Below are 57,258 nucleotides of genomic sequence, written 5' to 3' on the forward strand. Positions count from 1 at the left end.
AAGTCGCGTCTATCGACGAGTAGTGTTGAATGCATGGCTTGAATGGCTCCGCCAGAGGCGAATACAGTTCATTGCTACGCGAGGCCTCACGATGCACGATCTACTCGGACACGCGTGGTGGATGCTGGCGCTGGCTCTACCTGGCTTTACGCTTGCCTTTCTGGTCGCGCTGTACGCGCCCTACGCGATTATCAGCGGCGTCAGCGCGATCAGCGGGGCCATCCGTCATGGTCATGACACACGGGGCTGGTGGGCGCCGCTGCTGCTGGGATTGTTCAACGTCGTCGCCGGTGTGATCGCGATCTTCCTGCCGGCCATCACCGCCCTGGTGCTCGTCATCGTGAGGCGCGTCAACGCTATCGCGGCAGGCGTGTTCGATCTGGTTACCGTCACCCGGGCGCGTGGCCGCCTGCGCCGCGCCCGGTTGCTGTACGCAACCGGCACTATTTCGCCGGTATTCGGCGTGCTCGTGATCGCGTGGCCAGGCGTTGGCGCGCTTGCACTTGTTTGGATGATCGGTGCGCACGCCATTTTCAGCGATGCGTTGCTACATCTGCTCACCGATCTGATCCGGGATCCGTTCGGCGGCTTGGGCCGTTGGAACAGTGATTCGGCGATTTCAATCCCAGCTGGTTTCAGCCGCGCTTTCGACGTGGTCGACGACGGCGCCGCCCTGCGCATCGTCGCCGAACTGCCGGACCTGGGCCACGACGACGTGAAGCTCGACCGCCCACGTCGCAACGCACAGCGCGTGGGCAGAACCTGAAGAGGAACATCATGGCCAAGTGCAGTGTTTGCGGTAAACCGGCGACTACACAGATTACGATCACCGAGAACGGCCAGCGCCGCCAGTTGATGCTTTGCGACGAACATCACATGCAGTTCATGGCACGCCATCAGCGCAGCCTGTCGCCGCTCGAGTCGCTTTTCCACGGTGGGCTGTTCGAGCGCCTGTTCGACGAGGGATGGTCGCCATTCGAAAACGGCGGCGCGGACTGGGGGCGGGGCGGCCGCTCCGCGCCTGGCCGCGCGTCGGGTTCGGCCGGGTCATCCGGTCCGTCCGAAGCAGCGGGCGGCCCCGACAGCAGCGCTGGCCGCCCTCGCCGACGCAGGCGTGCACGCGAGGCCGTCGACCTGCAGAGCTTTCTGAGCGAAAGCGGGCTCGACCGGCTGCAGGCGGCCGCGCAGAAAGCTGTCGAGTTCGGCAAGAACGAGGTCGACACGGAACATCTGCTGCTCGCGCTTGCCGATAACAACGTCGTCAACGAAATCCTGCGCGAGTTCAAGCTCGATGCCGACGATATCAAACGCACCATCGAACAGGACGCGCCGCGCGGTACGGCCAAAACCGATGGCGAAGAGGCCCGCGTCGGCGTTTCGCCGCGCGCAAAGAGCGCGCTCGAAAACGCACTCGTGGCGTCGCGCGAGCTCGACCATAGCTATGTCGGCCCCGAACACATACTGATCGGTCTCGTCGAGGAAGGAGACGGCTTCGCCGGCGAGCTGCTGCGCAAACTCGGGCTGACGTCGCAATCGCTGCGTCAGAAAGCAGTGAAGGTGGTGGGCCAGGGCGCGGAGGACGGCAGCGTCGAAGGCCGCTCCTCCACCCCGACGCTCGATAAATACGCACGCGATCTGAGCGAGCTGGCAAAGCGCGGCAAGCTCGATCCGGTGATCGGCCGCGACAAGGAAATCGAAACCACCATCGAGGTGCTCGCGCGGCGCCGCAAGAACAACCCAGTATTGATCGGCGAGCCGGGCGTCGGCAAGACGGCGATCGTCGAAGGTCTGGCGCAACGCATCGCGCAGGACCAGATCCCTGAAGTGCTGCGAGGCAAGCGCGTGCTCGAGCTGAACATCAACAGCGTGGTGGCGGGCGCGAAGTATCGGGGCGAATTCGAAGAGCGCGTCAAGCAGGTCCTCGACGAAATCGTCGCGAACCAGGACCGGCTGATTATTTTCATCGACGAGCTTCATACGATCGTCGGCGCGGGCCAGGGCGGCGGCGAAGGCGGGCTCGATATCGGCAACGTCTTCAAGCCGACGCTTGCGCGCGGCGAACTGCATCTGATCGGCGCGACCACGCTCAATGAATACCAGAAGTACATCGAAAAGGATTCGGCGCTCGAACGGCGCTTCCAGCCAGTGATGGTGCCCGAGCCGAGCGTCGAGGACACGATCGATATCCTGCGCGGCCTGCGCGACCGGCTCGAGGCGCATCACAAGGTGAAGATCACCGAAGAGGCGATCACGGCCGCGGCGAAGCTGTCGGATCGCTATATCGCCGCCCGCTTCCTGCCCGACAAGGCCATCGACCTGCTTGACCAGGCCGCGGCACGCGTGCGCATTTCGTCGAACTCGCGACCGCAGGCGCTGCACGGTATCGAGGCCACTATTCGTCGTCTGCGTCAGGAGCAGGACTCGGCGAGCGCGGCCAAACAGTTCGACAAGGCGAAGGAAATGCAGGAGAAAATCGCGGCCGAGCAAGCGCGTCTGAACGAGTCGACCGAGGCTTGGAAGAAGGAACGCGGCACCAGTTCGCAGGAAGTCGCGGCGGAAGACATCGCGCAGATCGTATCTTCGCTGACCGGCGTGCCGGTGTCCGAACTCACGGCCGAGGACCGCGAAAAGCTGCTGCGTCTGGAAGACCGTTTGAGGGAACGCGTTGTCGGCCAGGACGACGCCGTAACGGCCGTATCAAAGGCCGTGCGACTTTCGCGCGCGGGGTTGACGGAAGCTGGCAAGCCGATCGCCAGCTTCCTCTTTCTCGGACCGACCGGCGTTGGCAAGACCGAACTCGCGAAGGCGCTCGCCGCGGCGGTGTTCGGTGACGAGAACGCGCTCGTGCGCATCGACATGAGCGAATACTCGGAACGCCATACGGTGGCCCGTCTCGTCGGCGCGCCTCCCGGCTATGTCGGCTACGAAGAAGGCGGCCAACTGACCGAGCGCGTGCGGCGCCACCCCTACAGCGTCGTGTTGCTCGACGAGATCGAGAAGGCGCATTCCGAAGTGCACAACATCCTGCTGCAACTATTCGACGAAGGGCGCCTGACGGACGGCAAGGGACGGCTCGTGGATTTCACCAACACCGTGATCATCGCCACCAGCAACATCGGCTCGCAGATGATTCAGGACAACATGAAGGCCGATTCGAAACAGCTCGACTATCCGGCGCTACGCGACCGGCTGATGGAAATCCTGCGGCACCACTTCAAGCCGGAGTTCCTGAACCGTGTCGATGAAGTCGTTGTGTTCCATGCGCTCGGCAAGGAGCAGATCCGCCGGATCGTCGACCTGCAGCTTCAGCGCGTGCAGCGCACGGCGGCCGCGCAGAATATCGAGCTGTCGTTCGACGATGCACTGCGTGATCATCTAGCCTCGGTTGGATACGATCCCGAGTTCGGCGCGCGGATGTTGAAGCGCAAGATCCGTGTGGAAGTGGAATCGGAACTCGCCGACTCGCTGTTACGAGGCGATGTGCGCAGCGGCGATGCCGTCGAAATCCGCTGGGATGCCGGCGAAAAGGCCGTACGTGTGAAGAAGTTGGGGGCGCCGGAATCGACGACCGGTGAAGAAGCCAGGAAAGCCGCCGAAACCTCGGCCTGAGGCTCGGAAACGACGGGTGCGATCGGTGGAATCAACGCCGCCGGCTGTACCCGTTTACAGTGCCACTTCACCCGCGATCATCTCGTCGCGATAGCACCAGATCCACGATTCGCCCGGTTCGATGGAACGCACCAGGGGGTGGCCCGTCGCATGATAATGCGCGCTCGCATGGCGATCGGGCGAAGAGTCGCAACAAGCTACATGACCGCACGACATGCAGAGCCGCAGATGCACCCAGGAGTGGCCGAGTTTCACGCAGTCCTCGCAATAGTGCTTCGTGGTCTGTAATACGCGGATTCCATCCAGATGCGTGCAGGTGGGAGTCATGGTCAGCTCCTGGTGATGAGATTGCGACAGAGAAAGCGGACGGCGCCTCACTCATGTGAGGCACATGAAGCACATCATGCGCCGCTCAGATAGCGGTGCACGAGCGCCACCGCGGTGGCTCCTTCGCCGACGGCAGCCGCCACGCGTTTGATCGAGCCATGGCGGACATCGCCGGCGGCGAACACGCCGGGCACGCTGGTTTCCAGATACAGCGGCTCGCGATCTAGCGGCCACTGCAGCATCCGGTCCGTGTCGTGCAGGTCAGGCCCCGTCACGAGATAGCCGGCTTCATCGCGAGCCACGCCTACCTCTTTGGCCCAATCGGTCTTCGGCAGGCCGCCGATGCAAACGAAGAGCCAGTTCGTCTTCAGGCGTCGCGCTTCGCCGCTGCGGCGATCGGTCAGCGTGATTTCGCGTAGCACGTCGTCGCCGTGCAATGCGGTAACGGTCGTGCAGGTCAGCACGTCGATGTTCGACGCGGATGAGATACGGTCGATCAGGTACTGCGACAGTGTGCTTTTCAGCGACGTGTCGCGCACCACCATCGTGACATGATTGCAATACTGGGAAAAATGCATCGCGGCCTGGCCCGCGGAATTGCCGCCGCCCACGATGTATACGTCTTCGCCACGGACCAGCGACGCCTCGCTCGCGCCCGCGCCGTAGTACACACCCGCGCCGCTGAAGCGCGCTTCGTCTGGCAATTCCAGCAGCCGGTACGCGACACCTGTCGCGCACACCGACGTGCGTGCCGTGATCCGCGTACCGTCTTCGAGATAGACGATACCGTTGCCCGTCGAGAAATCCGCGCGCACGCCAGCACGGGCCAGCAGGATTTCCGCGCCGAACCGGACTGCCTGATCGCGAGCCCCCTCGGCGAGTTCCGCACCGCTGACTCCGTGCGGAAACCCCAGGTAGTTCTCGATCTTCGAAGTGCTGCCGGCCTGCCCCCCGACGGCCCAGCGCTCCACCAGCACCGTGCGCAATCCCTCGGATGCACCGTAGACCGCGGCGCTCAGACCGGCCGGCCCGGCGCCATAGATCGCGAGATCGTATTCCGAGCGTGACGGGTTGCGGAACCAGCCGAGCTTTTCGGTGATCTGCCGGATGGTCGGACATTCGAGCCACGTGCCGTCGTGAAACTCGCATACCGGCAGGCGCGAGTCGCCAAGGTGCTGCACGTGTGCCAGCTTCGCCGACTCTTCATCGCTGCTGAGTTCGACCCATTCGAAGGGAATGTCGCAACGATGCAGGAAATCGCGGATCGCATAGCCTTCCGCCGACCGCATGCGTCCATAGATCTTGACCATGTTTGCCTCGCCCATGTCTGTGTTCGGGTCATGCGTGTGGTCAACCGTCAAAGGGAATCTCAATCCGGCAGAACGAACTCGGTACGCATGTCCTCGATGACACGCCTGACCTGTCGAAGATAGTCGGCGCCGCTCTCATTGAGCGCGAGCATGTCCCAGTTCCGGCCGGAGGCATCGGGCGGATGCCGCTCGGGCAGCGGCACGCGGACTCGCAGATGGTGGGGGATGTCGGCTGCAAGCTGCTCGACGCGCCGTTGTGTTTCGGCGCGAATCTGTTCGGCCGTTTGAATGGACTTCGACATGGGCTTGCCCTCCAGGAGTGGCGAACGTCGACATGGAGTCACGTCGCGCGAAAGTCTCGTGCGGAGATCACGCTACAGATGATTGAAGTCTAGTGCCTGTTCGGATAAAGGATAAGGCAGTTCGCCAATCCATTTGCCTGTCGCATCCGGGCACCAAGTCGCCGGGATCATTCATACGCCGTGCCTTGCATAACGTCTTAACGGTTGAGGCGAGCGCGTGACCCGCCGAGTAAAGAGCCTAGCCTGCCTCAGCGAATTGCCGCGCCGACTTACCCCGCGTGTGACCGCGGATCTGATACGCATGTTTTGACACGTAACTGCCACTCGTTTTCGAAACGCAGTCAGGTCATAGTACGCAACACAGATAACGGTGCGAAAGCAACTTCATGCGGGTTTTCCAACGCTACACAGCACGAATACGCCGGCTGCGACCTGTATTCGACGGGCATCTTGACGCGGTGGTGACTGTCGCCGTTGCGTCGAGCCTGGCTGGTTTGCTCGCGGCCAGCCTGATCGCATCTCGCGACGCCGTTGTGCTGGTTATCGCACTATCGGCTTGCGGCGCGGTTGTGTACGTTGGTTACCGGGTCCGCCCACAAGCAAGATTGCGGCGCGCCGCGCGCATCGGTCTTCGCCGCGGGGAGTTCCATGTCGTCTATCAGCCCATTGTGGACACGCGCACGCGACACTGCGTGGGCGTGGAAGCCCTGCTCCGGTGGGGCCATCCTAAGTTCGGAGCCGGGGGCCCGGGGCTGTTCATTGGAGAACTCGAAGGCACGCGTCTGCTCGGCGCGTTGACCTGTTTCGTGCTGCGCGAGGCGAGTAACGCACTGACCCAGCTGCCGTTCGCTCAGCACTGGCATATATCGGTAAATATCTGCGCGCGGCATCTGATGGAGGAATGCTTTGTCGAGGATATCTGTGAGTCCGCCGGTCCAGTGTTAGATCGCCTCGTTCTGGAACTCACCGAGCGCAACTGCGTCGAGCGCACACCGCGGGTTATCGCGGCGCTTAGCCACTTGAGGCAACGCGACGTACGCCTGTCACTCGACGATTTCGGCACCGGCTTCAGCAATCTGGACTTACTCTGCGATTTCCGGTTTGATCAGGTGAAAGTCGACCGGCGATTTCTAGCCATGCGCGGCGAAGCGCGCATCCAGTTTCTGAAGTCGGTAGCGGCGTTGGCCCACACACTTGGTGCGATAGTTGTCGTGGAAGGCGTTGAGAGCGCGGCAGAACACGACGTGGTCCAGCGCTCGGGAATCGACCTCGCGCAGGGATACTGGTATGGGAAGCCGATGGCAATCGATCAGCTTCGTGCGTTTGCGTCGGCGAGGACGTCGACAAACGCATTACACGATGTGACCGGAACGGAGCATGAAGCGTGAAAGACGAATGCATCATGGATGCGCAGCAGCAGCAGCAGCAGCAACGACAACTAGCCAGCGCTACTCTACCGTCAGAAGGCGAACACGATCAGTACTTTGAGCGCGTGACCAGGATCACCGCGCGCGCGCTGAATTTACCAATATCCGTCATATGTCTCGACAATCTGGGCCAGCCAGAAGTCATAGGCGTTAGCGGGTGCGAACGGGACGTCGTATTCCAGCTGGAGACCTGCTATTACTGGACGCTCCAATGCGAGGAACCGTTCGTCGTCAGGGATGGGTGGTCTGATCCGAATCTTGCGCAGGGACCGCTGGCAACCAGCGAATTGGGGATCCGCTTTTTCGCAGGCATTGCGCTGCGTCTACCGTGCGGCAAACCCATCGGTATGCTATGCGTGATGCACTCGATGCCGCGGCGCTTCACGCGCCAACAGCGTCAGATGCTGGTAGACCTGGGGAAAATGATCGCGTACGAAGTTGGCCTGCGCAAGCTGGACAGCTCTGATCGTTTGCAAGTGCTTCAGGCGATCGACCGGCTTCAGGCCCAGCATGCGCTTTACTTCGAGACGTTCCATCGGACTCCGGTCGCTATCGCGCATATCGGCAGGGACTGGGAATGGCGGCACATGAATGATGCCTGCGTGAAATTCTTCGCGCACTCGCGCGCTCCGCTGACGAAAACGAACATACTCGATCTGCTGGATGCGAACGACCGGACCAGGCTTGAACAGGCCGTGCAGGCACTCAATCGTGGCCGAGGGGTCGAGGTCCTGACGCTGGACGTAACGTTCCGCTTGCGCAACAAGCAGAGTAAGCCAGCGCGAGTGCAGGTGGCATTGAAGCAGGCGGGGTCGACCCGCGACGGAGGCTGGCTGTTTGTCATTCACGATACCCAGACGGAGCAACGGGAAAAAACCGCCCGTGATGCGCGGGAGGCTGCGTTGCATCGGGGAGCCCATGAGGCCTCGGAAGTTCTGCGCAGGGCGCATGAGCAACTGACGAACGCCGAGCGACAATTGGGAGCCACGCGCGTAGATTTGCGCGCCATCGCTGACAATCTGCCGGTGCTGATCGCTTACGTCGACGGTGAGCGACGGTTTCGGTTCGCCAACTCGACCTATCGCGAGTGGATGGGGTTGGAGCCGGAGGAGATCCTGGGACAGCTCACCCATGAGGTTCTCGACGCCGACTATTTTGCCGCTATCGAGCCGTACGTCCAACGCGTGCTTAACGGCGAAAGGGTCGAGTACGAGGTCGGAGCGACGCTAAATGGGACCCAACGTGTCCTGCGTGGTGTGCTGGTGCCGCGTTGCGTGCACGATCAGTCTGCTAACGGGTACTACCTGCTGGTGCACGACGTGACGGAGCGAACGGCGTTGCTCGATCGCCTGCGGCATCAGGCGTTTCACGACGCGCTGACCGGCCTGCCGAACAGACGCTCGTTCCTCGAGAGGCTGGATGAGGCATGCGCAGCAGGCGGCGACGGTGTGGCTGCAATCATGTTTATCGACCTGGACGGCTTCAAGGCTGTCAACGATACATACGGGCATCAGTGCGGCGACGAAGTACTGGTTGAAGCCGCGCGCCGGATCAGCCGCTGCGTGCGTGGCGGGGATCTGGTTGCGCGGCATGCCGGGGATGAGTTCACGGTGCTGCTGACCGGCCCTGCAATCGATCGTGCTGCACTGGAGAGAATTGGACATGCAATCCTGCTGACACTGAGCCAGCCCATCACGTTCGGAGCGAAGGTCGTCCAGTTATCGGCGAGTATCGGCATGCTACCGCGCGACCAGGCAGCGTCATTAAGTGGCGAAGCCCTGTTACGCGCCGCGGATGCCGCAATGTATCGTGCGAAAGTCGCAGGCAAGGCGCGTATTGTCGTGCACGAGCTTCGCGATTCACCGGCGGGGATGCGCTGTTGAGATCGACGCCCGTGTCATGCCGGCTGAACCGGCCCGGCCAGCGTTGCGCCGCAACGCGATTCATCCGCGCACAGCGCGCCTAGCGTCGAGACCGCCTTATCGAGCCGCGCCGACCACGGGTATCCATAGTTCAGACGCACATGCTGTCGAAAGGCGCCATCCGCAGAGAAGATAGGTCCGGGCGCGATGCTGATGCCACTGTTGAGCGCGGCCTGGAAGAGGTGTATCGAGTCGACGTGATCCGGTAGCTCCACCCATGTGAAATAACCGCCGTCAGGCCTCGTCGCCATTGTATTGGCCGGGAAGTACCGGCCAATCGCGTCGAGCATCTGCGATTGCTGAAGAGCCAACTCGCGACGTAGTTTGTGCAGGAAACGTTCATAGCCGCCGTGCTCCAGATAGTCCGCGATTGCGCGCTGCGCTGGCATGCTGGCCGACAGCGTGGTCATCCATTTCGCGTGTTCCAGCCTGTCCGCGAACCTTCCGGCTGCCGCCCAGCCGATACGATATCCGGGCGCAAGGCACTTCGCGAACGATCCACAATGGATGACAAGACCTTTCCGGTCGAAGAATTTGGCGGGACGCACCGGGTCCGGGCCAAAATGCAGCTCGTTGTAGACGTCATCCTCGATGAGCGGCACGTCGTGTCGGGCGAGCAGATCAACCAGCGCCTGCTTCCTGGAATCGTCCAGCGTCGCCCCGGTCGGATTGTGAAACGAGGTCATGAACCAGCAGGCGCGAACCGGATGTTGCTGCAGCGCCCGCGCGAGCGCATCCAGATCATGACCCTCCACCGGGTCAACAGGAATCTCCACTACGTTCAGCCTCAGACGCTCGATAGCCTGCAGCGCTGCATAGAACGTCGGCTTTTCGATCACGATCACATCGCCTGGAGCGGCGAGCAACTGCGCGCTTAGCGTCAGGGCTTCGAGTGCACCGCTCGTAATGATTATCTCGTCGACGGGCACCGTCATTCCCGCCATCAGGTAACGCAACGAAATCTGTTGGCGCAATCCTTCGTGCCCCGGCGGCAGTCCGTCAACCATGCTGGCCAGATGCGTTGAACGATTGACCGTCGCGCACGACTTTCCGACGCGCGCCATCGGAAACAGCGCAGGGCTCAGGAACGCTGAACCAAGTGGGACAGTCTCGGCCTGCCTGATCGTTTTGAGGACCTCAAAGACAAGGTCGCTGATATTGACGGTCTTCGGGTCGGTACCCAGCGATCTCCAGGACTTTTGCCGCAGTAATTCTCCGGAAACCGCCGACACGAAATAGCCTGAACGCGGGCGTGCCTTGATCATGCCCCGATTTTCGAGCAGGTAGTAGGCACGAAACACCGTCGCTGGGCTCACGCCCCAGGCCTTGCACGCCGCGCGCACCGAGGGGATACGCGCGCCGGGTGGCAGATCACCGCGCTTGATGAGCTCACTGAGCTGGTCGGCCAGCCGCTCGTACCGTTTCAACTTGTACTCCTCACAAATGACACGGTTGCGGGTGTCGGGCCGCCCGATAACACACACACTTAATGTTAGAAGAATGCCACTTATCAATCTGATACGGCCTTTCTTTCGCAATCTGCTTCTATTGCGGACGCGCACACGCTGGCAAAGTGCGGCCCAGACAGTTTCCACCTCTTTCGATGTTTCGCCTGCACGTAGCGGCCCAATCGACAGCGACTTGTAAGCCGAATTTTTTAACGATAAATCAATGGCATTTCGGTTCCTGGTATCAACCATCAGATGCAGCGCGTTCATCGCGCTCCGCCGGGGCTGGAGACGAGGTATGGCAGTCGTGCTGGTCACCTGCGCAGGCACCTCACTCGCTCTTGCCGGTCCGGCCGACACCGGTTCCAGTCGCAGTCTTACGTTTGAACGCAGCGTCTGGCAGCAATTGACGGCCTGGCTGACCGGTCCACCAGCGCCCCCGATTCGCTTCGGCTCAGCCTGCGCGTCCATTGCGCAGTTGCCCGTTATTCCCGCCACCCTTGCTGGACCGGTCGCTGGCCCGATGCCCGTACTGACTAATACTTGCGATTCGCTGGACGACATGCGTGCCGATGCCACCGGCACCGCTGTTGAGCTGGCCAGCCCGGGGCCGAACGTTGTGACGCTGCTCAGGGAACTGCGGTGGCAAATCAGGGACTACGCGGCGGTAGAACGAGGCGGCCGTCTGGCCTCTGACGTAGTGGCCGGTACCGCGTCGCAGGTCGACCGCGCGGAGCAGTCGCCGGAACCACCCGCGATGTCGACCCAGGATTGCTCATTGGGTAGGGGTTGTGAAACGCGAGCGGCGGCACCTTCACCTTCGATCGGCACCGAGACACTCATCCCGGTGCAGTCTTCGGCGAGCACTGCTACGCCGCGCACCTCGGTATGGACCATATTGGGATTTATATTGTGGCCGATCCTGGTGGGGGTCCTGGTGGTTGTTGTCGGTTGGGCCCTCAAAAGGTGGTTTCGTTACGACAGGTCCCTGCTGCGTGCAGCGCGTGCTGGGCTGCGTCGTGGCCGGTTCCATGTTGAGTATCAACCAGTCGTCGGCGTGCGGCGCGCCAGGTGTGTCGGCGTCGAAGCATTACTGCGATGGGACAACGAGAAATATGGCGCGCTAGGGCCGGCCCACTATATGGAGTTCATTGAGCGCAGTAGCCTGATTGGGCCAATGACGCGATTCGTCCTGTCGCGTGCCGCTCAGGAGCTGCGGGAAATCGGCGCTCCGAAATCGCTCTACCTGGGCGTTACCGCTCCCGCTTCTTATCTGGTAAGTTCCGCGTTCATCAGGGACCTGGGTGACGTTGGCTCCCTCGGTCTTCCGCCGCTGATACTGAAGATCGAGGCAGGCAGCGCGAGGAAGTTCAGAAAACGTCTCATCCCGATGATGGCGCAGGCGCGCGATATAGGAATGCGTTTTGCCCTGTCGGGCGTGCGTCCCACTGACGTCGGACTTGAACTGCCGGCAGACATGACCTTTGAGATGGTGAAGCTTGACAGGGGAGTGCTGGGAATGGATCCCGATGATCGCTCCAGACAGATCAGTGCGTTGACAAGCATGGGCCATGAGATGGGCGCCGTGGTCGTGGTCGAAGGCATTGAGAACGCGGCACATCACAACATCGCGCGGGCAAGCCGGGCCGAATTCGGTCAAGGCTTCTTCTACAGCCGTGCACTCGGCGCTGGCCGGCTGAAGGCATTTCTTCAGACCGCCAACGCCTCGTCCTCAAAGCCCGCGGGAGCTGCAACCGTGCTCGGCTGGCGGGTCCGAAATTTCTAAATGAGGCATTCCGCCCGCAACCGGAGCGACCCGAGTCAACTTTAATTAATTAGCATGACATAATAATGAAGCGCTATCTCCAGCTGGCGGCAGAGTTCGAAAACCTGATTGCGAGCGGTACGCTTGAGCCCGGCGTGCGACTCCCGTCGGTGCGCCAGGCGAGCGGTTCGTACCGCGTCAGCTCGTCAACGGTTTTCCAGGCTTACTACACGCTCGAACGACGAGGCCTGATCGTAGCAAGACCTCGGTCTGGTTATTTCGTCGCAAGTCGGCCTGCGCTAACGAAATCACTAACGATCGTTTCAAAGCGCAGTATTGACGAGGCTGATGGCGACAGCCTGGTTATCCGCTTCATGAAGGCTCAACGTCGATGCGCGCATCCGGGGCTTGGGTCTTCGGAGCCAAGTGCCCAGTTGTTCCCGTTTGGCCGGATCTCGCGCTCGTTGACTGCGGCGACCCGGAGGATGGCGAGTTCCCAGAATGCCTTGTCGGCGGGAAAGGCTGAAGCAGATCTGCGTCGCCAGATCGCCCTGCGCTACATTGTCACCGGCGTTGCCGTTCCAATCGATGAGGTTGTTGTGACGAGCGGCGCGCTCGACGCACTGATACTGTGTCTGCAGGTTCTGACGCAGCCTGGCGACACCATCGCAATAGAACGGCCCGCTTTCCATGCTGTGCAAGATGCGGTTCAGCGCCTGCATCTGAAGGCCGTGGAAATCCCTGTCGATCCACACCGTGGACTCGACCTCGGCGTATTAGCGGAGGCGTTGCGGCACCATCCGGTACGGGCTTGCTGGTTTATGACGACCCTGCACCAGCCTACCGGCGCGACGCTCTCCGATGAACGGAAGGAGGCGCTCGTGAGGCTGCTGGCAAAACATGGCGTGCCGCTAATCGAGGACGACGTATTCCGCGAACTACATTTTGGCTTGACGCCCGCGTATCCGGCGAAGCGCTTCGATTCTCACGGCCTCGTGCTGCACTGCGGTTCGTTTTCGAAGAGCCTTGCGCCTGGACTGCGCCTCGGTTGGGTAGCGGCGGGGCGATACGCCGCGAGAATTGAGCACGCGCGTTGGCTGACGATGGCCCCGGCGTCTGTGCCCGTGCAATGCGCCATTGCCGACTACCTTGAGCATGGCGACTACGACCGGCTTCTACGCAAACTGCGTCGCGAACTGGCGTCCCTTCAGATCCGTATGGTGGCCGCCGTCGTCAGGTACTTCCCCCAGGGGACATTAGTGGTCCGGCCGCCGGGCGGATTCTTTCTATGGGTGGAACTTCCAGAAGGAGTCGAGGCAGTGCAGTTGTTCGAGATGGCGGAAGCGCACGAAATCGCGATAGCACCTGGCGCAATCTTTTCATGCAGCCGCGAATTTCGCCGTCACATCCGGCTTAACTATGGTCGTCCGTGGACCCCCGACGTTGAAAAGGAGATGCACACTTTGGGCATGTTGGCGAGGCGAGCAATGGCTGAGCAAGGGACAGCCCGGCATACCGGGCACGAAGGAGCCGAATAAATAGCAGACGAGGAGCCATGATTGAAGGCGAAGCCAGTTGTTGCGGACAACATCCGGGGTCGCCAAGGACGCGCTAGCGACGATGTGACCTGCAGTCGACTCCCGCGGTCTTAGCGGGCTGTGTTGAAGAGGCTTGTGAGACTCACGATGGCGAACGGGCGAAAGCTAGCAGCATGGGCAACGAAGACGCAGGCAGTTCGCGCTGTGCAGCTGGCTGTGAATGCGAGGGGAGGCATGCCGATGAATAATTGTTCGATCGACTGTGTAATCGTAGGCGGGGGGCCGGCCGGCTTGACCGCGGCACTCTATCTTGCGCGCTATCGCCGAACGACGAGCGTCGTTGAATCCGGCGAAAGTCGCGCGCGGCTCATCCCGGTTGCGCGCAACGTGCAGGGCTTTCCATCGGGCGTCAGCGGCGAGGCCTGGCTGGCGAACCTGCGCGAGCAACTTACGCCGTACGGGGTGGGGCCCGAACATGCAAAGGTAGAGACCATCGCAGCGGTCAGCGACGGTTTCCGGATCGACTACCGTCCAACGTGTGGCAGTGAAGAAGCAATGCGCTCGATGCACGCCAAGCGCGTTTTGCTCGCCGCGGGCATACGTGACGGACTGCCGCTGATGCCCAACGCGGATGAGCTGACACGTTCCGGCCTGTTCCGTCTCTGTCCGATATGCGACGGTTATGAGACTGACGGCAAGCCTTCCCCATAACGCACGTTAGTGCGCTCGTCATTCGCGCTTGCTTCGACGGGTCAGCGCTGCGGCTCCGATTCCGTTATTTCTGCCGCGATGGACCCGTGGTTGATGATCGCCACCAGCGAGATACCGCCGATCATATTGCCGAGCAAGGTTGGCGCGAAGAATCCGAGCAGGTAGTCGCGGACGGCGGCTGCACCGGTCATCACGGCGTAGCTCGCCTCGACCGATCCGGCGATGATGTGCGACAGCTTGCTGATTGCCACCACATAGGTGATCAACAGAATCGTCACGAGCCGAGCCGAGCGCGCACTGGGGAGCAGCCAGACCATCAGCGCGATGAGCCAGCCGGCAAACATCGCACGAACGACGGTCACCATGAAGCTGCCCGAAAACGGCTGCGTGGCCAGCGAGCCCAGCGCCTTGACGACGTCGTCGGAAAACACGCCGGGAATCTGGAGTATTGCCGCAAACATGAGCGTTCCGACGATATTGGCCGACAGCACGAGTCCCCAGAGCCGGGCTGTCTTCGCGACGGTTTTCAGGTCGCGCCGCGTCAGCACCGGAAGCACAGCGCTCAAGGTGCTTTCCGTGAAGAGTTGCTGCTTGCCGAGAATGACGATGACGAACCCGACCGTGTAGCCGAAAGAAGTGACGAGAAAGCGCCATGAGGTGTCGGGCAACGAGCTCTCGATGACGGCTTGCGTCAAGAAGGAAAACCCCATCGACAGCCCTGCGGCCAGTGCGGACATGATCAGCGCGCCGGCCGTTCGGTCCATGGCAGCTTCACCTTCTTCCCTGACTACCTCATGAATCACCAACGCGCGGGGAGAGGCGTGCTGCGCCGCCTGTTGCTGTTCGCCGTCATCAAGATGAGGCGAGTTGGAACCGGTATCGCTGGCGGGCATGTCGGAGTCCTCGGAGGGTCACGTGTCGTCCTGCATCGGAAATCCGGCGGACATGGCTCTCCATTCGCACGATCAGTGCCCGCGCGCAGGTGTGCTGGTCACTAGCGCCTGCGCGCGCAGCATTGCGAATCGCAGCTCGGGAACGGTCGTTGCGCGGGCTTTTGTCGAGGCGTCGGTCAGGCGCTGCAATGCCGCTGACAACAGGTGATGTAATGAGACTTCGCGTGGGTTACGAACTGGTGTACGAGTGTCCGCAGCCGACGCCAATGCTACTGATGCTGAACACGCACTATTCCCGTGTACAGGACATGCTCGTTCCGGATCACATCAACACCCAACCGTGCGTTCCGCTACGGCAGTATCAGGACACGTTTGGCAACCTTTGCACGCGTCTGACGGCGCCGCCTGGCATACTGACGCTGTCGGCGCGCGGCGTATTCGAGGTGCCTCCGAATCACGAACTACCCGGCTCCAACGGCTTTCAGCATGCGATCGAAGAACTTCCCGACGAATGCATGATGTTTCTGCTCGGCAGCCGTTACTGTGAGACCGATCTGCTCTCCGAGACCGCGTGGCAGCTCTTTGGCCATACGCCGCTCGGGCGTAGTCGCGTGCAGGCGATTTGCGGCTTCGTGCACAACCATGTCCGCTTCGACTACACCTGCGCACGCCCGACGAAAACGGCGTGGCAGACGTGGCAGGACGGTGCGGGTGTCTGCCGCGACTACGCGCACCTTGCAGTCGCGATGTGCCGCGCGATGAACATTCCGGCGCGCTACTGCACGGGTTATATCAGCGATGTGGGGCTCCCGCCTCCGTACGCGCCGATGGATTTCTGCGCATGGTTCGAGGCGTATCTGGGCGATAGCTGGGAGACTTTCGACCCGCGTAACAATGCGCCGCGCACGGGACGAATTCTGATGGCACGCGGCCGCGATGCTGCCGACGTCGCGATCAGCAATACATTCGGCCCGTCGCTGCTCAGCAAATTCATGGTCGTCTGCGAGCCGGATGGCTGATTGGCCGCGCTTGACCGTTGACAACCAATCGTTTGGCTTTACGCGGTGCCGATAAAGCGATGTCGCCATGATTCATGGATCGCGCCGCACATGGCCGCCGCTGACCGCGTGAACACAGCCTGGTTGCGCCGATGATGCGTTCGTAAAGCCGATTCAGTACGGACAGGTCGGGCGCAAAGAGCAAAAGGTGTACGGATCATGTGAGGAACTGATTCGAGCCCGGGGCTTCGGCCGCTGGCCGCCGGGCGACGAGTCGGCTTACTTGCCTAAGGCCTCTGCCGCCACCTTTTCCTCAGCGAGCAGAGAAAGCTTGTCATCGGTAGCCTTTTCTTCCTTCAGCGTTTCGGCCAGCAGCTTGACCGCAGCCGTTTCACCGAGCTGTTTGGCCAGCGCTATCAACGAGCCGTACGATGCAATTTCGTAGTGCTCCACTTTTTGCGCTGCTGCGATGAGGGCTGTATCGAGAACCGGGCCTTTCTCGATCTCGTCAATCTGCTCCTGGCCTTCTTCGACCAGACCCTCCATGGCAACGCACTTAACGCGCTTGAGTTTGATTCCGCCGGCTTCGACGACCTGGTCAATTCTTTCAATCTGGCCTTGCGTTTCTTCCAGGTGCGTCTCGAATGCCGACCGGAGGTCAGGACTCGTCGCCGCCCGCGCCATCTTGGGAAGTGACTTCGTCATCTGCTTTTCGGCACTATAGATGTCGGATAGCGAATGAATGAACAAATCCTTCAGGGTCTTGGTAGCCATAGTTCCTCCTTCAGTCGGTTGGGGCCCGCAGCTTCCAGAAAGCGCGGTGTGCCGGACTCCGCGCAACCAGCATGCCACGGTGACCCGCCGATAACTTCGCCGTTGAAGCTCGCGCACTTGCTGCCCGCCAGAAGGGCCTGCGGCAGTCTTGGGCGCAGTACTAAGGGGAGTAGCTCTGGAGCCGCGGGACCCCTTGACTCTGGCGGAGGGGCGGCGTCCGCACGCCGTTTTTGCATTCCGAAGGCGAATGTCGCATTTCTTATCGGGATCTGGCAAAAAACCGGGACATAAGTCAAACGCCAAACAGTTCCCGGCCGCGGTCACGAAAACCTTTGCATACTGGCGGCATGTGGAACACATCGCTGTTCAAACGCGCAATGCGCTCTTCTCGGCGATGCAGGAGCACTTCGGAAGTTCGCTTCAGACGTTCGCGGAGATATTCGACGTCGCGTCGTTCGGCGGATTCGTCGCTCAGGAGCGGATCGCCAGGCCGGGTCTGCTTGTTATGACGGAACCAGCCGTCGCCGCCGCTGAGCGGGTGGCGATCGTGGACAGTTCGGGCAAGGTGGTTTCTTCGGACGATGTCCGCGACGACTTACACTAGGATTGCATCGACGGGGCCGCCGACGGACGTGCCGCGCTCGATTCCATCGGCGTTGGAGACGTGAGCAGTTCGATGTCGACGTGCCAGCAGCGAGATAAAACCCATGACCCCCAATTTCGAAAGCCAGGAATGCCCCGATGATTCGACCGCAAGTCGGCGCGGACCCTGTCAAAACGGAGCGCCTGTCCGCGTGCTTGTCGTCGACGATTCGTGCCCGTCCGCAGACGCGCTGAGCGCATACCTGCACGCCGGCGGCTTGAGCGTGCGAACCGTCTACCACGGCTCGGACGCCCTGAGGGAAGCGAAGGCGTGGATACCTGATTGCATTGTTCTGGACGTCGCCATGCCCGGCCTATCCGGCATCGGCGTTGCAGCGGCGCTGCGGAGAATCGGGGCGACCGGAAAGATTCCCCTTCTGGCATTCACCGCGTTCGATACCGCCGGCTACATCCGTGAAATGAAGGAGGCTGGTTTCGACGCCGTGTGCCGTAAGCCTGCCCAACTAAACCAACTCGAAGGCATGATCCTCAAGCTGCTCGGCCCGAACGCAGTCGATGGCTTTCAGATCGTGCCATCCACGGCGGAGCCTGGGCCGTCCTATCCGGGCCCGGTTGATCGACATTAGCGCAAAGTCAAGACGGACGCGACGTTCTCAATTGCGCCGCGCCCGTGACGACCTTTTCGACAATCAGCGCCGTAGAACGTCAGGATGCCCGGACGATCGACGGCAAGACCGCGCCTAATGCCAGAACAGCGCGATCAGAATGATGATGGGAATAGGTACTCCGAGCATATAAAGAAGAATTGAGCGCATAGACACCTCCTTCGGTAAATAAATTGAAATTTCAATCAGAGTTGGCGTACGCGGCCGCCATGAGTTGCCATCAGACTCGCAGAGAATGCGCCCATCAGAAGCGAGATAAATAACCACAACGATGCGCCGATTGTGACTTTGCGCGCCTTGTCGGCGGCATCTTTAGCGGCCGCATCGAGGGCAGTGATTTTCTGCAGCAGGCGCGTGTAGGTGGTCACCACACGAGCTTGTGCTGCTTCCGGCGTAAGGCCAGTACGCTGCGCGACAAGCTGGCTTAAATAGGCAGTATCTTCCGGCGACAATTGATCACCCGTTGCCGCGCTGTTAAGGAATATCCGGGCCGTTTCCGCGCGGGCCGTCTCGTTGCGGCCTTCCGGTGTGGCGGGTGCGGCGAGTGACGAACCGGCGGGTATCCGGAACAGCGAATCGACGAAGTAGCCGAGCGGCCACGTGTTCGTGGCGGCTTCTGCATTGCCACGTTGCATCGCTCCCATCGCAACCGAGCCGCCTGCCGCGGCAGTTATCGCGGCGGTCTGCGCGCCGGCCCGCACAATGCCCGAGACGGCCGATGTCAGTATGGCGGCCGTGAAAAGCGTCGCCACGGCCCAGCTCAGGAAACCATGCGCCGTGTCGCGGAAGTGGATTTCATCGGCGTCGACTGCCAGCCAGCGGCTGCGTAGCCGTCCCGCCAGATAGCCACCTAAACCCGACGTGAGAATCGAGGTGACGCAAACCCACACCACGGCGGCAAAGCCGAACGCTTTCGCATTAGAGGGCCCCGACGACCACGGGGAGATCGACGTCAGGCCGAGGCCGGTGCCCAAGGTCAGCAGGATGAGTGCGAACGCGGCCGCACCGATGCCGCCGGCGAACACGGCTCCCCATGAGACCGCGGCCTCGTATTGCCGGACTAACAGCGCAGGATCTTTCGTGGCCAGCGGATAGTCCGCTGGATCTCTTGTGTGGTTCATTGAGAGCCTCCATGACCGTGTCGATACCGGCATCGCCCATTTGCCGATGCGTGGGGCATCGCTGCGATGCCGTGCGGGATAAATCGTTTGCGGGGACGCAATTTTTGTGCCGCTCATGGTCCGCTTTCCAACTCCGCGTCCTGGCCGTCCGTTAATAGGCATAGGGTTTGCTCGATGAAGCGGGGAAGCCGCAGCCTTTGACTGTGGTCAAACCGGAAACAAAAAGTACATGACGCTAGAACAGCGGCTTCGCAGCATGCGCAAGACGATGCGTGACATGTTCGGCATCGCCCGATTGCGCGCCGGCCAGGAAGAGATCATTCGCAGCGTGCTGGAACGGCGCGACACACTTGCGACGATGCCGACCGGCGCCGGCAAATCCCTCTGTTATCAGCTACCGGCATTGCATCTCGACGGCACGACGCTCGTCGTCTCGCCGCTCATCGCCTTGATGAAGGATCAGGCGGACAAGCTGCTGGCGGCGGGCGTCGACTGTACTTTGGTGAACAGCACGTTGCGCAGCCGCGAAGAACGGGAGGCGTTGCAACGCATTCTGGATGGTGAGAGCGGCATCGTCTTCGTCACGCCGGAGCGGCTGGCGCAGCCCGCGTTCATGAAGGTGTTGCGGGCGGGTGCCGGACATGGCGTGGGGCTGGTGGTGGTCGACGAAGCGCATTGCGTGTCGCAATGGGGCCATGACTTCCGGCCGGCGTTTCTCGAGATTGCCAGCGCCGTCCAGGCACTCGGCCAACCGCCGGTGCTTGCGCTCACCGCTACCGCGACTCCACCTGTGCTGGACGACATCACGCGGTCATTGGGGCTGCGCGATCCGCGCGTGGTCCGTACGGGGACGTTGCGGGAGAATCTACGTTACCGCGTGGTGCAGGTGAGCGTTGGTGGCGGCAAAAATGGCGCCGCGCGGGCCGCACAGGCCAAGCGCGAGCAGTTGCGCGAAGTGATCGCGTCGATCACGGGGACGGGCATCATCTACACAGCGACGGTACGCGACGCAGACGAGATTTACGCGTGGCTCGCAGAAGCGGGCGAGTCGGTGTCGCGTTATCACGGCAAACTGGCGCCGAGCGCGCGCGAAGCCGCTCAGGAAGCATTCATGTCGGGAGCGACAAGGTTGATGGTCGCCACCAACGCGTTCGGCATGGGTATCGACAAATCCGATATCCGCTTCGTCGTCCATTACCAGATGCCGGGCAGCCTTGACGCCTACTACCAGGAAACTGGCCGCGCGGGCCGCGACGGGCAACCCGCCGATTGCGTGCTGCTATTCGATCTGAACGACCGGCGCATCCAGCAGTTCTTTCTCGCCGGCAGGTATCCGAGCGTCGAACTGGCGTGGCGTTTGTACGATGCGCTCGCGGCACGCTGTAAAGGAGCGCCGCAAGGTGTCACGCTCGCGGCACTGAAGGGCGCATTGCCCGACGTGGGCGGGGGCAAGCTGGAGGTTGCGCTCGGCATGCTGGTCGATGCCCGTATCGCGGGCCGCGACCGTCAGCGGCGTTATCGGGTGCGGGCACGTAACGACGCGCAGGATAGCGTGCATGATGCAGTAGCGAAAGCCGCCGCTCAATTCGAAGCAATGAGCGTCCATGACAAGGAAACGCTGCAACAGATGATCGACTACGCGCAGACCGGCCAATGCCGCTGGCGCGCGATACTCGCGTACTACGGCGATACGCCGTCGATGCAGCGCTGCGGCGTATGCGACAACTGCATGAGTCCACCGTACATTGCGCCGGTGGGGCAGTCGATCGCCGTGGACGAGACGTTGCGCGACGTGGACGCATCGAAACCATTGTCGAGGCCGCATCCATGGTCACCGGGCGACGCGGTACGCGTCCCGAGGTTTGGGGCGGGAGAGGTGGCTTTGGCGAACGGCGAGCAGGTCGCGATCGTGTTTCCCGACGGTAGAACACGGACCTTCATGTCGAGCTATGTAAAGGCGGCCCGCCGTGCGGTCTAGCTCGCCTGTGCGGCGATAGCCATGAGGAAAAGTCCAGCTCCAACGTCGGCGGCAGTTTATCGGCAGTTCTGTTCGCACTCGCCGGCTCCGCGTTCGGGCAAGGGGCAGCGGGGACGGGCGGAGGGCGTGGCAGTGGCGGACAGGGTGGCCCCACTATGGCTAGGCCGCAACTGCTCATACAGCCTTGTGGATTACTTTCCGGACGGTGCCGCCTAGCCACGCGGCGATCCCCGAACGGCTGGCGATTCCAATTGTCCGGCCAGGTCCGAGGACGATCGCGCTAACGCAAAGCGCCAGCAGCAGCGTAACGCGCGGTGCGTCCGCCAGCGAAGCGATCAGGCCGGCTGCGGGAGACCGCGTCTGTCCGAGTACAGCCGGGACCGATGGCGGAGTGCTGTTCGCTGCGAGCAGCGCTGCGCGTGACGCGGCCATTCGCAGCAGGATGGCGCTCTCGGTTTCATCGTCGCCAGGTGCGCGGTTCATTTAAGCGCCTCCTTTAAGGTGTCGAGATCGCTCCGGATCTCCCCCTGCAGTATACGAAACGATCGCGCTGGTTTCTGGGAGCGAACGATCAGCACGCAGACAACAGACACAACAAGCCACATCCCGGCGACACCCCAAACCACGGAAAGGAAATAAGGCGTCCCCCAAGCCGTTGCGATAATCGCGATGCACACAAACGAGAGCGTGAAAAGGCCAGCGACAGCCAGGGCGACCAGTGCGCTTAGCTCACGGACCAGACATTTCCTGGTTTCCTCGAGTTCGACACCGAGGAGCTCACCATAATCGGTGGCTCGTTCGATGCAGAATCTGCCGACGTTTCGCCACTTCGTGACTTTTGAACGCATTGACATTGCGGGACTCCTCAGGGCTGGCGTGCTGCGAAAACGCCGTGGCGATCGTCCGCGTGCTTGCCGACTGCACCTCTTCGGTCTCGTGGAGGGCAAGACGCGAATCGCCTTATTCGCGATCTCTCCGATCGCCGCGGTCGTTATCGGGCCCGGAGCGATTTGCTGCGTGTAACGCGCCCAGGATGAAGCCCACGCCGGCGGCAATCGCCAGCGCCGCGAACGGCCGCTCCACGGTGGACTCGCGTACCACCTCCGCAAAATCGGCATAGAGTTGCTGCGCTTTGCCAGTCAGTTCCTTCGCCGTTCCGCTAACTTGCGCACCGGCATTGCCGAGCAGGTCTCCTGCGGCTTGCTGCACGTCGCCGGCGATCTCTCGTAGCGTTCCTTCTCCTTTCGTCGATTCCATTGTGTGCTCCTCAATTGGGTGCGATCAGGCCGCACGGGAAAGATGCGGCGCCGTAGAAAGTCGAGAACCATGCTTCTGTGCAAAGCGCGGACTCGGCCGGGTGGTGCTGTGCCAAACGTTGCGCAAAACCTGGGCCCAACCCGACAATCCACTGAGCCGCTGATAGGACGTGCAGGCGCACGCCGACTTTCAGACTCCGGCGAGATTTGTCAGATCTGATGCGGAAGGTCGATCGTGTCGTCGAGGGGGATTAGCACAAACGCAATGCCATGGAGAGGGCATAGCCGGGTCTGCGTCGCGCAATCAGCACTTGTCCTGAGAGGCGGCCTGAATGAGTCCGACCATCTTGTCGCCGGCTTCAACAATGCCTCAGCACCTCAGAAGTGGCTGTTGCAGCGCAGTCGGGGAGCCCAGAACGAACGCAATGGCGCCCGCATCGCTCGCGCCCTCATCAGGCGGGCAAGAACCAGAACATGGCGAGGGTGCCAGCGCTTATCGCAATCCTTGCAGCCCAGCGTGTAATGCGCACGCGGCCGGGAATGATGAAGCTCCATGATCATGACCAGTCCCATGTTCGGGACGGAAACCACCTCATTGATCACCGCGCTCAAATCGGTAGCCGTCGCTCAGCGTTGTCTCCGACGATCCCCAACCTGCGTTTTAGCCGCAGCACTTCGCCCGTGAATTTACTGGACGCACCCCATGGATCGGGCCACGAAGCAAAACGACGTTCCGCGGTTTGTGAGTACGTGGGTCAAGGGCAGGCGGCCAGGCGCGGGGCTTGCTCGTGAGACTTATCATCGGGCAGACCGCGGCGTGAAAACCCGCCCGACTCGGACCGGTGCCCGAGGGACATGGTGCACAGCGTCCGTCCGCCGGTGGCGCGTCGCCCTCGTCGGTTGCGTCGCCGGCCTCTGCGTCGCCGTACTATTTCCTTGGTGAATCGGGGCAGCCTCGTACGACCGCGGCCGCGTCGCCAGATATCGTCGTGCCGGTATGGAGCGAGGTGAGTGCGCAATCGTTCGGTCTGCTTCTTCACCGATCCGATACGTGAGCGGCGAGAGCCGCAACGTCAGTTTCCATATCCGGTCGCATTGTGCGCGGGCTTGCTGCACGAGCGCGCCGAGCGGTGTGGACGCGCAGGCTCGCGGCATACCTGGAATGCATTCCGCGCATTTGCTTCCAGCAGGAAACAAAAGATTGATTTGTTGGTTTGGCCTGGGCTGACGTTTTTGTAAGCTCCCATGCCTACAACCGATAAACCGCCGCCGTGCTGCTGGAAAAGATTCCACCTTATTACCTGAATCTGGTCGCGGTGCGCACGGCGGATCTGCATAAGCCTTATGTGGTCGATATCGCCAATGCGTATCGATCGCCCGAGTTCAAGCGCGTCATTGACGAACGCTTTCCTGGCTTCTCAAAACCGGCCGATTGGCATTAAGCACGTTGCGTGCGCCTCCCCGCGGATCGTCGATAGCCATCAACGTGCTCCCGGGCGGCGGCCGGGCGGTTGCTCCCATGCGTCGGCCGATCGGGTCATGGGCTGAGGGTGAGCAGGACCGACACGAGATGATGCAGTGTGCCGCTAGCATAGGCAGTCATGATGGAAAAGAGCGACCCATCGCTCGCGCCCGAAATTTCCCTGTGAATGCACGCCAGAATGCCGGCGACCAATAACACGGAGCCTACCCGCTTAACGGAGCCGCGATGGAGGTCCGATGGCAGTGACGCGTTTTCCGTCGCGTCGTCGAGCGATCGACGAGCGAGATTTCCGAATCCCTTCATGATGGCCGGCGGATCGATTGGGAACATATCGAGTGTCGGCAATCAGTCGAGCGTGTCGAACCAAGTTTTTTGCATATCGATAGCAGTACAACGGCTTAACGCCGCAGCGCCTATTGATCTGCCGATTTATTCGGGACGTCATAAGCAATTGCCAATTCGATGGTAGGCGTGCGTCGCACGTGCTGGTCCAATAGACGATTAGCCCTTCCGCGCCGAACCGGATGCGTGCCGCTGTCAAATGGCAACAGGCCGAAGCATGCGAGCGGACGGGTCTCCACAGTCTGTATGAGCCATCATGTCCAATCCCGAAACCAGCTCTGTCCAGTCGCGCGTGCCGACCCGCCCCGATCCGGCACGCGTCGCGCGGATCGCCGATGACGCGGCGGCGCTCGCCGCATCTCAAACACTCGCCGCCGTTTTCGCGGTGGACGCCGCCGAACGCGACCGCCAGCGCCGGCTGCCATGGGACGAACTGGATCTGTGGTCGGAAAGTGGTCTTGGCGCTATCACCGTGCCGCGCGAGTATGGCGGCGCCGATGTGTCGTACGCGACGCTGGCCGAAGTCTTCGTGAATCTCTGCGCGGCCGATCCGGCGCTCGGGCAGATTCCACAAAATCATTTCGGGGTGCTGGGCGTTCTGCGCGAAGTCGGCACAGCAGCGCAGAAAGAGCGTCTGTACGGAGAAGTGCTGGCAGGCCAGCGGCTTGGCAATGCCGGCCCGGAACGTCGCTCGGCGGCGGCCGCCACGGTCCTGCAAGGCTCGACGCGTCTCTATACGACGCCTGACGGCTTGCGCCTCGACGGGCGGCGGTTCTATTCAACCGGCGCATTGTTCGCGCACCGCGTGCCGGCGCGCGCGAGCGACGACCAGGGTCGCGCCGTGCAGGTGTGGGTGCCGCGCGATGCGCCGGGCCTTACCGTGATCGACGACTGGTATTCCTTCGGCCAGCGCACCACAGCGAGCGGCAGTGTAGTCTTCGACCAGGTGCCGGTCGATCCGCAGGACGTGCTGCCGATCTGGCAACTGGCTGAGCGTCCCGGTCTGTTCGGCCCGACTTCGCAACTGATCCAGGCGGCGATCGACCAGGGTATTGCGAAGGCCGCCGTCGCCGAGGCGCTCGTCTTCGTGCGCGAACGCGCGCGGCCATGGGTCGATTCGGGACTGGAGCACGCCACCGACGACCCCTACATCATCGCCGATATCGGCCGCCTGCAGATCGACCTGCACGCAGCGCATGAAGTGTTGCTGGAGGCCGGCGGCACGCTCGATGAAATCGGCGCTCAGCCGATCGATGCCGAAGCCAGCGCGCGAGCGTCCGTCGCCGTGGCTGAAGCGAAGGTGCTGACCACGCGCATCGCGCTTGAAGCAAGCGAAAAGCTGTTCGAACTGGCGGGCTCGGCGTCGACTCGCGCCGCACACAACCTCGACCGCCATTGGCGTAACGCGCGCACGCATACGCTGCACGACCCGGTCCGCTGGAAGTATCACGCCGTGGGCAACTTCTATCTCAACGACAAGCTGCCGCCGCGGCATGGCGCGTTGTGACGGCGGAGCCTTCCGGACGGTGCGGCCCGCGCGGCGGCGCTCGAATCGGGCGCCGCGAATCCTGGCGATCAGGCGATCCCCTTGTCGGACGTCAAGCGGTTCACGGCGCTGCCGGACTTCAATGTGGACACACCAACTGGCCCTACGTCAGCAACCATCAGCAGTTGATCTTCAACCTGGACGCGCCGGTTCTCAAAGCAAGGCCGTGCGCAAAGCGATATCGCAGGCGGTGAATGTCAATGCATTGAACCGTGTGGTGTGGTACGGCTACGGTCAGGTCTCCGCCGCCGCCATCGGCGTGGCCAATACGAGGTATCACGACGCCGACATCCACTACTTTCCATATGACATTGCTCAGGCCAATGCCGCGCTGGACGCGGCCGGGCTCAAGCGCGGTCCGGACGGAAAGCGGTTCAAACTGCGGCTGCTGTTCAATCCGTTCCAGGACCCGCGCGCCGCTGATTTTGTCCGCCAGTCTTTGGCGCGTATCGGAATAGATGCCGAGATAGAGAGCTATGATTTCGCGACTTATGTGAAGCTATTCATTCAGTTCCAGCAGATCGTGCATGACGACATTGCGTCGATTGAGTTCGGCGCGAATCCAATATCACCATTGTCTCGAAGAAGGTGAAGAACTACGCGCCGACTGGTGAAGGTTTGCGAGGGAATTTGGCTGATTTGGTTATTCAGCAGTAGGTTAGGGACCGGTTTGGGTTTTGTCACCGGCTCCTTTCGAAGTGAGCGTAGCCGGTCCCGGGTCGCGCGCGAGGTGGCGTGCGGTCAGAAGAAAGCGCCGGTGGGCGGAAGCTGGCCGGTCAGCAGGTTCTGCCCGAGTAGCCGCTCCTTGTACAGGCGCGGGTTGTGCGAAGCGATCACCTTGATGTTGCGCCAATGCCGGTCCAGTGCGCCCACGCGAGACACGACCGAGCCCGACCCAAGGTCGATCAGCCAACTGGCGATCTGCGGGGCGAGGTCGTCGATCACGACCTTGGCTTCCGCCGCCGAGAACGTCGCGGCCAGCGTAGTGTCATATTCGTCGGCCGTTCCATAGCTATCCCAGGCATGCTGCAGCGCTGCCACGGCGCGATCGGCGGTTGCCTCGACGCTGGCGGCATAAGCGCGAATCCGGCCAAGCAGCGTTTGCAGTACAGGCTCGTCGGCGGGATGCGCAGCGTCGCCGTGATAGAAGTTGCGCCCGCGGGCGCGCAAAACCTCGACGGCGTCCAGCGCTACCCGCCGCACGATGCCTGCGATGCAGTTGGTCAGATAGACCTGGTGAAAGGTGAATCCCCAGGGCGCTGCTTCGTCAGTTCGCGGCGCGTCTGTCGGGTAGACATGAGTCGCGGGCACGGTCACGGTATGAAACTTCGCCGTACCGGAGCCCGTCAGGCGTTGACCGAATCCCTGCCAGTCGTCATCGTCGCTGACGCCCTGGCCTCGGTCGAGCACGTATTGCACCGTCCGGCCCTCACGGCTTTCCACCGCCAGGCCAACGAATGCGTCGTTGTAGAGGTTGCCGGTCGCGTAGACCTTCTCGCCTGAGCCGATATACACGCGTCGCGCTTCATCCCATTCGAGCCGGCTCAAAACCTGGCTCGGACGCGCGCCGGCCGCCACGGCATCGCTCTCGGTGAAACTGAGGCCGACGGTTTTCTTCTTCTTCGTCAGATCGAGAACGTGCGCATGGAACGGATGATCTCGCCGTCTGAGCGCCGCTTCGACCTGCCAAAGATGATTGCGAAAAGCGTGAGCAATGTTCGAATCCGCCGCCGCGACGTCGCGCGCCACGACGAACAGCCCGCTCAACGACACGCCTCGCCCGCCGGCGTCGACCGGCAGGCGCAGCGCGCCGAAGCCGAGCGCCTTGAGCATCGCGATCTCCTCGTGCGGCAAACAGTGATTCCGTTCCCGCTCCGCCGCGCTCGATGCGATATCGGCAATGGTCCCGGCGAAGCCGAGCGTTGTGGACAATGGTGAAACGAGTGGGGTTCCCATGCGTGCCTCATCAAACCTTGACGCTGTAATCGGCAACCTTGATTCGCGAGTTGATGATCTTGCGATCCGCGAGCCAGTCGGCGGCGCGTTGGAACTGCGCGATGAACGCGGCGTCGTCGGGTTCGTGGAATTGATTCACGCGCTTGAGGCTCGTCAGATAGTCGCGCACCTGGTCCGGATATTTGGCTTCCTTCTGCACGAGCAGTTCGGATTCGGCGGAATGCGCCGACTGCCACGCGCCCTCGACGTAGTACGCATCGATCACTGCGCGAATCAGCTCGGAATTCTCTTCGGTAAATTTTCGACGCGTCACGAGAGAGCTGTAATCGATCAGAAAATCGAGGTCGCGTCCCTCGTTGAAAATGTCCCTGGCGTTGTTGGCATAGCGTGAGATGTCCACGGCCGGGGACCACATCGACCATGCGTCGACTACGCCTTGTGCAAACGCTGGCGCGGCATCGGGCGGATTCAGGTAGACGAACTCGACCTTGCTGCGGTCGATGTGATGCTTTTCCAGCGCCGCAATCAGCAGGAATTCACCCAATCCCGACCGGTTGATCGCAACCTTGCGGCCCACCAGATCGGCAACCGAATTGATACCGCTCGATTTCTTCACGATGATCGCAGTCGAGCGCGGTGAATAGATGTCGAATGCATTGAAGACGAGGGGTGAGCCGGCCAGCATCGCCGCCAGTGCCGGCGTCGTCGATCCCCAGAAGCCGAAATCCGCGCTGCCACCGACCACTGCCTGAATCGACGGTGCATGGTTCGGGAACGGCCCGACCCATTCGACCTTGATGCCCTTTGCCGCCAGGGTCTTTTCGAATACGCCGCGCTGCCTGGCAATGTCCGGCAGGCTACCGTATCCCCACCCGACACGAACCGTATCGGTGTTGCGTGTCAGCTTGCGCGGCTCGGCTGCGCGAACCGGAAACAGACTGCTGGCGGCGGCGCCGGCCAGCAGGCCACCCGCCGCGCGCAACAGTTGGCGGCGGCTCAGTGAAGAATCGTTCATCCTTGTCAGGTCCTTGGAGTCATGCGAAAAAGCGCTCAGTGAGACTGAACGCCGAGCTCTTCGAGCAGGATCGGCCGCAGTGCCTGCGGCGTGTGGTTTTTGGGTTCGAAGGAAGCTGCGATGCGCCCCGAGCGCATCACAAGAATCCTGTCGGCGAGCGTGAGCGCCTCATCGACGTCATGCGTGACGAGCAGCACGCCGGGGTGATGGCGCTCGACGAGTTCCTTGACGAGTCCGTGCATCTTGATTCGCGTGAGCGCGTCGAGCGCCGCGAACGGTTCGTCGAGCAGCAGCAATGCGGGATCGCGGACGAGGCCGCGCGCCAACGCCACGCGCTGCGCCTGACCGCCAGACAGGTTGCGCGGCCAGTCGTCTTCCCGGCCGGACAGGCCGACTTCGGCCAACGCCCGCGCGGCTCCGGCACGACCGACCGTTGTTTCATGACCGAGCGCGACGTTCTCCCACAGCGTCGCCCAAGGTAGGAGCCGGTGCTCCTGGAATACGACGGAAGGGCGTTCGGGCACGCGGATCTGGCCGGCGTCGGGCAGATCGAGCCCGGCCAGCGCACGCAACAGGGTGGTCTTGCCACATCCGCTTTCCCCGAGCAGCGCGACAAATTCGCCTTCGCGGATATCGAGGTCCAACGTATCGATGACGACACGGGTGCCGTAGCGGCGCTGCAGGCCGCGTACCGATACGGCGAGCGGCGACCGGTTCACTCGCTCCTCGGTGAGAGCCGGAACAGCGGTATCCTGGGACAATGCAATATCAAGCGTCACTTGTGCGCACCTTTGGTGTAATTCGCGTGCCATGAGAGGAAATGCGCTTCAAGCAACCGCACCAGCGCGTCCGCCACGACGCCAATGATCGCGTAGATGATGATGGTCAATAGAATGACATTGGTCTGCAGGAATTCGCGTGCATCCATGGCCAGAAAGCCAATGCCTTTCGTCGTCGCGAGCGTTTCGGCGATGACGAGCGCGAGCCACGCATGAGCGAGTGCATAACGGACGCCCGTCAGGATCGACGGCATCGCACCAGGCAGAATGATCCGTCGCACGACCGCGGTCCGGTCCAACCCGATGACCTTCGCTAGCTCCATCAGCTTCGGATCGATCTGACGAATCCCAAGCATGGTGTTGATGTAGATGGGGAACAGGACTGCGAGCGAGACCAGAAAGATTTTCGCCACCTCGCCGACGCCGAACCAGACGATGACGAGCGGCAGCATCGCAAGAAAGGGAACGGCGCGCACCATCTGGATCGAGCGATCCAGTAACGCCTGCGCGAGCGGCGAGAAACCGACCAGGATGCCAAGCGCAAGTCCGATCGCTCCGCCGATTACAAAGCCTGCGGCGGCACGCAACAGTGAAACGCCCAGGTGAACGAAGAGATCACCGTTTCTGGCCAGATCCAGCGCGGTTGCCGCGACGCTGCTCGGGGCGGGAAGAACCTGAGGGGTAATCAGTCCAACGCGCGATGCAACTTGCCACAGCACCAGCAGCATCGCTGGAACGATCCACGAAAGCCACCGGTAGAGCGCGCCTTTCGACACGCCCAGGTACAACCGGGTCGATGCGACGTGGCTGTTGCGGGAATAAGTGACGTCAGCCATGTCGGTTCCAGATTAGCCATGAAAGAGGACTGCTCCAAGATGGAGCCAGTACGGATCAACACACCTCACAGCGGATTCATTTGCCGGCGAACCGGACGATGAACATTGATCGGCAAAAGGCGGTACCTCGCGAAGGCGAGTCTGTTATTAGAGGCCGACTGGCATTGCGATGACAAACAGTTTTTTATGCTTTGCTTTTCTGTTGTGACGCATTACCCGAGGTGGCCGATACCTGGCGCCGCGCGACACGGTCGTTCATGTTTCTGATAGGTTTGCTCGCTACTGGGGTGCGCGTCGGACCGTTTGAGCGCTCGTAAGGGAAATCGCGTCAATCCGTGAGAGACAGGCACAATACGCGGCGGCGACGCCGCACATGCTTTCCGTTCGACATTCGAACCGACTGACGCCGCGTCGCCGGAATCCCTTTTTGAGGCAGTAATGATCCACGATATCCCCGACCGCTCCGTCACATCCACCCGCATACGAAACTCGCCGCGCTTCCTGCTGTTCCTGATCTGCCTGTTCGCTTCCGCCGGGCAGCTCGCTATCGATATCTACGTGCCCGCGCTGCCCGCGATGGCGCGTTTCTTCGCGACTTCGCCTCACGCAATCCAGTCGAGCGTTTCCGGCTACATGGCGGCCTACGCGGTCGGTCAGCTCGTTTTCGGGCCCGTAGCCGACGCGTACGGACGCAAGCGCGTGCTGGCTTTCGGTCTCGTCATTTATACGATCGGCTGCCTGCTGTCGCTCGCCGCGTCGAATCTGGAAACGTTCATCCTCGCCCGCTGCCTGCAGGGCTTCGGCATCGCCACCACCAATCTGCTCGCGAAGGCGATCATCACCGATTCATTCTCCGGGCAGGCACTGATCCATGCGTTCACCTACATGGCAATTGCGTGGGGGCTCGCGCCGATCGTTGCTCCGGTGATTGGCGCCCACCTGCAGACGTGGTTCGGCTGGCGGGCCTGCCTCGTCTTCCTGCTCGCTTATTCGGTTGTGATGTGGGGGCTGCTGTGGCGCTATCGTGAAACGTTGCCGCGCCCGGTGCGCCTGGAGCTGCGCACGCTGACGACAAACGCAGGCAAGGTACTCTCGAGCCCGGTGTTCCAGAGCTGCTTCCTCGCACAGGGTCTGTGCTACAGCATTCTGCTCGTGTTCAACATCGTCGGACCGTTCATGGTGCAGGACACGTTGCACCAGCCGCCGACCTATTTCGGCTACCTGGCGCTCGGCATCGGGATGATGTATTTCCTGGGCGGCCTGTCGAACCGCGTGCACGGCCGGCGTCTGCCGACCGCGGAACAGCGGCTGTACATCGGTGCGTACTTGATGGCGGCGACGGCGATTGCCATGCTGTTGCTTGCGTTGACGGTCGGCCTGCGCGTATGGACGCTCGCCACGCCCGTGCTCGTGATGGGACTTTGCGCAGGTGCGATGTATCCGACGTTGATGGCCAAGGGGAATTCGCTGTTCCCGCACATCGCGGGCCTGACGAGCGCGATCCTCGGGTGTGCACTGCTGCTGGTGTCGTCGGCGATGATGGGGCTTGCCGGTTTCTTGTCGGTGCAGGACCTGACGCCACTCGCGGTGTTCTTCGTGATTCTCGCATTCGGTGTCGTCGGGATGGTGATCAAGCTCCTGCGACATCTGGCGCAACCGCAGCCCGGCGCAGTTGCCCCGCAGGCTCGGGAATCAATGTTCTCCTGATATCCGAAGCTATTTTTGTTCTTTGGGGATGCGCGTCGGATTGCTATCGTAAGGCGGACCACGGCATCGGCATGCTTGCCACCGAGCACCCACGCATTCGGCGCGAGGCCCGCGGCGATCGCCGCCACGACGAAGAACAACATGTCGGCCATAAACACGCGATAACGGCCGATGCGGTCGGTCAGATAGCCGCCGAACAGCGCGCCGAGAATCGCCCCGAATGTGATCGCCGACGAGACGAAGCCCACCTGGACCGGCGAAAGCGAAATTGCCGCGCGATGCCCTTGATCCCATAGGCGAGCGAGGTCAGATCGTAAGCGTCGAGAAAAACGCCGCCGAGCGCGATCGCGATGACAATGCGCGCATTGCTGCCTTTTGCCGCGCCCGCGTTGACGATGCGCGAAACGTCTTGCGCGCTGCGGATGACGGCCGGACGCGGCGCGCCGTCGGCGGCGGTTTGTGAATCGGTGACGGTGGAGGGGAATGTCGCGGTGGACATAAATTTCGTTTCGCATGATGGCTGAAGCATTACATGGTAGCGATGCGGTTCACGCCGGCAAAACGATGAATTTAGCTATGCAAATCGAGAAGTGCGCGTGGGTGGCACACATTCGATACGCGGCGGAATGTGATCAGGATTCCGCACTGCTATCGATTCACAAAAAAACAGTGATGGCCACGAACGGGTCGGATCTGCTCTTCAGAGTGCGAGTCGCCCTTCCGACGCAATGGCGGACAGAGGATTGCGCTGGCTCTGTACTTCACGCGCCTGTAGTGCCTCAGGCAACGTTGCTTTGCCGCCCGCGCGGCCGATCGCAATGGCGGCCTCTATGGAGTAGACGTCCGGGACGGCGAGCGCCTGGCGGATCTTCTCGCGTTCGATGCCGGCAAGGCCGTGCGCATGCCACCCGGAGAGGCTGGCCTGTAGCGCCAGATAGGCCCACGCTGCGCCGGTGTCGAAAGAATGAGTCGGAGCGGGGATTTCAGCCGCGCCCGGAGATTGCCTATCCCGGGCGCATCAGGCCTTATTTGGACGATTCGTTCCAGGCTGGCAACGTCGCGCCGTGATACACATCGAGAATCGCCTTTGCCACATTCGGCTGCTGATAGCTTTCGACCAGCGTGTGTACCCAGGGCGACTTAGCGTCTTTCTCATTCACGGCGAGGAAGTTGCGATACGGATTGCCCGCGACCTTCTCCTGAGCAATGCGCTCCTGCGGAATCTTGATGCCGGCCTTGATTGCCCAGTCCGTGTTGATCACGGCCGCATCCAGATCGCCGATTGCGCGACCTACGATGCCGGCGTCCAGTTCCTTGATCTGGATGTTCTTCGGATTGTCCGCGATATCGCGAATCGTGGGCAGCAGCGCCACATCCGCACGCAGCTTGATCAGCCCCAGGCTTTGCAGCAGCAGGAGCGCGCGGCCCTCGTTACTCGGGTCGTTCGGCACGCCGATGGTTGCGCCCTTCGGCAGATCGGCGACTGATTTCACCTTGCGCGAGTACAGGCCAATTGGCTGAACGTAGGTGTAGCCCACCGGTACGATGTGATAGCCGCGGGCGGCAATCTGCGCATCCAGATAGGGCTTATGCTGGAAGGAGTTGGCGTCGAGGTCGTGTTGCGAAAGCGCCTCGTTCGGCTGTGTATAGTCATTGAAGGTCGTGGTCTTGATCGTCAGACCGTGCTTTGCGGCGTTCGCGGAGACCACGCGCCAGACGTCCTCGTCTTCGCCGGACATGATGCCGACGCGGATCGTTTGATCGGCCGCCTGTACCGACTGAGTTGCCGCCACGCTTCCACCCAAAGCCGCAACGGCCAGGATCGCTCGAAGAAATTTTTGTCTGTTCATTTTGAAATCGCATTCGCGTTGCAAACGGAGTGTTGCAACCAGTGTGGATGCTAGAGAACGGACGCACCTGCTGACAACTACTTAAGTGCGGATTGCTAAGCAGGATCGCGTATAAAAAATGAATCGCGCCGGGCTGTGAGCGGTGGGGTGGTCGAGGCGGGATTGAGGGCCGCCGGCAAACCACACATGCTGCGCCCAACCGCTACGCGACTGACGAGTGTCGCCTATGCGCGTACGCGTTGTTAATTGGGAAGCGTCGTGACGGCCGGTTTGCCCTGTATCTCTTCAAACCGGTCAGCGATCTGCTCAAGCGTTGCAATGTCGTCGGGTAGCCGGGCGGTGGACACGCGGAGGAATTCTCCCGTTTTCGGCCCGACATGGCAGCGGCTGCCGCTCCCCACCGAGATACCATGCGCGGCCAGCGCGACGATTGCCGTTTCCTCTCGTGGCACCGATATCCACAGGTTCAGACCGTCGTCGCCTTGGGCAGTCAAGCCTCGTGCCCGCAGCAGTCTGAGAAGATTCTGACGGCGTGCGGCATAGCGTTGCCGCGCGGCCGCCGGTTCGCCGCCCGTTGGGCTGAAACGGTCATCGGCACGGCGCGCAGCGTCGCGGCGATGAAAGCGTTCCGCGACGACATCCGTGCGAAGGCGCGTGAGGCGGGGCGCGACCCGGACAGCATCAAGGTCGCGACAACCCGATGGCTTTTTAGGCGCCATGCGCGGCCAGGGTCAGCCTGACCATTACGCAGGCCACATTCCTCAACAGATTAGCAATCCCGACAAATATATGTACACGAACCAATCCGTCCAGGAGGTTTCCTCGCCGTCACGGACATCGATCTCACGCGAGGCCTGGGTCGTACTGGCCATCGTCACGACGTTCTGGATTGCGGACGGTTACGATACGCCGCCGTGGGGACGCTGGAACTCTCAATGGCAGCTTTCAGGCGTTTGTGCGAACGCGTACTGCCCGCCAGCTACAGACGTTGGCACACGCCTTCAGCGGACATTCGAGCGTCAGCTCCCTCCAGACAACGGACCCTCCTGCGCGGCACGTGCCCGACGCGTTTTCGAAAAGGGCTGACGTTTTTTACCTTCCGCTCGCAGGTTCTGAGGGAGTGCAAGCGGGTGATCAGGTGCTTTCCATGTAGGTGTCAATGATGGCCTTTGTAACGTGCTCCCATAACCACTGCGCGCCTGGTTCCCGGACACTGCGTCGGTGTCGGACCGCACTGAGTGAGAACGTGCGTTGCAAGGCGGCCACGCTGCTTGAGTGATAGCGTCCCAGCAGCGCCAGCGGTGCGATCAAACTTCGCGGCAACCACACCACGAGGTTGCTGGTCGACAGAATCATGGGGATGGCCAGATAGTGCGCGACCCGCAAGCGAATTCGGCTCGTCAGCCCATGCTCTGCAATCAGTTGCTCGACATCGGGAAATCGCCCCACCAGTACGAATTCGAACTGCGTGAGCAACTCGCGGGTAATGGCTTGACCCGCGAACGGATGTTGCTCGCCCATCACGAGCACATAGTCCTGATCGAACAGATGCACGCGCTCGAATTCGACGCCCATTTCAGGAAGAAGACCCAAGGCAATATGCACCGTATTGGTTTCCAACGCATCGGCGAGTTCGCCGAGCGGGACCATCACCGACTTGAGCCGCACGTTTGGCGCAATGGCAGCAAGATGGCGCTGCACAGCGGGCAAAAATGCCAGTTCGCCGCTATCGCTCATGCTGATCACGAAGGTTCGATCCGATTGTTCCGGCACGAACGTTTGCGTTTCCTGCAATGTGTCGTGAATCTCACTGAGCGCGCGGTGAATTGCCGGTGCAATCAGGCTGACCAGAGCGGTGGGTTCAACGCCGCCGGGACTTCGCTTGAACAGCTGATTTTTCAGTAGAAGACGCAAGCGCGTCAGTGCGCCGCTCACCACGGGCTGGGATACGTCGAGCCTTACTGCAGCCCGGCCGATATTGCGCTCGATGAACACGGCGTCCAATATCTCCAGCAGATGCAGATCGATGCGCTCCGTTACGCGACTCAGCTCCCGGGTCATCGTGCCTCCGTCTTGCCGCACAGCGTATTGAGTATCTGTTGCCGCATCCATTCCAGCGCCGGATCGCGCGTGGCCCGCGGGTGGCGGAACACGTTGACCGCGACCGCGCGTTGCCGCGTGGTGGGTGTGACGATACGGTATTCGCCAAGCGCGACGAGTGCGCTCGCGACGCTGCGTGGCAACCACACGGCCAGGCCGCTGCCGCGCAACAGCGCCGGCACCGATAGATAGAACGATGTGCGCACCCTGACCTGGCGGCTGAGGCCGAGGTCAGCCATCAACTGTTCAATATCGGCCGACTCGCCGACCACGACATAGTGAATCTGCTGCAAGGTCTCGCGTGATGCGTCGTCCGGCAGCGGGTGCATGCGCTCGACCAGCAGCACGAATGCGTCATTGAACAGATGCTCGCGCACGATGTCGTCGCCCATCACACCATAGCTGCCGATGGCGAAGTCAATTTCGCCGGCTTGCAACGCCTGCGGGATCTGGTCCGCTGGCAGTTGCGCGGTTTCAAGCCTTACCTGCGGCGCCATTTCTTCGACGCGTTGCCGCAGTGGCGGAATGGCGATGATCTCGATGCTGTCGCTCATATGAAGGCGAAAGGTGCGCCGCGCGGTAGCCGGCTCGAAACCGAAGCGCTGCAGGAGGCAGTCCTCCAGCAGGGCCAGTGCTTCGCGCACGCGTGGCGCGAGCAGCGTCATCAGTTCCGTGGGCGCCACGCCGCTTGCCGTCCGCACGAACAGCCGGTCCTGCAGCAGTTCGCGCAGGCTCACCAGCGCATTGCTCACGCGCGGCTGGGACAGATTGAGTCTGAGTGCCGCGCGGCTGACACTGCGCTCGCTGTGGACGGCGTCAAGAATCCGCAGCAGATTCAGATCGATGTCGTTGATATTCATGACAGGAATATACGATCAAACGCGCGCCGCGTAGTGCAAAAAATTTGACAGACCTAGACTGGGCTGAAGGTCGGTCCTGCTGTGCAGCGGGAGCCGTCCATTCCGGCAATCAACCGCGCGTGGGCGCGGCGCACCCAAGGTACAGGCATGATTACGATTACTGGCTACAGCAACATCCTCTCGGCTGGACCCGACGAAACCATTGAATTCAAAGTATCCAGCCGGTCTGCGCAGCCGTTTGAGGCCGAGCTCGTGCGGGTGATCCACGCCGATCCCAATCCGAGTGGACCGGGTATGCGCTTCGAGCGTCTCAATCATATTTTTTCGGGGACTTTTGCCTCGGTGGACAAACCGCTGTTGTCGGGCTCGTTTGCCCGCGCCCCGCGCCTGCCAATGGCAGATGGCGGTGCCAGCCTGACCGTGGGCGCGCGCATCCAGCCGAGCGCTATCCACCGCGGGGAACAGTGCGTGATGTCCCAGTGGAACGCGGCACAGGGCACGGGTTTCGCGCTGCTGGTCAGCGAGAACGGTGTTGAGATGCGGCTTGGACGGGGCCCTGGCAATCCCGTCACGCACCTGCAGTGTCCGGCAGCGCTTGGCGCCAGATGGTATGACATCTGGTGCGCTATCGACACGGCCGCCGGCCAGATTGAAGTCGGGGTGGCGGAGGTGGACCGCCGGGTTGCGCTGCCCCTGCTTTGCCGCACCGTGCAGGCATTCGACGGGATGGTTGCAACGCCCCGGCAAGTGCAGGCAAGTGGCGACGCGCACGATGCGGCCGATCTGCTGATTGCCGCACTGGAAGACGAGGACGGCCGCCGGGCCTTCTTCAACGGCAAGATAGAAGCACCCTTCATCGCCAACGTGCCGCCGGCGCTTGTCACGAGCGCGAGCGCGGGCAAGGCACCGCGCGCGGCAGACTTTGACCATGCCGATCTGTTTGCAGCATGGGACTTCGCGCGCGGCATCGATTCCCTGGAGATCGTCGATATCGCACCGCACGCGCGGCATGGCGAGTTGATCAACCTGCCCACACGGGCGGTACGCAGCAGCCTGTGGAGCGGTCGCGAAACGTGCTGGCGCGCCGCGCCGGATCACTACGCCGCCATCCACTTCCATGACGATGACCTGCACGACGCCGGCTGGGCGACAGATTTCACGTTCAAGGTGCCGCCCTCGTTGAGAAGCGGTGCTTATGCGATGAAAATTGCCGTGGAAGGCGCAATCGACTATCTGCCGTTCTATGTGCGTCCCGAACCCGGCAAGCCGACTGCTTCGATCGTCTTCGTTGCCGCGACCTACACCTATCAGGCCTACGCCAACTACGCGCGCGGCAACTTTGATGCATCGTTGCGTAACAAGGTCGCGCAATGGGGTGCTTATCCTCACAATCCGGACGAGCATCCGGAAGTCGGTCTGTCGACCTACAACCGCCATTCGGACGGCAGCGGCGTCGCCTTTTCGTCGCGTTTGCGGCCGATGCTGACGATGCGCCCCGGCTTCATCACATTCGACGACGCGCGCGGTTCCGGTTGCCGTCATTACATCGCGGATAGCCATCTGCTCGACTGGCTCGAACACCAGGGCTTCGCCTTCGATGTCGTCACCGACGACGATCTCGAGCGCTTTGGCGCTGCAATTCTCGAACCGTACGCTACGGTGCTGACCAGCACGCATCCGGAGTACCACACGGCCGCGACGCTCGACGCGTTCGCCGGCTATCAGCGCAGCGGCGGCAATCTCGCGTATCTGGGGGGCAACGGTTTTTACTGGCGCGTCGGCCGTTCGCCGCGCGTGCCAGGTGCGATCGAAATGCGCCGGACGGAAGGCGGCGTGCGCGCGTGGGCCGCCGAAGCGGGCGAGTATTTCCACGCGCTTGATGGCGAATACGGAGGCTTGTGGCGCAGCAGCGCGCGGCCGCCGCAGCAACTGGTCGGTATCGGCTTCACGTCACAAGGTCCGTTTGAAGGCGCGCACTACCGCGTGCTGGATGCCGCCCGCAAACAGCCGGGTGGCTGGATCCTCGACAGTATTGAAGGACCTTTGTTCGGTGATTACGGCTTGTCAGGGGGCGGCGCAGCCGGCTTCGAGCTGGACTCCACCGAACCGGCAGATGGCACGCCGGCCAATGTGACGATCCTGGCCCGCTCCGAAGGTCACAGCGCTGCGTTCGGCCCGGCGCTTGACGCGCTGCTGTCACACACGATGACGCGTTCGCGTGCGCCCGCCGAGACACTGATTCGCTCAGAAATCGTCTACTACGAAACAGGCTTCGGGGGTGCCGTGTTTTCCGTCGGCTCAATCACATTTTGCGGTGCGCTGTCGCATCGTGGCTATAGCAACGACGTCTCAACCCTGTTGTACAACGTGCTGAGCCGCTTCGCCAGTCGCGCCAACCCGGGCACGGACGACGTGCGCGCAGTAGTATCCATTGAGGCCAACGTACATGTCTGAACAATTTCAACCGCGCCTGGTCGGCGACACACCGAGCGGCGGCAGCGTGATGAGCTTTTACCTGCCGAAGGGGGCGCAGCGGCCGCCGCGCATCGCGCGTGGCGAGGGCGTCTACCTGTACGACGAAGCCGGCAAGCGATATTTCGACGCCACGTCCGGTGCGGTGGTCAGCAATCTCGGCCATTCGAATCCGCGTGTGGTCGCGGCGATGATCGAACAGGCGCAGCGAGTGACGTTCGCCTACCCACGTTTCTTCGAGAGCGAGCACAATGTGCGGCTCGCCGACCGGCTTACGGGTCTTGCCGGCGAGGGCTTCGAGCGCGCGTTTTTCGTGTCCGGCGGTTCGGAGGCGAATGAATCGGCACTCAAGCTCGCGCGCCAATATGCGGTGGCACGAGGCGAGGGCACACGTTTCAAGGTCATCGCGCGTGATCCGAGCTACCACGGCTCGACAATGGGGGCGATGGCGGTCACCGGCGATTCGTTCACAGAGTCGATCTACGGCCCCATGCTGCGGACGATGCCAAAAATCCCCGCCCCGCTGACCTATCGGCTGCCGCCAGGCATCAGTGCCGAAGAGCACATTGCAGCGTGTGCACAAGCGTTAGAAGCGAAGATTCTGGAGGAGGGCCCGCAGACGGTACTCGCCTTCATCATCGAGCCAATCGGTGGACTGTCGAGTGGCGCACTGGTATCGCCGGCGTCGTATTACCGCAAGGTCCGCGAGATTTGCGACCGTTACGAGGTACTGCTGATTCACGACGAGATCATGAGCGGTGCGGGCCGCAGCGGTGCGTTCCTGTCGTCCCAACATTGGCAAGGATCGCGGCCCGATATCGTGACGCTCGCCAAAGGCTTGGCGGCCGGCTACACACCGTTCGGCGCGGTACTTGCACCCAATCGCATCGTCGAAACAATCGCGGCGCAAGGCGGCTTCGTGCATGGCCATACCTATTTCTCCAATCCGTTTTCGTGCGCTGTGGCGGCGGCTGTGCTCGACGAAGTGGTCGAGCAAGGACTCGTCGAGCGCGCTGCGCGAATGGGAACCTATCTGGATGCACGGTTGCGCGATTTGCAATTGCGCTCGCGGTTGATTGGCGACGTGCGTGGCAAGGGCTTACTCATGGCGATCGAACTCGTCGCGGATCAGGAGACCAGAAGGCCGTTGCCCGCAGCGATGAACGCGCCGGCGCGGCTTACCCAGTACGGCCTTGCGCATGGTATTGCGCTGTACAACCGGCGTGCCAATCGTGGCGAATTCGGCGACATGCAACTGATCGCGCCGCCTTTGATCGTGACGGAATCGCAGATCGATGAACTGGTCGATCGGCTGGAGCGGTCTCTGAGTGACTTCGCGCACGATCTGACACGCGAGGGACGGCTGCGATGACCGAGAAAGCCAACGCGATCCTCACGAATGCGGTAGCGCCCGATCAGGCATCGCCTTCCTCAACGACCGGGCCGGCGGGACCTGTGCCCTTCGCGACGCCCTCGCGCCGGCTCGCGCGCATCCATAGCATCGAGGACTTCCGTGAGTCGGCACGCCGTGCGTTGCCGCGCATGGTGTTCGACTTCATCGACGGCGGCGCGGGTAGCGAGAGCACCGTGCGCGAGAATCGCGCGGCCTTCGAACGGGTTCGGCTCGTGCCGTCGGGTCCGGTCGATGTCGCGGCGCGTACACCGCGTATCGGACTGTTCGGCTGCCAGCAGGCGCTGCCGGTCGTGATCGGGCCGATCGGCCTCGCGTCGGCATTCTGGCCGGATGGCGAGATCGCATTGGCGCGCGCGGCCGCACGACACGGAATCCCGTTCGTGCTGAGCAACGGCACCAGCATACCGACGGGCGACGTCATGCGCGCGGTGCAAGGACGCAAGTGGTTCCAGCTCTATGTCCCGCCCGATGAACGTCTGCTGGACAAATGGCTCGACCAGATCGACAGCGAAGGTTACGACGTACTCGAGGTGACAGTCGATACAGCCGTACCTGGCCGACGGCTGCGCGACGTGCGCAACGGCTTTTCCATGCCGTTGCGCTGGACGCCCGGCAAGGTGCTCGACGTGGCGCTGCATCCGCGCTGGATGATGGATATGCTGCGCCACGGCGCACCGAAGCCCGTGATGTGGGAGGAGGCCGCCGCGAGCCGCCCGGCCGCGACGGTGTCCGAACGCAATCTGTCGGCGATCAGCCCGCGTCTGGACTGGCATACGATCGAGCGGCTGCGCGCTCGCTGGCCGCATGCGCTCGTCATCAAGGGGCTGGCCGATCCGCGGCAGGCGAGCAGGGCGCACGCCGCGGGCGTCGACGGACTGGTGGTATCGAATCACGGCGGCCGCCAACTGGACGGCGCCATCGCCGCGCTGGACATCCTGCCTGAAATTGTCGATGCGCTCGGCGCACGGATACCCGTGCTGGTCGACAGCGGCATTCGCAGCGGCAGCGACATCCTCAAGGCGCTCGCGTTGGGTGCGAGCGCCGTGCAGATCGGGCGAGCCGCGGTGTACGCGCTCGCAACCGCGGGCGAAGCCGGCGTCGATCGCGCGCTCTCACTGTTGCGCGAAGAATTGGACCAGGCGATGGCGCTGTGCGGCGTGCGGACCTGCGCCGAGGTGACGCGCGAGCACGTGCGTGTCGCGCCCTGGTCGCCGGCGGAGGGCCGGGCATGAAGGTCTGCGTATTCGGCGCGGGTGCGGTCGGGGGGCACCTGGCGGCGCGCATGGCGGATGGCGGCGCACAGGTGTCGATAATTGCGCGCGGCGCGCATCTCGAGGCGCTGCGACGCGATGGTTTGCGAGTCGATCTGCCCGACCGCTCGCTGCATTGCACGCCCAAGGCGAGCGATCGGGCCGACCTGCTCGGCCCGCAAGATGTGGTGGTCGTCGCGGTCAAGACCACGGCCTTGCTAGCGGTGGCCGCGGGCATTACGCCGCTGCTCGGACCCGGCACGACGGTCCTGTTCGTGGCGAATGGCGTGCCGTGGTGGTATTTCCATCAATACGACGGCGCCGAAGATGGGCGGCAATTGCCGCTGATCGATCCACACGGCGCGCTATGGCGCGCCGTCGGACCGGAGCGCGCGATCGGCGGCCTCGCTTACACGGCGTCTTCGGTCAGCGCGCCAGGTGTGATCGCCGTATTGAGTGAACAGCCGCACGTCGTGATTGGCGAACCCTCAACTCGCGGGCTTGCAAGCGAAACGCTCTCCGGCCGCGCACGCCGGATCGCGGCAGTATTCGAAGCGGGCGGCTTGCCGTGCCGCGTCTCGACGGACATCCGCATGGACGTATGGACGAAACTGATCGGCAACCTGGCCGGTTCGCCGGCTTCGCTGCTGACCCATCTGCCGCTTTCGGCAATCTGCGACGACCCCGCCGGCGAGACGCTGCTACGCACCGCAGTGAACGAAGGCATCGCGCTCGCACACGCGATGGGCTGCATGGTGCCGACGGACACCGACTACTATCTCGCGCCGACGCGCGGGCTGCGGCACAAAGCGAGCATGTCCCAGGATCTCGATGCGGGCCGCCCGCTCGAAATCGATTCGATTCTGACGCAGCCTTTACAGTTCGCGCGCGAGCGTGGCGTGTCTACCCCTACGCTGAATCTGCTTGCAACGCTCGCATGTTTGCGAGGATCGGCAAGTGGACTCTATCGGCTCCGTTCCTGAGCCGCTTTTCATCGAGCCTGTTTGACGCCGCACTGCCAGGGCAGTGCGGCTTTTTTTCTTGCGGCGTCGCGTCGCGACGCTCGGGAGCAACGCTTAGGAGGCTTCCTATCGTTTCCCCTAAACGCCCTAAGCCGCCCGTGGATAAACGCGCCGCGCCAGTATTCGTCACGCGAATATCGACTAATGGGTAAAGCGTCTCGCGGCCACTATTTTGGCTTTTTACTTTCTTCGCATGCCGGTTCGCGTCGCCATTCGAACGCGAGCCATCCGACCTCAAGACCAAGGGACTCCCAACTATGAACGCTCCAACCTCCGGCACCGATACGCCGGCGGCACGCCGAAGAAAGGCGGTGATCTCCGCCACGATCGGCAACGCACTCGAATGGTTCGACATCATCGTGTTCGGTTTCTTTGCGATCACGATCTCGAAGATTTTCTTTCCTGCCAAAGACGAATTCACCTCGCTGCTGATGACGGTGGCGACCTTCGGCGTGTCGTTTTTCGTGCGGCCGATTGGCGCCATTGTGCTTGGCATGTACGCCGACCGCGCTGGCCGCAAGGCGGCCTTGTCTCTGTCGATGCTGATGATGACGGCCGGTACGCTGACCATCGGTTTCGCACCGACATACGCAACGATCGGTGCGTGGGCGCCTCTGTTGATCGTGATCTCACGTGTGATTCAGGGCTTCTCGGCAGGCGGGGAATTTGGCAGCTCCACCACGTTCCTGCTCGAACACACACCCGAAAGCGAGCGCGGCTTCTACGCCAGCTGGCAGGTCGCGAGCCAAGGCCTGACCGCGCTGCTGGCCGCCCTGTTCGGTCTGATGGTGGCGCTGCTGCCCGCGGATGCACAACTGTCGTGGGGATGGCGGGTGCCGTTTTTCTTTGGTGCGCTGATCGGTCCAGTGGGTTTCTACATTCGACGCAGGGTCGACGAAACGCCACAGTTCGTCACCGAAGTGCAGCAGCCCGTCGCCACCAGCGTGTCCGTCAGCGCAACGCCGTCGCGTTGGCGCGGCCTTAAGGGCCTGCTGCCGGCAACAGGCCTCATCGTGCTGTCCACTATCGGATCCTACGTACTGCTGCTGTATATGCCGACTTACGCGATTCGCCAGCTTCATCTCACGCCGTCCCTCGCTTATTACTCGGTGATGGCGGCCGGCACCGTGCAGTTCGTGCTGTCGCCGTATTTCGGCGCGCTGTCGGACCGGATCGGCGCCGCACGCGTCATGGTGCCGGGCGCGCTCGTCGTCGGGCTCGGCATGTATCCGGCACTGGTGTATATCGACGCGACGCCGAGCGTCATGCGTCTCGTCGCAATGCAGTTCGTCCTCGGCATTGGTCTGGCCGCATATTTCGCGCCGGTGCCGGCGTTGATGGGCCGTCTGTTTCCAACCCGCTCCCGCACGACCGGTCTGTCGGTCAGCTATAGCCTGGCTGTAACTATCTTCGGCGGCTTCGCGCCGTTCATCGTGACCTGGCTGATCGGCACCACGGGCGACAATCTCGCGCCCGCGTACTACGTCGGATTCGGCGCGCTTGTCAGCCTGGTCGCGCTGATTGCCTGCCGTGCGCAATGCGGCAGATATCCGCCAGGCGCGAGCCTGCCGGCGGCCAAAGCGGTGGCGCCGGGTGCCGCGCTTCGCGCCGATCCGTCCGGCATCACGCACGTCAACGATTGTCCTAATTAAACCCACCTGAACCCTCTTACCCCCTTACTTCCTTCCCAGGCAAAGACATGAAGATCAAAGCCATCACCTTGACCGCTGGAATGCTTGTTTGTGCGGCCGCGAGCGCGCAATCGTCCGTGACGCTGTACGGCGCCATTGACACCGGCTTGCGTTACACCACCAATGCGGCGACGAGCAAGAACGCGACCACGTGGGGTCTCGGCTCCGGGGCGCTAATGGGCAGCCGCTTCGGGCTGAAGGGCAGTGAGGACATCGGCAACGGCACCGCCGTCAAGTTCGTGCTGGAAGACGGTTTCATTCCCACCACCGGCGCCTTCGATCAGCAAGGGCAATTGTTCGGCCGGCAGGCATGGGTGGGCATCGATAACCAGACCTACGGCATGCTGCAGGCCGGCCGAATCTACAGCATTCCGTTCTGGCAGCTTTCCAATTACGACGCGTTCAACTTTCCGAACTACCTGCAGGAAGCGTGGGAAACGCGATTCTTCGGCGTGCGCCTCGACAATTCGGCCAAGTATTCGTTTTCGCGCGCGGGTTTCGGACTGCAGCTGCAGCACTCGTTCGGTGGACAGGCCGGCGATTTCCAGGCGGGCTCGACCGACGCCATCGCGCTCACATACAACGGTAATGGCCTTGCCGTCGGCGCCGTGGCACAGCGTTCGAGCGACGCGGCGGATCGCCATGCCAACGTGCTTGGCGGCGGCGCCAACTATGCGCTCGGTCCCGTCACGCTCTATGGGCTTTATATCTACTCGAAGCGCGACGCCGGTTTCACGGTTGGCACGGCCTCCGGTTCCGCTCTGGCCAATACGAGCATTCTGTCGAACGCCAGCACGGCTGCAGGCGCGAACACGCAGACCGCAAGCCGGCGCGATTCCTATGCGGAAATCGGCGCCAATTATCGTGTGACGCCTGCGCTGAGCGTCGGCGCGAGTCTGATGCTGGATAACGTCGCCGGTGTGGCAGGCGACGCCGGCGGCAAGATCAAGACGCTGGTCGCGCTAATCGATTACCGCCTCTCGAAGCGGACCGACATCTACGCCGAACTCGATCGCAACGTGCTGAACGGCGCTTCGGTGACCGATCCTAACAACCCCGTTGGCAGCTTCGGCGGACGGGCGTCGCAAACGGGCGCCACGCTCGGCTTGCGCACGCTGTTCTAAGTCAACTCTTTTTGTCTTCACTACGTCATCATGAAGATCACTAACGTCGAAGCACTCTGGCTCGCGTTGCCCGAAATCAGCGCGCGCCCCGACAGTTCGCAGGATGCGCTCCTCATCAAGATCACTACCGATGCCGGAATCGTCGGATGGGGCGAAGTGGACAGTTGTCCGTCGGTCGTCAAGGCGATCATCGAGGCACCGATGTCGCATAGTCAGGTGATCGGTCTGCGCGCGCTGCTGATTGGCGAAGACCCACTCGATACGACTCGTCTTTGGGAAAAGATGCATGCGTCCACGCTGTATTACGGCCGTGCCGGCGCTGTGATCCAGGCGATGGCTGGGGTCGACATTGCGCTGTGGGACATCAAGGGCAAGGCATTCAACATGCCGGTCGTGACGCTGCTTGGCGGTGCGCTGCGCGAACGCATGCGCGTGTATTCGTCGAACCTCTTTCAGGAAACCGTGGAAAAGACGGTCGAGCGCGCGAAGCGCGCCATCGACGACGGCCACACCGGCGTGAAATTCGGCTGGCCGCCGTTCGGTCTCGACGAAGCCGCCGATCTGCGTTACGTGGAAGGGGTACGCCGGGCGATTGGCGAGCGCAACGATTTCATGCTGGATGTGGGGCAGGCATGGGACGCAAAGACCACGATTCGCCGCGCGCAACTATTCGCGCCGTACCGGTTGTTCTGGATCGAAGAGCCACTGCGTCCGGAAGACTACGTCGGCTACGGCCGCGTGTCGGCCGCCACCAGCCAGCATATTGCGGCGGGAGAGCAGCAATGCACCGTATCCGAGTATCAGCGGCTGATCGATGAAGGCGGTATCGACATTGTGCAGATCGACATCACACGCGTGGGGCTGACCCAGGCGATGCAGATCGCCGCGTATGCGCATGTGAAGGGCCGCAAGGTTTGTAACCACAACTTCACGACTGACTTCAACAGTGCCGCGTCGCTGCATTTCCTGTGCGCGATTCCGAACGCGCTGGTCATGGAGTATTGCGTCGAGCCGAGCGAGTTGACCAGCAGTCTCGCGCGCAATCCAGTGCGCATCGTGGACGGCTATGCGCATTTGCCGGAAGAGGCCGGCATCGGCGTAGTGCCGAACGAAGAGATCGTTGCGAAGTATCTCGTCAAATAGCGTTGCGGCGCGCGTGCCTTACCCGAAAGGAATCAGATGAAAGTCAGGTACGTTTCATTGGCGGCATGCCTGCTCGGCGTGACCTCATTGTCCCCGGCGCAGGACGTGACCGTGGTGAAGATCGGCAGCGCGGCGCCGACCAGCGGTCCCATTGCGCACTTCGGCAAGGAAAACGAGAACGGCGCGGCTCGCGGTCGAGGACGTGAACCGCGCCGGCCTCGTGATCGATGGCAAGAAGATCCGCCTCGAACTGGATGCGCGGGACGATGGCGGCGATCCACGGCTCGGTACCCTGGTCGTGCAGCGCCTGGTGGACGACGGCGTGGCGGCCGTGGGCGATGTCGCCGATCCGCAGCTTGCACTGTATCGCCTCGAGAGCGGCAAGATGGCACTGCTCGATGTCGTGCGTCCTTGAGGACCGCGCAATGATCCGGCATCTCGTGATGTTCCGCCGTTTGAGGGACATCGCAGCACAGTGTGAAATCGAAACCGCTCTGGTCGAGCGCATGCGCGGCCTGAATGAACAGATCGATTTTGCGCGGACGTGGCGACTGTCCGCGAACGAACTGGACCGGCCCATCTGCTGGGACTACGTGCTGGAGTCGGCGTTCGACGATGGGGCGGCCGTTCAGCGGTTTTTGCAGCATCCTGCTCACGTTGCGCTCGCGGCGGAACTTCGAACGTACTTCGAATGGGCGGTGTGCGACTACACGGAAGCGTGAAGGCAATCGTTATTGCCACAACCCGAACAAAACAGGGAGATAAGCGTGAGCAAGCAGAAAGTGATCGTAACTATCGCGCCGACCGGCGGCATGGCGCACAAATCGCAAAATCCCCATTTGCCGACGCAGCCCGATGAGATCGCGCGGGACGTCTACGACTGCTACAACGCCGGCGCCAGTGTGGTAGCCGTGCATGCACGGCGCCCGGACGACGGCGCGACCTGCAATGCGGCGGTCTATCGCGATATCAACCGCCGCATCCGGGACAAATGCGACATCGTCATCAACAATTCGACCGGCGGTGGCGTGCACGGCGACATGATTGGCGAGACGCCGAACGGCTACTGGGAAATATTGTGGGAAGAGCGCCTGAAAGGCATGGATGCCGGCGCGGAAATGTGCACACTCGATGCGACGACGATCATCGCGACTTTCGGCGGCAAGGAGTTGCTGATGCACACCTCACCGGAGCGCTCAAAGTATCTGGCGCAGGAGATGAAAAAGCGCGGCATTAAACCAGAGTGGGAAGTCTTCAGTCCCACGCATATCGTTCAGGATGTGGCGACCCTGACGGCGGCAGGTTTCGATGAAGAGCCTTTTTTTATCAACCTCGTGCTAGGCGTACATAGAGGTTTTCAGAATGCCATGCCGTACACGCCGCGCGTGTTGCAGTCAATGGTGGACCTGCTTCCCAAAGGCAGCATCTTCTGCGTCAGCGGTATCGGACCCGCCCAGTTGCCCTCGGCGATGAATTCGCTGCTGCTGGGCGGTCACGTCCGGGTGGGGCTCGAAGACAATCTTTACTACGGTCCGGGTGAAGTGGCGACGAACGTGCAGTTGATGGAGCGAGTGGTGCGCCTTGTCCGGGAGATGGGATATGAGCCGGCGACGCCTGCCGAAGCGCGCGACATGATGGGGCTTGCTCGCGAAGATAGAGTGCGCCCGGAATTTGCGGTCACGCGGTAACAACTCGGTGGCCGACTGACATGCTCCCACAACATCCGTTTGCGACGTGAAGGCACACTTTGGGTCGAACAGGCAAAGAACGAGGGACCACCTGGTGCGGCCGTCCATCGTGCAGCAGGTGCGGCACTGGACGTCGATTTTCGCGGCGGCCGCATCATGTTGCATGGCGCTTGATCGTGGCTCATGCGACCTGGAAAGGCGTATGGGCGAGACGGGCGCATCCAGATGCTCACTGATCGCAATGCGACAAAAGGACGCTGAGTTTGACATACCCCAGAGCGACGCCGGGAAGCTTATCCGAACCAACGCTGCTAACGGCGGGCGGCTGCGTGCCAGACGAGGTTACCTTGAGCCTGGAGTTGATCGTTCACAAAGCTCTCCGTGTGGTATCGACATTCCGGACTGGGGTCGAAGGCGTCTTCGATTTTGCGGTAACGTTGCCATCAGGTCCTTGCGACAGATGGCAAGGGGTTGCTGCCCCTGTTTCGCGCCTATATGTATTTTCCCGCTTCCGAGCCGTTGAGCAAGCGTTCGCACTGCCCCACGAACTCGTTACGGCGCTGTGCGCATCGTACGCATGCCGCTCGGCGCCGAATCAAATTGAAGCCGCTGCCCGGTATCCACGGCGCGGTCTCCATTGATAATTATTACTTCAATCTGTTTTTGCATGGTGTTTTGTACGAGGACTGTTTTGCCATCTTGAGTGAATGCGAGCCCTTGAGTCCAGCCACCAGTCGGTACCTCGCCAACCTTCGTGAGCTTCTTGCCATCCGTCCGGAGCAGGATGAAACTTCCTTCACGATGATAGAAGGGCGATGTGCCGGCTTTGTTGCTCCCGTTCATTACGGTCACGCCGACCAGCTTTCCGTTCGGCGATATCGCCACACCTTCGGGCGTTTGCCCGACGCTCAAGGTGTCCACCACCCGGGGCGGTTCAACCGACAGGTCGATGAGGCTGACAGTGTCGGTATATTCCACCGACGCCCATCCCGGCGTGGAGCGTGTCGATAACGCGAGAACGGTTCGCGGGCGTCGCCTCGACGTCAACGATGATCCTTGCCTGCAGGTCAATCAGATAATTTGAGCTGGCGCAGATCACGAAGATCGAGGAAGTGTCCGACCCAAAGCGAACTCGCGGCTTGTCGACGCATCAAAGGTGCCTTACAAGCTCGAGCAGCCATTGAATAATCGAGTGTAATCGAACGACATCTCATGATCGAAGGTGCCAAGTGAGAGGAAAGCGGAGTTAAATCTCGGCACAAACCGGAAGGACCATTGAACCAGGCGATGAACGGACTGAGCACCGATAAATCGGTTCTCCGTGAGTTTCCCGGATGTATATCGAAAGCACGTACGCCGACATTTGCGATCAGCGATGCAAATGAGAGTCTGGTCTCAGGCCAATGATGTCGCGCGCCTCCGCGGGCGTGGCCGGCTCGTAACCCATCTCGCGCACGAGCCGTACGATGCGCTCGGTGAGTTGCACGTTCGTGGCGAGTTCGCCGGGACCGTAGTACAGATTGTCTTCGAGGCCCACGCGCACGTGGCCGCCCAGCAAAAGCGAATTCATCGCCGATGGGAGTTGCGCCGGGCCAATGCCGCTCACGCAAAAGATACTGCCCTTCGGCAAGAGATCCACCATCGACTGCAAGACGCGCGGTGTGTACGGCATCGCGTTCTGGAAGCCGCGATGCGCGCCGAGCACGATGTTGACGAAGAACGGCTCGATGTCGAAACCGGCCGCCGTGAGCGCCGCCACGTCCTGCACGATATGCGTCGGGCTGAACACTTCCCACTCGGGTTTGATGCCGCGCTTTTTCATTTCCGCCGCGAGTTGCTTTGAGCGTTGCGGCGAGGTGTGCATGAGCAGTTCCTTGTCGTCGAAACTCGCGATGATGGTGGTCGCGTCGAGCGTGCACATCTCCGCGCCCGCTTCGAGTCCCTTCAGCCGTTCCTCCCAAAGAATTTCCCAATAGCCGTTGGGTGCTTGCGCGATCATGTCGCCGTGCACGCCGCCGCCCGTCGAGTTGTTGATGACGATGTCGCATTGCGCGCGAACGCGGGCGTTGATGTCGCGATAGATCGCGGGATCGCAGGTCGCGCCGTCGTCGGGGCGACGCGCGTGAATCGCCACGACGCTCGCGCCCGCGTTGAAGCAGTCGTATACGTCGCGCGCGATTTCGTCGGGTTGCGTGGGCAAGTGCGGATTCTGCTTCTTGCTCGCCATGCCGCCCGTTGGCGCAATGGTCACGATGACTTTCGGTTTGCTCATGGGTGTCGTCTCCAGGAAAAGTTGCTTCAGTGAATTTTTTTTGACCGAGGAACAGTTTTTTGTTGTTCAGCGTACAATAGAATCTATTCCCGCCTCGCGGATGCATCAACCTGGGGATAACGTGAGCCTGCGCGTGCTGTTCGCGCTCACCGCTTCCGCCGCCCTCATGGACGCCGTAACATGAACGAATCGCTTTCGCGCAAGGGCCGCATTCAGACCGTGCTCGGCTTGATCGAACCCGACGCGCTCGGCCCGACGCTGATGCACGAGCATCTGCTGATCGATCTCGTGCCGCCGCGCCTCGCCGAAGACGCCGATCACGACCAGACCGAAATCGACATTTGTAATTGCTGGAAGATCAACTACGGGCAGTTGCCTTCGCTGAAGAACTATCGGCTCGACCAGAAGAACGTGGCGATCGAGGAACTGGCGGAGTTACGCGCGGCGGGTGGCGCCGCTATTGTCGATCTGACCACGGGCGGGTTAAAGCCCGATCCCGAAGGACTCGCGCAGATTGCGCGCGAAACGGGCGTGCAGGTGATGATGGGTTGTGGCCATTACGTGCACGAGTATCAGGACCCGGCGAACGCGCAGCGCAGCATCGACGACTTCGCGCGGGAGATGATTGGGCAGATCACGAAAGGCGCGTGGGACACGGCGGTGCGCGCGGGAATTATCGGCGAGATAGGCTGCCAGTCGCCGTGGACGGATCAGGAAAAGCGCGTCGTGCATGGCGCGCTGCTCGCGCAGCAGGAAACCGGCGCGGCGCTCAACCTTCATCCGGGACGTCACGCCGATCAGCCGCAGGAGCTCGTCGATACGATCCGGCGGCTGGGCTTTCCGCTGGAACGCGTGATCATCAGCCATATCGACCGCACGATTTTCGACGACGAACGCCTGCTGCGTCTCGCCGACTCCGGCTGCGTGATTGAATTCGATCTGTTCGGCTGGGAGCAGAGCGCGTATCCGATGTCCGACATCGACATGCCCAACGACGGCGCGCGCCTGCGCATGGTGCGCACGCTGTTCGATCACGGTCACGCCGAGCGGGTGCTGATCAGCCACGACATCTGCACGCGCACGCGCCTGGGCCGTTACGGCGGCCACGGCTATCAGCACATCTTCGCCAATATCGTGCCGCGCATGCTGCGGCGTGGCTTCGAGCAGGACGAAATCGACACGCTGCTCACGCGCAATCCCCGCCGTCTGCTCACATTCGTTTGACGCGGCGCGATCTGCAACTCACTTCGCGAGCATGCGCTCCATCCCCGCGATAGTGACTTCCACGAAGGTGTCGAAGCTCGAATCGAGCGGCACCTCGCTGCCGCTTTGCCAGCGTACGATGAATGCGCGGTTCGCGAGCGCGGGGAGATGACGCGCGAGCGTCGGGTATTCGAGCGCGCGAATGTCATGGACCTTTTCCTGCAACTGGTTGGTCCAGATCGCGAGATCGTCGGTGGGCAGCGGCGCGAATTCGAGCGTAGCGAAGCCGACCATGCTCGCGATCACCACGTTGTACAGGTCGACAAGCCGTGTTTCGTCGCAGCCCGCCTGCAACAGCACCGCGAGAATGCGGTCGATCAGTAACGGGCTCAGGCTCGCGTTCGATACGAGTTGCGCGCCCACGAGTTGCGCGACGTTCGGATGCCGCTGCACCGACTTGCGGTAGCGGCGGAACAACTCGCGAAACCAGTCCTGCCAACTGAGCTTGCCGATTTCGGGCGTGACGCCCGCCATGGTTGCTTCGACCACGGCGGCGAGCAGCGCGTCGCGATTGGGCACGTGCCAATACACGGCGGTGGGATAGACGTCGAGCTGGCGCGCCACTTCGCGCAGGCTGAAGGCTGTGAGGCCGTTCTGGTCGATCTGCTCGATCGCCACCGCGACGATGCGCCCGCGCGTGAGCGCCCGATCGGCGGGTGCCGCTTTCTTTCTGGTCGTGCTTCTGGCGCGTTTCGCGGGCGTTTCCGCCGATGCTTTGGCCGACGTTTTAGCCGCCGATTTAACTGACGTTTGAGCCGGCGCTTTCGTTGAGTGCGCCGTGCCGTTTGCCGCGGCTTTCGCCGCCGTCTTCGTCGTTTTTGCTGCGACTTCCTTTGCGGTGGTGGCTTTCTTCACATGTGATCCGTCATTCGATGAAGTGTCCGGTGCGCCACGCTGGCCAGTGCGGTCAAGTGGGGCGGGTCGGACAAGGCTTTCATTGTATACCGCACAACTGTCTCTTCACCACGACGCCGGACGCATCTCCATTATTTCCCTGGTTGCGTTTCCATTTTGATCGCCCTATAACCTCGTCTTGTTCACTGAACAACAAAACAATGTTCGAAGAACAGACGAGGGGCTTACAACGTTCAGCCGCGACATTCACGCGACGGGTATCGGAGATCGTTATGAAATGGAAAGTATTGGGAAGCGCGATGGGTCTAATGGCAGCGAGTGCATCTGCGCATGCGCAATCGTCGGTCACGTTGTACGGCGTGATCGACGACGGGCTCACGTTCGTGTCGAATCAGGGCGGCCATCACACGTACCGTATGGACGACAGCATCAGCCAAGGCGACCGCTTCGGCTTTCGCGGCGCGGAAGACCTGGGTGGCGGCCTGAAGGCGATCTTCGATCTCGAAGGCGGCTTGAATCCCAACACAGGCGCGTCGCGTCAGGGCGGGCTGGAATTCGGACGTCAGGCATACGTTGGGCTGCAAAGCGACCGCTTCGGCACGCTCTCCCTCGGCCGCACCTACGACCAGATGACGACCACGCTGATCCGCTACCACTCGGGCTACTGGTCCGGCATCTACGCGTTCGACGCGGGCGACCACGACCGCATCTCCGGCAACTGGCTCAACAACGTCGTGACCTACGTGAGCCCGACCGTGCGCGGCCTGCATTTCTCCGCGCAATACGCTTTCAATTCGCTCAGCGCCACGGCGAACAACTACGGCGTGGCGTACAGCCTGAGCGCGACCTACGAGCATGGGCCGTTCAGCATCGGCGCGGCGACCACCAGCATTCACGACTACACGGTCACGCCCGGCAGCAGTCTTGGCGTGAGCAGCTTCCTCGGCACGAACGTGGCGTTCTCGTCGCAAGCCGTGGTGGTCGATCGCTATCGCACGGCCGGCGTGGGCGCGTCGTACGATTTCGGCATCGTCGGCCTCTCGGGCTTGTACACGAATACGCGTTACGAAAAGGGCGCAAATGCCTCGACGATGCAAAGCTTCAATGTGGTCCTGCACGGGTATCTGCGGCCGGATCTCGTGCTCGCGGGCGGCTACGGTTACTCGAAGATGTCGCCGTATCAGTGGAACGAATTCAACGCGGTGCTCGACTATCTGCTTTCGAAGCGTACCGATGTGTACTTGAGCGCGAACTACGACAAGGCCAACGGCGGCGCGCGCGCCGTGCTCGTGACGCTGCCGATCTCGGGCAACGACAAACAGCTTGCCGTGCGCGTGGGCATTCGCCACAAGTTCTGATGCTCGCCACTGCGCCAACTCACTCCTATTTCCAGTCTCTCTGCCGGACGCGATCATGAACAGCAGCTCCTCTCACGCAGCACCCTTCGATGCCACCACGCCCACTACGCTGCGCGCCGAGCAGCGGCGCGCCATCGGCGCCGGCATGGTCGGCTATATCCTCGAATGGTTCGACTTCGGGGTGTACGGTTTTCTTGCGGCGATCATCGCGAAGAACTTTTTCCCGTCGACAGACGAATTCACCTCGTTGCTGGCCTCGTTCGCGGTGTTCGGCGTGGGCTTCGTCGCGCGGCCCATCGGCAGTGTCGTGCTCGGCCGCATCGCCGACGTGCGCGGCCGTCACATCACGCTCGCCACCACCATGATCCTGATGGCGCTCAGCACCGTCGCGATCGGTTTTCTGCCCACGTACGAGCGCATCGGCATCTTGGCGCCCGTGCTGCTGGTGGTGGCGCGTCTCGTGCAGGGTTTCGCGGCGGGCGGTGAATGGGGCACGGCGGCAGCATTTCTGGTGGAGTGGGGCGGCGCGAACCGGCGCGGCTTCTTCGGCGCGTTCCAGCAATCGAGCATCGCGGCGGGCCTGCTGCTGGGCTCGCTCGTCGCGGCCATTCTGAGCAGCGCGCTCGATTCGAACGCACTCGCTTCGTGGGGTTGGCGCATTCCGTTCTTTCTCGGCGCATTGCTCGGGCCGGTGGGCATGTACGTGCGCCGTCGCGTGCAGGAGTCGCCGTCGTTCGAAAGCGAGGCGGCGCGCGCTCACACACTGAGCGGCGCGCAATTCGCGAAGTCGCTGTTTCACGCGTTTTCGTTCGTGATCTTCTGGGCCGTGAGTTCGTACATGGTGGCGGTGTATATGCCCACGTTCGCGAACAAGTATGCAAATATCTCGCGCTCGCAGGCACTGTGGACCAGCACGGCCTCGCTCGCCACGGTGATGATCGTCGCGCCGCTCATGGGCGCGCTGTCCGACCGCATCGGCCGCAAGCCTGTGCTGCTCGCGAGTTGCGTGTTCTTCGTGCTGCTCTCGTATCCGCTCTATGCGTTCATTGTCTCGGGCATCGGTTTCATGACGTTCTTCTGGACGCAATTGCTCATGAACGTGGTGTTCACGATGTATTCGGGTGCGGGCCCGGCGGCGCTCGCGGAGATGTTCCCGACGCGCGTGCGCTCCACCGGCGTGGCGTTCGGCGGCGCGCTTGCGACCATCCTCGGCGGCTTCTCGCCGTTCCTCACCACGTGGACGATCGCCTCGACGGGCGCGAGCGCGAGCGCGGGTTGGCTGCTCGCGGGCAGCGCGTTGTTCACGCTGCCCGCGCTCGTGGTGATGAAAGACCGCGCGCGCGAAACGTCGATTTGATGCGCGGTCCGCTGCGAAATGTAATTGTTCACCGTACAATGAAGTATTGTTTAAAGATCCACCGCTCAATGAAGCAGGAACACACAGAATGACGACGTCGATTTTTCCCGAAGCGCAGGTCCACGCTCGCAGCGATGCCGCGACGGTCGGCGAAGCGCTGGCCTCTGCTGCCGCCGCGTTCGCCGCGCGCAACCCGCAAAGCGCGCAGCAATACGAACGCGCGACCGAAGTCATGCCCGGCGGCAACACGCGTTCGGTGTTGTTTTACGAGCCGTTTCCGCTGGCAATGGCGAAAGGCGAGGGCTGTCGCCTTTGGGACACGGACGGTCACGAATACCTCGACTTCATCGCTGAATTCAGCGCGGGCATTTACGGCCACTCGCATCCGCAGATTCGCGCGGCTATCGACGCCGCGCTCGACGACGGCCTGAATCTGAGCGGCCACAATCTGCTCGAATCGCGTTTGGCGAAAGCGGTGTGCGAGCGCTTTGCCTCGCTCGAAACCGTGCGCTTCACGAATTCGGGCACCGAGGCCAATTTGATGATGCTGGCTACCGCGAAAGCTTTCACGCGGCGCAGCAAGGTGATCGTGTTCGTGGGTGGCTATCATGGCGGCGTGCTCACGTTCGGGCGCGGCGCGAATGTCGTGAACGTGCCGCACGAGTTTCTTTACGCCGAGTACAACGATCTCGACACCGTGCGGCGTTTGCTCGACGAAAACGCCGACGAAGTTGCGGCGATTCTCGTCGAACCGATGCAAGGCGCATCGGGTTGCATCGTCGGCGAAACGGCCTTTTTGCAGGGCTTGCGCGAACTTTCGACCGCGCATGGCGCATTGTTGATGTTCGACGAAGTGATGACCTCGCGGCTTGCGCCGGGCGGCTTGCAAGCCGAACTCGGCATCAGGCCTGATCTCACGTCGCTCGGCAAATACATCGGCGGCGGCATGTCGTTCGGCGCATTCGGTGGCCGCGCCGAGATCATGGGGTTGTTCGATCCGCGCAAGAGCGGCGCGTTGCAGCACGCGGGCACCTTCAACAACAACGTGATGACGATGGCGGCGGGGTGGACCGGCCTCACGCAGATCTACACGCCCGAGTCCGCGCGTGCGCTCACGGCGCGCGGCGACGCGTTGCGCGAGGCGTTGAACGCGCGTTTCGTGGCGTCAAAGGTGGCGATGCGCTTCATCGGCATCGGCTCGCTGATGAATCTGCAGATCACCGCGCAG

Annotated in this window: 50 protein-coding genes and 4 pseudogenes (1 of these 54 cut by a window edge); 30 read left to right on the forward strand and 24 right to left on the reverse strand. The window is 62.0% G+C overall.

The annotated features are described in order from the left end of the window. Positions 1–91: 91 nt before the first annotated feature. Together PQR53_RS30030 and PQR53_RS30035 are read left to right on the forward strand one after the other, a co-directional pair. Positions 92–766, forward strand: coding sequence for an HdeD family acid-resistance protein (locus PQR53_RS30030; RefSeq protein ID WP_408462283.1), 675 nt, complete (start codon positions 92–94; stop codon positions 764–766). A gap of 11 nt (positions 767–777) precedes the next feature. Continuing rightward, positions 778–3,609, forward strand: a complete 2,832-nt coding sequence (locus PQR53_RS30035; RefSeq protein WP_408462286.1) for an ATP-dependent Clp protease ATP-binding subunit — start codon at positions 778–780, stop codon at positions 3,607–3,609. A 54-nt stretch (positions 3,610–3,663) separates the two neighbouring features. Here PQR53_RS30035 and PQR53_RS30040 read toward each other — a convergent pair whose 3' ends face one another. From PQR53_RS30040 to PQR53_RS30050, 3 genes are all read right to left on the reverse strand, one after another. Beyond that, a complete protein-coding gene (locus PQR53_RS30040; RefSeq protein ID WP_132380287.1) occupies positions 3,664–3,936 on the reverse strand; it encodes a UBP-type zinc finger domain-containing protein in 273 nt (90 codons plus the stop codon). A gap of 74 nt (positions 3,937–4,010) precedes the next feature. Next, positions 4,011–5,261 (reverse strand): NAD(P)/FAD-dependent oxidoreductase, encoded by a 1,251-nt coding sequence (locus PQR53_RS30045; protein WP_408462289.1) that lies wholly within the window; start codon positions 5,259–5,261, stop codon positions 4,011–4,013. A gap of 44 nt (positions 5,262–5,305) precedes the next feature. After that, positions 5,306–5,548: a hypothetical protein gene (locus PQR53_RS30050; RefSeq protein ID WP_408462292.1), complete on the reverse strand. Its 243-nt coding sequence runs from the start codon at positions 5,546–5,548 to the stop codon at positions 5,306–5,308. A gap of 386 nt (positions 5,549–5,934) precedes the next feature. Between PQR53_RS30050 and PQR53_RS30055 the strand changes: the two genes are divergently transcribed. Next, positions 5,935–6,936: an EAL domain-containing protein gene (locus PQR53_RS30055; RefSeq protein ID WP_408462295.1), complete on the forward strand. Its 1,002-nt coding sequence runs from the start codon at positions 5,935–5,937 to the stop codon at positions 6,934–6,936. Further along, positions 6,933–8,858, forward strand: coding sequence for a sensor domain-containing diguanylate cyclase (locus PQR53_RS30060; RefSeq protein ID WP_408462298.1), 1,926 nt, complete (start codon positions 6,933–6,935; stop codon positions 8,856–8,858). Before PQR53_RS30055 ends, PQR53_RS30060 begins: the two co-directional genes overlap by 4 nt. Positions 8,859–8,872: 14 nt before the next feature. Here the strand turns inward: PQR53_RS30060 and PQR53_RS30065 are convergent, their stop codons facing one another. After that, positions 8,873–10,324 (reverse strand): aminotransferase-like domain-containing protein, encoded by a 1,452-nt coding sequence (locus PQR53_RS30065; protein ID WP_408462431.1) that lies wholly within the window; start codon positions 10,322–10,324, stop codon positions 8,873–8,875. A gap of 319 nt (positions 10,325–10,643) precedes the next feature. Between PQR53_RS30065 and PQR53_RS30070 the strand changes: the two genes are divergently transcribed. From PQR53_RS30070 to PQR53_RS30080, 3 genes are all read left to right on the forward strand, one after another. Beyond that, entirely contained in the window at positions 10,644–12,131 is a 1,488-nt protein-coding gene (locus PQR53_RS30070; protein WP_408462301.1) for an EAL domain-containing protein, read from the forward strand. Positions 12,132–12,196: 65 nt separating this feature from the next. Beyond that, positions 12,197–13,648 (forward strand): aminotransferase-like domain-containing protein, encoded by a 1,452-nt coding sequence (locus PQR53_RS30075; protein WP_408462304.1) that lies wholly within the window; start codon positions 12,197–12,199, stop codon positions 13,646–13,648. Positions 13,649–13,888: 240 nt separating this feature from the next. Next, positions 13,889–14,359 carry an NAD(P)/FAD-dependent oxidoreductase gene (locus PQR53_RS30080; protein ID WP_408462306.1) on the forward strand — a complete coding sequence of 157 codons (471 nt, stop codon included), beginning with the start codon at positions 13,889–13,891 and terminating at the stop codon, positions 14,357–14,359. Between the two features lie 41 nt (positions 14,360–14,400). Here PQR53_RS30080 and PQR53_RS30085 read toward each other — a convergent pair whose 3' ends face one another. After that, a complete protein-coding gene (locus tag PQR53_RS30085; RefSeq protein ID WP_408462309.1) occupies positions 14,401–15,252 on the reverse strand; it encodes a formate/nitrite transporter family protein in 852 nt (283 codons plus the stop codon). 212 nt (positions 15,253–15,464) lie between these two features. Between PQR53_RS30085 and PQR53_RS30090 the strand changes: the two genes are divergently transcribed. Further along, positions 15,465–16,271, forward strand: a complete 807-nt coding sequence (locus PQR53_RS30090; RefSeq protein ID WP_408462312.1) for a transglutaminase-like domain-containing protein — start codon at positions 15,465–15,467, stop codon at positions 16,269–16,271. 258 nt (positions 16,272–16,529) lie between these two features. Here the strand turns inward: PQR53_RS30090 and PQR53_RS30095 are convergent, their stop codons facing one another. Continuing rightward, on the reverse strand, positions 16,530–17,024 hold the full coding sequence (locus PQR53_RS30095) for a YciE/YciF ferroxidase family protein (protein WP_408462315.1): 495 nt from the start codon (positions 17,022–17,024) through the stop codon (positions 16,530–16,532). A 193-nt stretch (positions 17,025–17,217) separates the two neighbouring features. Between PQR53_RS30095 and PQR53_RS30100 the strand changes: the two genes are divergently transcribed. Further along, positions 17,218–17,628 carry a hypothetical protein gene (locus tag PQR53_RS30100; protein WP_408462318.1) on the forward strand — a complete coding sequence of 137 codons (411 nt, stop codon included), beginning with the start codon at positions 17,218–17,220 and terminating at the stop codon, positions 17,626–17,628. 103 nt (positions 17,629–17,731) lie between these two features. Beyond that, positions 17,732–18,253, forward strand: coding sequence for a response regulator (locus tag PQR53_RS30105; RefSeq protein ID WP_408462321.1), 522 nt, complete (start codon positions 17,732–17,734; stop codon positions 18,251–18,253). A gap of 224 nt (positions 18,254–18,477) precedes the next feature. Here PQR53_RS30105 and PQR53_RS30110 read toward each other — a convergent pair whose 3' ends face one another. After that, on the reverse strand, positions 18,478–19,413 hold the full coding sequence (locus PQR53_RS30110) for a hypothetical protein (RefSeq protein ID WP_408462324.1): 936 nt from the start codon (positions 19,411–19,413) through the stop codon (positions 18,478–18,480). A gap of 229 nt (positions 19,414–19,642) precedes the next feature. On the opposite strand from PQR53_RS30110, the gene PQR53_RS30115 reads away from it, so the two are divergent. Continuing rightward, a complete protein-coding gene (locus PQR53_RS30115) occupies positions 19,643–21,391 on the forward strand; it encodes a RecQ family ATP-dependent DNA helicase (RefSeq protein ID WP_408462327.1) in 1,749 nt (582 codons plus the stop codon). 174 nt (positions 21,392–21,565) lie between these two features. Here PQR53_RS30115 and PQR53_RS30120 read toward each other — a convergent pair whose 3' ends face one another. The 3 genes from PQR53_RS30120 to PQR53_RS30130 all read right to left on the reverse strand — a co-directional run bounded on the left by PQR53_RS30120 (position 21,566) and on the right by PQR53_RS30130 (position 22,648). Next, positions 21,566–21,874, reverse strand: coding sequence for a hypothetical protein (locus tag PQR53_RS30120; protein ID WP_408462330.1), 309 nt, complete (start codon positions 21,872–21,874; stop codon positions 21,566–21,568). Beyond that, complete coding sequence (locus PQR53_RS30125; RefSeq protein ID WP_408462333.1) at positions 21,871–22,245, reverse strand: phage holin family protein; 375 nt, start codon at positions 22,243–22,245, stop codon at positions 21,871–21,873. The genes PQR53_RS30120 and PQR53_RS30125 overlap by 4 nt, the downstream gene beginning before the upstream one ends. A gap of 106 nt (positions 22,246–22,351) precedes the next feature. Further along, complete coding sequence (locus PQR53_RS30130; RefSeq protein WP_408462336.1) at positions 22,352–22,648, reverse strand: CsbD family protein; 297 nt, start codon at positions 22,646–22,648, stop codon at positions 22,352–22,354. Between the two features lie 1,261 nt (positions 22,649–23,909). Between PQR53_RS30130 and PQR53_RS30135 the strand changes: the two are divergent. Continuing rightward, positions 23,910–24,089 (forward strand): annotated as a pseudogene (locus tag PQR53_RS30135) (MetQ/NlpA family ABC transporter substrate-binding protein); the annotation flags it as partial. Positions 24,090–24,184: 95 nt separating this feature from the next. Here the strand turns inward: PQR53_RS30135 and PQR53_RS30140 are convergent. Further along, positions 24,185–24,460, reverse strand: coding sequence for a hypothetical protein (locus PQR53_RS30140; protein ID WP_408462339.1), 276 nt, complete (start codon positions 24,458–24,460; stop codon positions 24,185–24,187). Between the two features lie 268 nt (positions 24,461–24,728). On the opposite strand from PQR53_RS30140, the gene PQR53_RS30145 reads away from it, so the two are divergent. Further along, positions 24,729–25,979: an SfnB family sulfur acquisition oxidoreductase gene (locus PQR53_RS30145; RefSeq protein ID WP_408462342.1), complete on the forward strand. Its 1,251-nt coding sequence runs from the start codon at positions 24,729–24,731 to the stop codon at positions 25,977–25,979. A gap of 121 nt (positions 25,980–26,100) precedes the next feature. Beyond that, a complete protein-coding gene (locus PQR53_RS30150) occupies positions 26,101–26,610 on the forward strand; it encodes an ABC transporter substrate-binding protein (RefSeq protein ID WP_408462345.1) in 510 nt (169 codons plus the stop codon). Positions 26,611–26,759: 149 nt separating this feature from the next. On the opposite strand, the gene PQR53_RS30155 is transcribed toward PQR53_RS30150, so the two are convergent. The 4 genes from PQR53_RS30155 to PQR53_RS30170 are packed head-to-tail and all read right to left on the reverse strand — an operon-like array spanning position 26,760 to position 30,604. Next, complete coding sequence (locus PQR53_RS30155) at positions 26,760–27,974, reverse strand: acyl-CoA dehydrogenase family protein (RefSeq protein ID WP_408462348.1); 1,215 nt, start codon at positions 27,972–27,974, stop codon at positions 26,760–26,762. Positions 27,975–27,984: 10 nt separating this feature from the next. Next, positions 27,985–28,989, reverse strand: a complete 1,005-nt coding sequence (locus tag PQR53_RS30160) for an NrtA/SsuA/CpmA family ABC transporter substrate-binding protein (protein ID WP_408462351.1) — start codon at positions 28,987–28,989, stop codon at positions 27,985–27,987. 35 nt (positions 28,990–29,024) lie between these two features. After that, positions 29,025–29,768 (reverse strand): ABC transporter ATP-binding protein, encoded by a 744-nt coding sequence (locus tag PQR53_RS30165; RefSeq protein ID WP_408462354.1) that lies wholly within the window; start codon positions 29,766–29,768, stop codon positions 29,025–29,027. Continuing rightward, on the reverse strand, positions 29,765–30,604 hold the full coding sequence (locus PQR53_RS30170; protein WP_408462357.1) for an ABC transporter permease subunit: 840 nt from the start codon (positions 30,602–30,604) through the stop codon (positions 29,765–29,767). The genes PQR53_RS30165 and PQR53_RS30170 overlap by 4 nt, the downstream gene beginning before the upstream one ends. A gap of 438 nt (positions 30,605–31,042) precedes the next feature. Here PQR53_RS30170 and PQR53_RS30175 point away from each other — a divergent pair, with 438 nt between their 5' ends. Continuing rightward, positions 31,043–32,311, forward strand: coding sequence for a multidrug effflux MFS transporter (locus tag PQR53_RS30175; RefSeq protein WP_408462360.1), 1,269 nt, complete (start codon positions 31,043–31,045; stop codon positions 32,309–32,311). Between the two features lie 77 nt (positions 32,312–32,388). Here the strand turns inward: PQR53_RS30175 and PQR53_RS30180 are convergent. The 6 genes and pseudogenes from PQR53_RS30180 to PQR53_RS30205 all read right to left on the reverse strand — a co-directional run. Beyond that, positions 32,389–32,810: pseudogene (locus tag PQR53_RS30180) on the reverse strand (MFS transporter); the annotation flags it as partial. 201 nt (positions 32,811–33,011) lie between these two features. After that, a pseudogene (locus tag PQR53_RS30185) lies at positions 33,012–33,308 on the reverse strand (nitroreductase family protein); the annotation flags it as partial. A 28-nt stretch (positions 33,309–33,336) separates the two neighbouring features. Next, positions 33,337–34,161: a MetQ/NlpA family lipoprotein gene (locus PQR53_RS30190; RefSeq protein ID WP_408462363.1), complete on the reverse strand. Its 825-nt coding sequence runs from the start codon at positions 34,159–34,161 to the stop codon at positions 33,337–33,339. A 242-nt stretch (positions 34,162–34,403) separates the two neighbouring features. Then, positions 34,404–34,655 carry a hypothetical protein gene (locus PQR53_RS30195; protein ID WP_408462366.1) on the reverse strand — a complete coding sequence of 84 codons (252 nt, stop codon included), beginning with the start codon at positions 34,653–34,655 and terminating at the stop codon, positions 34,404–34,406. A 640-nt stretch (positions 34,656–35,295) separates the two neighbouring features. Then, positions 35,296–36,222, reverse strand: coding sequence for a LysR family transcriptional regulator (locus PQR53_RS30200; RefSeq protein ID WP_408462369.1), 927 nt, complete (start codon positions 36,220–36,222; stop codon positions 35,296–35,298). After that, positions 36,219–37,121, reverse strand: a complete 903-nt coding sequence (locus PQR53_RS30205) for a LysR family transcriptional regulator (RefSeq protein ID WP_408462371.1) — start codon at positions 37,119–37,121, stop codon at positions 36,219–36,221. The genes PQR53_RS30200 and PQR53_RS30205 overlap by 4 nt, the downstream gene beginning before the upstream one ends. Before the next feature lie 147 nt (positions 37,122–37,268). On the opposite strand from PQR53_RS30205, the gene PQR53_RS30210 reads away from it, so the two are divergent. From PQR53_RS30210 to PQR53_RS30255, 10 genes and pseudogenes are all read left to right on the forward strand, one after another. Further along, on the forward strand, positions 37,269–39,575 hold the full coding sequence (locus tag PQR53_RS30210; protein ID WP_408462373.1) for a N,N-dimethylformamidase beta subunit family domain-containing protein: 2,307 nt from the start codon (positions 37,269–37,271) through the stop codon (positions 39,573–39,575). Further along, the gene (locus PQR53_RS30215) at positions 39,568–40,965 is read left to right on the forward strand and encodes an aminotransferase family protein (RefSeq protein ID WP_408462375.1); all 1,398 of its coding nucleotides are present in this window, start codon (positions 39,568–39,570) and stop codon (positions 40,963–40,965) included. The genes PQR53_RS30210 and PQR53_RS30215 overlap by 8 nt, the downstream gene beginning before the upstream one ends. Next, positions 40,962–42,239 (forward strand): alpha-hydroxy acid oxidase, encoded by a 1,278-nt coding sequence (locus tag PQR53_RS30220; RefSeq protein ID WP_408462378.1) that lies wholly within the window; start codon positions 40,962–40,964, stop codon positions 42,237–42,239. The genes PQR53_RS30215 and PQR53_RS30220 overlap by 4 nt, the downstream gene beginning before the upstream one ends. Beyond that, entirely contained in the window at positions 42,236–43,240 is a 1,005-nt protein-coding gene (locus PQR53_RS30225) for a ketopantoate reductase family protein (protein WP_408462380.1), read from the forward strand. The genes PQR53_RS30220 and PQR53_RS30225 overlap by 4 nt, the downstream gene beginning before the upstream one ends. Positions 43,241–43,536: 296 nt before the next feature. Beyond that, complete coding sequence (locus PQR53_RS30230; RefSeq protein WP_408462382.1) at positions 43,537–44,931, forward strand: MFS transporter; 1,395 nt, start codon at positions 43,537–43,539, stop codon at positions 44,929–44,931. 47 nt (positions 44,932–44,978) lie between these two features. Beyond that, a complete protein-coding gene (locus PQR53_RS30235) occupies positions 44,979–46,094 on the forward strand; it encodes a porin (RefSeq protein WP_408462384.1) in 1,116 nt (371 codons plus the stop codon). Positions 46,095–46,124: 30 nt separating this feature from the next. Beyond that, a complete protein-coding gene (locus PQR53_RS30240; RefSeq protein WP_408462387.1) occupies positions 46,125–47,237 on the forward strand; it encodes a mandelate racemase/muconate lactonizing enzyme family protein in 1,113 nt (370 codons plus the stop codon). Between the two features lie 108 nt (positions 47,238–47,345). Further along, positions 47,346–47,571, forward strand: a pseudogene (locus tag PQR53_RS30245) (ABC transporter substrate-binding protein); the annotation flags it as partial. 91 nt (positions 47,572–47,662) lie between these two features. Beyond that, on the forward strand, positions 47,663–47,959 hold the full coding sequence (locus tag PQR53_RS30250) for a Dabb family protein (protein ID WP_408462390.1): 297 nt from the start codon (positions 47,663–47,665) through the stop codon (positions 47,957–47,959). A gap of 45 nt (positions 47,960–48,004) precedes the next feature. Next, positions 48,005–48,925, forward strand: coding sequence for a beta-keto acid cleavage family enzyme (locus PQR53_RS30255; protein ID WP_408462392.1), 921 nt, complete (start codon positions 48,005–48,007; stop codon positions 48,923–48,925). A gap of 552 nt (positions 48,926–49,477) precedes the next feature. Here the strand turns inward: PQR53_RS30255 and PQR53_RS30260 are convergent. Then, entirely contained in the window at positions 49,478–49,903 is a 426-nt protein-coding gene (locus PQR53_RS30260) for a YncE family protein (RefSeq protein ID WP_408462395.1), read from the reverse strand. Between the two features lie 391 nt (positions 49,904–50,294). Further along, positions 50,295–51,197, reverse strand: coding sequence for a beta-keto acid cleavage family enzyme (locus PQR53_RS30265; protein ID WP_408462398.1), 903 nt, complete (start codon positions 51,195–51,197; stop codon positions 50,295–50,297). Between PQR53_RS30265 and PQR53_RS30270 the strand changes: the two genes are divergently transcribed. Further along, the gene (locus PQR53_RS30270) at positions 51,196–51,381 is read left to right on the forward strand and encodes a hypothetical protein (RefSeq protein ID WP_408462401.1); all 186 of its coding nucleotides are present in this window, start codon (positions 51,196–51,198) and stop codon (positions 51,379–51,381) included. The genes PQR53_RS30265 and PQR53_RS30270 overlap by 2 nt on opposite strands. Then, complete coding sequence (locus tag PQR53_RS30275; RefSeq protein WP_408462404.1) at positions 51,378–52,421, forward strand: phosphotriesterase family protein; 1,044 nt, start codon at positions 51,378–51,380, stop codon at positions 52,419–52,421. The genes PQR53_RS30270 and PQR53_RS30275 overlap by 4 nt, the downstream gene beginning before the upstream one ends. An 18-nt stretch (positions 52,422–52,439) precedes the next feature. Here PQR53_RS30275 and PQR53_RS30280 read toward each other — a convergent pair whose 3' ends face one another. Next, positions 52,440–53,315: a TetR/AcrR family transcriptional regulator gene (locus tag PQR53_RS30280; RefSeq protein WP_408462407.1), complete on the reverse strand. Its 876-nt coding sequence runs from the start codon at positions 53,313–53,315 to the stop codon at positions 52,440–52,442. 272 nt (positions 53,316–53,587) lie between these two features. Between PQR53_RS30280 and PQR53_RS30285 the strand changes: the two genes are divergently transcribed. The 3 genes from PQR53_RS30285 to PQR53_RS30295 all read left to right on the forward strand — a co-directional run. After that, on the forward strand, positions 53,588–54,673 hold the full coding sequence (locus tag PQR53_RS30285) for a porin (protein WP_408462410.1): 1,086 nt from the start codon (positions 53,588–53,590) through the stop codon (positions 54,671–54,673). A gap of 55 nt (positions 54,674–54,728) precedes the next feature. Continuing rightward, entirely contained in the window at positions 54,729–56,030 is a 1,302-nt protein-coding gene (locus PQR53_RS30290; RefSeq protein WP_408462413.1) for an MFS transporter, read from the forward strand. An 88-nt stretch (positions 56,031–56,118) separates the two neighbouring features. After that, positions 56,119–57,258: the 5' portion of an aspartate aminotransferase family protein gene (locus PQR53_RS30295; RefSeq protein WP_408462416.1), read on the forward strand. The gene runs 222 nt beyond the window's last position; only the first 1,140 of its 1,362 coding nucleotides appear in the window; the start codon lies at positions 56,119–56,121; the stop codon falls past the right edge of the window.

The sequence above is a fragment of the Paraburkholderia fungorum genome, from assembly GCF_046027605.1.
Taxonomy (GTDB): Bacteria; Pseudomonadota; Gammaproteobacteria; order Burkholderiales; family Burkholderiaceae; genus Paraburkholderia; species Paraburkholderia fungorum_F.

Excerpts from the sequence above, each read along its gene's own strand:
- PQR53_RS30030 (WP_408462283.1), top strand. The coding sequence starts at position 92 with ATGCACGATCTACTCGGACACGCGTGGTGGATGCTGGCGCTGGCTCTA.
- PQR53_RS30035 (WP_408462286.1), top strand. The coding sequence starts at position 778 with ATGGCCAAGTGCAGTGTTTGCGGTAAACCGGCGACTACACAGATTACG.
- PQR53_RS30040 (WP_132380287.1), bottom strand. The coding sequence starts at position 3,936 with ATGACTCCCACCTGCACGCATCTGGATGGAATCCGCGTATTACAGACC.
- PQR53_RS30045 (WP_408462289.1), bottom strand. The coding sequence starts at position 5,261 with ATGGGCGAGGCAAACATGGTCAAGATCTATGGACGCATGCGGTCGGCG.
- PQR53_RS30050 (WP_408462292.1), bottom strand. The coding sequence starts at position 5,548 with ATGTCGAAGTCCATTCAAACGGCCGAACAGATTCGCGCCGAAACACAA.
- PQR53_RS30055 (WP_408462295.1), top strand. The coding sequence starts at position 5,935 with ATGCGGGTTTTCCAACGCTACACAGCACGAATACGCCGGCTGCGACCT.
- PQR53_RS30070 (WP_408462301.1), top strand. The coding sequence starts at position 10,644 with ATGGCAGTCGTGCTGGTCACCTGCGCAGGCACCTCACTCGCTCTTGCC.
- PQR53_RS30075 (WP_408462304.1), top strand. The coding sequence starts at position 12,197 with ATGAAGCGCTATCTCCAGCTGGCGGCAGAGTTCGAAAACCTGATTGCG.
- PQR53_RS30080 (WP_408462306.1), top strand. The coding sequence starts at position 13,889 with ATGAATAATTGTTCGATCGACTGTGTAATCGTAGGCGGGGGGCCGGCC.
- PQR53_RS30085 (WP_408462309.1), bottom strand. The coding sequence starts at position 15,252 with ATGCCCGCCAGCGATACCGGTTCCAACTCGCCTCATCTTGATGACGGC.
- PQR53_RS30090 (WP_408462312.1), top strand. The coding sequence starts at position 15,465 with ATGAGACTTCGCGTGGGTTACGAACTGGTGTACGAGTGTCCGCAGCCG.
- PQR53_RS30095 (WP_408462315.1), bottom strand. The coding sequence starts at position 17,024 with ATGGCTACCAAGACCCTGAAGGATTTGTTCATTCATTCGCTATCCGAC.
- PQR53_RS30105 (WP_408462321.1), top strand. The coding sequence starts at position 17,732 with ATGACCCCCAATTTCGAAAGCCAGGAATGCCCCGATGATTCGACCGCA.
- PQR53_RS30110 (WP_408462324.1), bottom strand. The coding sequence starts at position 19,413 with ATGAACCACACAAGAGATCCAGCGGACTATCCGCTGGCCACGAAAGAT.
- PQR53_RS30115 (WP_408462327.1), top strand. The coding sequence starts at position 19,643 with ATGACGCTAGAACAGCGGCTTCGCAGCATGCGCAAGACGATGCGTGAC.
- PQR53_RS30120 (WP_408462330.1), bottom strand. The coding sequence starts at position 21,874 with ATGAACCGCGCACCTGGCGACGATGAAACCGAGAGCGCCATCCTGCTG.
- PQR53_RS30125 (WP_408462333.1), bottom strand. The coding sequence starts at position 22,245 with ATGTCAATGCGTTCAAAAGTCACGAAGTGGCGAAACGTCGGCAGATTC.
- PQR53_RS30130 (WP_408462336.1), bottom strand. The coding sequence starts at position 22,648 with ATGGAATCGACGAAAGGAGAAGGAACGCTACGAGAGATCGCCGGCGAC.
- PQR53_RS30140 (WP_408462339.1), bottom strand. The coding sequence starts at position 24,460 with ATGTTCCCAATCGATCCGCCGGCCATCATGAAGGGATTCGGAAATCTC.
- PQR53_RS30145 (WP_408462342.1), top strand. The coding sequence starts at position 24,729 with ATGTCCAATCCCGAAACCAGCTCTGTCCAGTCGCGCGTGCCGACCCGC.
- PQR53_RS30150 (WP_408462345.1), top strand. The coding sequence starts at position 26,101 with ATGTGGACACACCAACTGGCCCTACGTCAGCAACCATCAGCAGTTGAT.
- PQR53_RS30155 (WP_408462348.1), bottom strand. The coding sequence starts at position 27,974 with ATGGGAACCCCACTCGTTTCACCATTGTCCACAACGCTCGGCTTCGCC.
- PQR53_RS30160 (WP_408462351.1), bottom strand. The coding sequence starts at position 28,989 with ATGAACGATTCTTCACTGAGCCGCCGCCAACTGTTGCGCGCGGCGGGT.
- PQR53_RS30170 (WP_408462357.1), bottom strand. The coding sequence starts at position 30,604 with ATGGCTGACGTCACTTATTCCCGCAACAGCCACGTCGCATCGACCCGG.
- PQR53_RS30175 (WP_408462360.1), top strand. The coding sequence starts at position 31,043 with ATGATCCACGATATCCCCGACCGCTCCGTCACATCCACCCGCATACGA.
- PQR53_RS30190 (WP_408462363.1), bottom strand. The coding sequence starts at position 34,161 with ATGAACAGACAAAAATTTCTTCGAGCGATCCTGGCCGTTGCGGCTTTG.
- PQR53_RS30200 (WP_408462369.1), bottom strand. The coding sequence starts at position 36,222 with ATGACCCGGGAGCTGAGTCGCGTAACGGAGCGCATCGATCTGCATCTG.
- PQR53_RS30205 (WP_408462371.1), bottom strand. The coding sequence starts at position 37,121 with ATGAATATCAACGACATCGATCTGAATCTGCTGCGGATTCTTGACGCC.
- PQR53_RS30210 (WP_408462373.1), top strand. The coding sequence starts at position 37,269 with ATGATTACGATTACTGGCTACAGCAACATCCTCTCGGCTGGACCCGAC.
- PQR53_RS30215 (WP_408462375.1), top strand. The coding sequence starts at position 39,568 with ATGTCTGAACAATTTCAACCGCGCCTGGTCGGCGACACACCGAGCGGC.
- PQR53_RS30220 (WP_408462378.1), top strand. The coding sequence starts at position 40,962 with ATGACCGAGAAAGCCAACGCGATCCTCACGAATGCGGTAGCGCCCGAT.
- PQR53_RS30225 (WP_408462380.1), top strand. The coding sequence starts at position 42,236 with ATGAAGGTCTGCGTATTCGGCGCGGGTGCGGTCGGGGGGCACCTGGCG.
- PQR53_RS30230 (WP_408462382.1), top strand. The coding sequence starts at position 43,537 with ATGAACGCTCCAACCTCCGGCACCGATACGCCGGCGGCACGCCGAAGA.
- PQR53_RS30235 (WP_408462384.1), top strand. The coding sequence starts at position 44,979 with ATGAAGATCAAAGCCATCACCTTGACCGCTGGAATGCTTGTTTGTGCG.
- PQR53_RS30240 (WP_408462387.1), top strand. The coding sequence starts at position 46,125 with ATGAAGATCACTAACGTCGAAGCACTCTGGCTCGCGTTGCCCGAAATC.
- PQR53_RS30250 (WP_408462390.1), top strand. The coding sequence starts at position 47,663 with ATGATCCGGCATCTCGTGATGTTCCGCCGTTTGAGGGACATCGCAGCA.
- PQR53_RS30270 (WP_408462401.1), top strand. The coding sequence starts at position 51,196 with ATGGGTGTCGTCTCCAGGAAAAGTTGCTTCAGTGAATTTTTTTTGACC.
- PQR53_RS30265 (WP_408462398.1), bottom strand. The coding sequence starts at position 51,197 with ATGAGCAAACCGAAAGTCATCGTGACCATTGCGCCAACGGGCGGCATG.
- PQR53_RS30275 (WP_408462404.1), top strand. The coding sequence starts at position 51,378 with ATGAACGAATCGCTTTCGCGCAAGGGCCGCATTCAGACCGTGCTCGGC.
- PQR53_RS30285 (WP_408462410.1), top strand. The coding sequence starts at position 53,588 with ATGAAATGGAAAGTATTGGGAAGCGCGATGGGTCTAATGGCAGCGAGT.
- PQR53_RS30290 (WP_408462413.1), top strand. The coding sequence starts at position 54,729 with ATGAACAGCAGCTCCTCTCACGCAGCACCCTTCGATGCCACCACGCCC.